The 56,555-nt window shown below is 69.9% G+C and carries 47 protein-coding genes, 1 tRNA gene and 6 pseudogenes (1 of these 54 only partly in view); 19 read left to right on the top strand and 35 right to left on the bottom strand.

What is annotated here, in order from left to right; genetic code table 11:
• The 4 genes and pseudogenes from ABZ267_RS26855 to ABZ267_RS26840 form a co-directional block, all read left to right on the top strand.
• Positions 1–621 carry the 3' portion of a carbohydrate ABC transporter permease gene (locus tag ABZ267_RS26855; RefSeq protein ID WP_356751404.1) on the top strand. 303 nt of this gene lie to the left of the window's left edge, so only the last 621 of its 924 coding nucleotides appear in the window; its start codon lies beyond the left edge, outside the window; the stop codon is at positions 619–621.
• A gap of 171 nt (positions 622–792) precedes the next feature.
• Complete coding sequence (locus tag ABZ267_RS26850; protein ID WP_356751402.1) at positions 793–2,250, top strand: GH1 family beta-glucosidase; 1,458 nt, start codon at positions 793–795, stop codon at positions 2,248–2,250.
• Positions 2,251–2,416: 166 nt separating this feature from the next.
• On the top strand, positions 2,417–3,451 hold the full coding sequence (locus tag ABZ267_RS26845) for a LacI family DNA-binding transcriptional regulator (RefSeq protein WP_356751400.1): 1,035 nt from the start codon (positions 2,417–2,419) through the stop codon (positions 3,449–3,451).
• 134 nt (positions 3,452–3,585) lie between these two features.
• Positions 3,586–4,728: pseudogene (locus tag ABZ267_RS26840) on the top strand (TerD family protein); the annotation flags it as partial.
• Between the two features lie 56 nt (positions 4,729–4,784).
• Here ABZ267_RS26840 and ABZ267_RS26835 read toward each other — a convergent pair.
• From ABZ267_RS26835 to ABZ267_RS26825, 3 genes are all read right to left on the bottom strand, one after another.
• Positions 4,785–4,857 (bottom strand) — tRNA-His (locus ABZ267_RS26835).
• 133 nt (positions 4,858–4,990) lie between these two features.
• Complete coding sequence (gene orn / locus ABZ267_RS26830; protein ID WP_356751398.1) at positions 4,991–5,596, bottom strand: oligoribonuclease; 606 nt, start codon at positions 5,594–5,596, stop codon at positions 4,991–4,993.
• Between the two features lie 10 nt (positions 5,597–5,606).
• Positions 5,607–6,827, bottom strand: coding sequence for a helix-turn-helix domain-containing protein (locus ABZ267_RS26825; RefSeq protein WP_053561135.1), 1,221 nt, complete (start codon positions 6,825–6,827; stop codon positions 5,607–5,609).
• 183 nt (positions 6,828–7,010) lie between these two features.
• Between ABZ267_RS26825 and ABZ267_RS26820 the strand changes: the two genes are divergently transcribed.
• Together ABZ267_RS26820 and ABZ267_RS26815 are read left to right on the top strand one after the other, a co-directional pair.
• A complete protein-coding gene (locus ABZ267_RS26820) occupies positions 7,011–7,175 on the top strand; it encodes a hypothetical protein (protein WP_356751396.1) in 165 nt (54 codons plus the stop codon).
• A gap of 547 nt (positions 7,176–7,722) precedes the next feature.
• Positions 7,723–8,244: a universal stress protein gene (locus ABZ267_RS26815; protein ID WP_356751394.1), complete on the top strand. Its 522-nt coding sequence runs from the start codon at positions 7,723–7,725 to the stop codon at positions 8,242–8,244.
• An 86-nt stretch (positions 8,245–8,330) separates the two neighbouring features.
• Here ABZ267_RS26815 and glmS read toward each other — a convergent pair whose 3' ends face one another.
• The 3 genes from glmS to ABZ267_RS26800 all read right to left on the bottom strand — a co-directional run bounded on the left by glmS (position 8,331) and on the right by ABZ267_RS26800 (position 11,490).
• On the bottom strand, positions 8,331–10,160 hold the full coding sequence (gene glmS, locus ABZ267_RS26810; protein WP_356751392.1) for a glutamine--fructose-6-phosphate transaminase (isomerizing): 1,830 nt from the start codon (positions 10,158–10,160) through the stop codon (positions 8,331–8,333).
• Positions 10,161–10,243: 83 nt separating this feature from the next.
• Positions 10,244–10,519 carry a hypothetical protein gene (locus tag ABZ267_RS26805; protein ID WP_003968990.1) on the bottom strand — a complete coding sequence of 92 codons (276 nt, stop codon included), beginning with the start codon at positions 10,517–10,519 and terminating at the stop codon, positions 10,244–10,246.
• Between the two features lie 86 nt (positions 10,520–10,605).
• Positions 10,606–11,490, bottom strand: a complete 885-nt coding sequence (locus ABZ267_RS26800) for a DUF4429 domain-containing protein (protein WP_356751390.1) — start codon at positions 11,488–11,490, stop codon at positions 10,606–10,608.
• A gap of 133 nt (positions 11,491–11,623) precedes the next feature.
• Between ABZ267_RS26800 and ABZ267_RS26795 the strand changes: the two genes are divergently transcribed.
• Positions 11,624–13,255 carry a beta-N-acetylhexosaminidase gene (locus tag ABZ267_RS26795; protein ID WP_356751388.1) on the top strand — a complete coding sequence of 544 codons (1,632 nt, stop codon included), beginning with the start codon at positions 11,624–11,626 and terminating at the stop codon, positions 13,253–13,255.
• 59 nt (positions 13,256–13,314) lie between these two features.
• On the opposite strand, the gene ABZ267_RS26790 is transcribed toward ABZ267_RS26795, so the two are convergent.
• The 7 genes from ABZ267_RS26790 to ABZ267_RS26760 all read right to left on the bottom strand — a co-directional run bounded on the left by ABZ267_RS26790 (position 13,315) and on the right by ABZ267_RS26760 (position 21,732).
• Positions 13,315–15,093, bottom strand: a complete 1,779-nt coding sequence (locus tag ABZ267_RS26790; RefSeq protein ID WP_356751386.1) for an IucA/IucC family siderophore biosynthesis protein — start codon at positions 15,091–15,093, stop codon at positions 13,315–13,317.
• On the bottom strand, positions 15,090–15,662 hold the full coding sequence (locus ABZ267_RS26785) for a GNAT family N-acetyltransferase (RefSeq protein WP_356751384.1): 573 nt from the start codon (positions 15,660–15,662) through the stop codon (positions 15,090–15,092). The genes ABZ267_RS26790 and ABZ267_RS26785 overlap by 4 nt, the downstream gene beginning before the upstream one ends.
• Positions 15,659–16,936, bottom strand: a complete 1,278-nt coding sequence (locus tag ABZ267_RS26780) for a lysine N(6)-hydroxylase/L-ornithine N(5)-oxygenase family protein (RefSeq protein WP_356751382.1) — start codon at positions 16,934–16,936, stop codon at positions 15,659–15,661. The genes ABZ267_RS26785 and ABZ267_RS26780 overlap by 4 nt, the downstream gene beginning before the upstream one ends.
• Positions 16,920–18,368 carry an aspartate aminotransferase family protein gene (locus ABZ267_RS26775; protein ID WP_356751380.1) on the bottom strand — a complete coding sequence of 483 codons (1,449 nt, stop codon included), beginning with the start codon at positions 18,366–18,368 and terminating at the stop codon, positions 16,920–16,922. The genes ABZ267_RS26780 and ABZ267_RS26775 overlap by 17 nt, the downstream gene beginning before the upstream one ends.
• Positions 18,369–18,541: 173 nt before the next feature.
• The gene (locus ABZ267_RS26770) at positions 18,542–19,405 is read right to left on the bottom strand and encodes a siderophore-interacting protein (RefSeq protein ID WP_356751378.1); all 864 of its coding nucleotides are present in this window, start codon (positions 19,403–19,405) and stop codon (positions 18,542–18,544) included.
• A gap of 231 nt (positions 19,406–19,636) precedes the next feature.
• Positions 19,637–20,278 carry a GNAT family protein gene (locus ABZ267_RS26765; protein ID WP_356751376.1) on the bottom strand — a complete coding sequence of 214 codons (642 nt, stop codon included), beginning with the start codon at positions 20,276–20,278 and terminating at the stop codon, positions 19,637–19,639.
• Positions 20,275–21,732 (bottom strand): MFS transporter, encoded by a 1,458-nt coding sequence (locus ABZ267_RS26760; RefSeq protein WP_356751374.1) that lies wholly within the window; start codon positions 21,730–21,732, stop codon positions 20,275–20,277. The genes ABZ267_RS26765 and ABZ267_RS26760 overlap by 4 nt, the downstream gene beginning before the upstream one ends.
• Before the next feature lie 145 nt (positions 21,733–21,877).
• On the opposite strand from ABZ267_RS26760, the gene ABZ267_RS26755 reads away from it, so the two are divergent.
• The 3 genes and pseudogenes from ABZ267_RS26755 to ABZ267_RS26745 all read left to right on the top strand — a co-directional run.
• Positions 21,878–22,363: a helix-turn-helix domain-containing protein gene (locus ABZ267_RS26755; RefSeq protein WP_356751372.1), complete on the top strand. Its 486-nt coding sequence runs from the start codon at positions 21,878–21,880 to the stop codon at positions 22,361–22,363.
• Positions 22,364–22,992: 629 nt separating this feature from the next.
• Positions 22,993–23,886 carry a S1 family peptidase gene (locus ABZ267_RS26750; protein ID WP_356751370.1) on the top strand — a complete coding sequence of 298 codons (894 nt, stop codon included), beginning with the start codon at positions 22,993–22,995 and terminating at the stop codon, positions 23,884–23,886.
• A gap of 289 nt (positions 23,887–24,175) precedes the next feature.
• Positions 24,176–24,904: pseudogene (locus tag ABZ267_RS26745) on the top strand (glycoside hydrolase domain-containing protein); the annotation flags it as partial.
• Between the two features lie 319 nt (positions 24,905–25,223).
• Here ABZ267_RS26745 and ABZ267_RS26740 read toward each other — a convergent pair.
• The 4 genes from ABZ267_RS26740 to ABZ267_RS26725 are packed head-to-tail and all read right to left on the bottom strand — an operon-like array spanning position 25,224 to position 30,946.
• Complete coding sequence (locus tag ABZ267_RS26740; RefSeq protein WP_356751368.1) at positions 25,224–26,390, bottom strand: acyl-CoA dehydrogenase family protein; 1,167 nt, start codon at positions 26,388–26,390, stop codon at positions 25,224–25,226.
• Between the two features lie 8 nt (positions 26,391–26,398).
• Complete coding sequence (locus ABZ267_RS26735) at positions 26,399–27,373, bottom strand: hydroxymethylglutaryl-CoA lyase (RefSeq protein ID WP_356751366.1); 975 nt, start codon at positions 27,371–27,373, stop codon at positions 26,399–26,401.
• Positions 27,370–29,316: an acetyl/propionyl/methylcrotonyl-CoA carboxylase subunit alpha gene (locus tag ABZ267_RS26730; RefSeq protein ID WP_356751364.1), complete on the bottom strand. Its 1,947-nt coding sequence runs from the start codon at positions 29,314–29,316 to the stop codon at positions 27,370–27,372. The genes ABZ267_RS26735 and ABZ267_RS26730 overlap by 4 nt, the downstream gene beginning before the upstream one ends.
• A 7-nt stretch (positions 29,317–29,323) precedes the next feature.
• Entirely contained in the window at positions 29,324–30,946 is a 1,623-nt protein-coding gene (locus tag ABZ267_RS26725; RefSeq protein WP_356751538.1) for a carboxyl transferase domain-containing protein, read from the bottom strand.
• A gap of 122 nt (positions 30,947–31,068) precedes the next feature.
• Between ABZ267_RS26725 and ABZ267_RS26720 the strand changes: the two genes are divergently transcribed.
• The gene (locus ABZ267_RS26720) at positions 31,069–31,689 is read left to right on the top strand and encodes a TetR/AcrR family transcriptional regulator (protein WP_356751362.1); all 621 of its coding nucleotides are present in this window, start codon (positions 31,069–31,071) and stop codon (positions 31,687–31,689) included.
• Between the two features lie 195 nt (positions 31,690–31,884).
• On the top strand, positions 31,885–32,550 hold the full coding sequence (locus ABZ267_RS26715) for a GPP34 family phosphoprotein (protein ID WP_356751360.1): 666 nt from the start codon (positions 31,885–31,887) through the stop codon (positions 32,548–32,550).
• Positions 32,551–32,737: 187 nt separating this feature from the next.
• Here the strand turns inward: ABZ267_RS26715 and ABZ267_RS26710 are convergent, their stop codons facing one another.
• From ABZ267_RS26710 to ABZ267_RS26695, 4 genes and pseudogenes are all read right to left on the bottom strand, one after another.
• Positions 32,738–33,595, bottom strand: coding sequence for a DUF5707 domain-containing protein (locus ABZ267_RS26710; RefSeq protein ID WP_356751536.1), 858 nt, complete (start codon positions 33,593–33,595; stop codon positions 32,738–32,740).
• Between the two features lie 334 nt (positions 33,596–33,929).
• A pseudogene (locus ABZ267_RS26705) lies at positions 33,930–34,199 on the bottom strand (NmrA/HSCARG family protein); the annotation flags it as partial.
• A 7-nt stretch (positions 34,200–34,206) separates the two neighbouring features.
• A complete protein-coding gene (locus ABZ267_RS26700; protein WP_356751358.1) occupies positions 34,207–36,381 on the bottom strand; it encodes an acyltransferase family protein in 2,175 nt (724 codons plus the stop codon).
• A gap of 20 nt (positions 36,382–36,401) precedes the next feature.
• Positions 36,402–36,602, bottom strand: a complete 201-nt coding sequence (locus tag ABZ267_RS26695) for a hypothetical protein (protein WP_356751555.1) — start codon at positions 36,600–36,602, stop codon at positions 36,402–36,404.
• A 347-nt stretch (positions 36,603–36,949) separates the two neighbouring features.
• Here ABZ267_RS26695 and ABZ267_RS26690 point away from each other — a divergent pair, with 347 nt between their 5' ends.
• Positions 36,950–37,765, top strand: coding sequence for a phosphatase (locus ABZ267_RS26690; protein ID WP_356751356.1), 816 nt, complete (start codon positions 36,950–36,952; stop codon positions 37,763–37,765).
• A gap of 104 nt (positions 37,766–37,869) precedes the next feature.
• Positions 37,870–38,304, top strand: coding sequence for a YdeI/OmpD-associated family protein (locus tag ABZ267_RS26685; protein ID WP_356751354.1), 435 nt, complete (start codon positions 37,870–37,872; stop codon positions 38,302–38,304).
• 4 nt (positions 38,305–38,308) lie between these two features.
• On the opposite strand, the gene ABZ267_RS26680 is transcribed toward ABZ267_RS26685, so the two are convergent.
• From ABZ267_RS26680 to ABZ267_RS26665, 4 genes are all read right to left on the bottom strand, one after another.
• Positions 38,309–39,292: a cation diffusion facilitator family transporter gene (locus ABZ267_RS26680; protein WP_356751352.1), complete on the bottom strand. Its 984-nt coding sequence runs from the start codon at positions 39,290–39,292 to the stop codon at positions 38,309–38,311.
• 38 nt (positions 39,293–39,330) lie between these two features.
• A complete protein-coding gene (locus ABZ267_RS26675) occupies positions 39,331–40,218 on the bottom strand; it encodes an acyl-CoA thioesterase II (RefSeq protein ID WP_356751350.1) in 888 nt (295 codons plus the stop codon).
• 38 nt (positions 40,219–40,256) lie between these two features.
• Positions 40,257–41,414, bottom strand: coding sequence for an acyl-CoA dehydrogenase family protein (locus tag ABZ267_RS26670; RefSeq protein WP_356751348.1), 1,158 nt, complete (start codon positions 41,412–41,414; stop codon positions 40,257–40,259).
• A gap of 144 nt (positions 41,415–41,558) precedes the next feature.
• Complete coding sequence (locus tag ABZ267_RS26665; RefSeq protein WP_356751346.1) at positions 41,559–42,227, bottom strand: MarR family winged helix-turn-helix transcriptional regulator; 669 nt, start codon at positions 42,225–42,227, stop codon at positions 41,559–41,561.
• 311 nt (positions 42,228–42,538) lie between these two features.
• On the opposite strand from ABZ267_RS26665, the gene ABZ267_RS26660 reads away from it, so the two are divergent.
• The gene (locus tag ABZ267_RS26660; RefSeq protein ID WP_356751344.1) at positions 42,539–42,892 is read left to right on the top strand and encodes a PRC-barrel domain-containing protein; all 354 of its coding nucleotides are present in this window, start codon (positions 42,539–42,541) and stop codon (positions 42,890–42,892) included.
• A 76-nt stretch (positions 42,893–42,968) separates the two neighbouring features.
• Here the strand turns inward: ABZ267_RS26660 and ABZ267_RS26655 are convergent, their stop codons facing one another.
• Both ABZ267_RS26655 and ABZ267_RS26650 read right to left on the bottom strand, forming a co-directional pair.
• Positions 42,969–43,184: a DUF397 domain-containing protein gene (locus tag ABZ267_RS26655; RefSeq protein ID WP_356751342.1), complete on the bottom strand. Its 216-nt coding sequence runs from the start codon at positions 43,182–43,184 to the stop codon at positions 42,969–42,971.
• Entirely contained in the window at positions 43,177–43,977 is an 801-nt protein-coding gene (locus ABZ267_RS26650) for a helix-turn-helix transcriptional regulator (RefSeq protein WP_356751340.1), read from the bottom strand. The genes ABZ267_RS26655 and ABZ267_RS26650 overlap by 8 nt, the downstream gene beginning before the upstream one ends.
• Positions 43,978–44,109: 132 nt before the next feature.
• On the opposite strand from ABZ267_RS26650, the gene ABZ267_RS26645 reads away from it, so the two are divergent.
• Both ABZ267_RS26645 and ABZ267_RS26640 read left to right on the top strand, forming a co-directional pair.
• The gene (locus ABZ267_RS26645; protein ID WP_356363293.1) at positions 44,110–44,454 is read left to right on the top strand and encodes a hypothetical protein; all 345 of its coding nucleotides are present in this window, start codon (positions 44,110–44,112) and stop codon (positions 44,452–44,454) included.
• Positions 44,455–44,806: 352 nt separating this feature from the next.
• Positions 44,807–45,812: pseudogene (locus tag ABZ267_RS26640) on the top strand (hypothetical protein).
• Between the two features lie 47 nt (positions 45,813–45,859).
• On the opposite strand, the gene ABZ267_RS26635 reads toward ABZ267_RS26640, so the two are convergent.
• Positions 45,860–48,055: an acyltransferase family protein gene (locus ABZ267_RS26635; protein WP_356751338.1), complete on the bottom strand. Its 2,196-nt coding sequence runs from the start codon at positions 48,053–48,055 to the stop codon at positions 45,860–45,862.
• A gap of 650 nt (positions 48,056–48,705) precedes the next feature.
• Positions 48,706–48,897 (bottom strand): annotated as a pseudogene (locus ABZ267_RS26630) (HTH domain-containing protein); the annotation flags it as partial.
• A 473-nt stretch (positions 48,898–49,370) separates the two neighbouring features.
• Between ABZ267_RS26630 and ABZ267_RS26625 the strand changes: the two are divergent.
• Both ABZ267_RS26625 and ABZ267_RS26620 read left to right on the top strand, forming a co-directional pair.
• On the top strand, positions 49,371–49,994 hold the full coding sequence (locus ABZ267_RS26625) for a hypothetical protein (protein WP_356751336.1): 624 nt from the start codon (positions 49,371–49,373) through the stop codon (positions 49,992–49,994).
• A 508-nt stretch (positions 49,995–50,502) separates the two neighbouring features.
• Positions 50,503–50,861 (top strand): annotated as a pseudogene (locus tag ABZ267_RS26620) (TipAS antibiotic-recognition domain-containing protein); the annotation flags it as partial.
• A 20-nt stretch (positions 50,862–50,881) separates the two neighbouring features.
• Here the strand turns inward: ABZ267_RS26620 and ABZ267_RS26615 are convergent.
• From ABZ267_RS26615 to ABZ267_RS26590, 6 genes are all read right to left on the bottom strand, one after another.
• Positions 50,882–51,265, bottom strand: coding sequence for a hypothetical protein (locus tag ABZ267_RS26615; RefSeq protein WP_356751334.1), 384 nt, complete (start codon positions 51,263–51,265; stop codon positions 50,882–50,884).
• A gap of 15 nt (positions 51,266–51,280) precedes the next feature.
• Positions 51,281–53,734, bottom strand: coding sequence for a hypothetical protein (locus ABZ267_RS26610; protein WP_356751332.1), 2,454 nt, complete (start codon positions 53,732–53,734; stop codon positions 51,281–51,283).
• Positions 53,731–54,156: a DUF6507 family protein gene (locus ABZ267_RS26605; protein WP_356751330.1), complete on the bottom strand. Its 426-nt coding sequence runs from the start codon at positions 54,154–54,156 to the stop codon at positions 53,731–53,733. Before ABZ267_RS26605 ends, ABZ267_RS26610 begins: the two co-directional genes overlap by 4 nt.
• 79 nt (positions 54,157–54,235) lie before the next feature.
• Positions 54,236–54,547, bottom strand: a complete 312-nt coding sequence (locus tag ABZ267_RS26600; RefSeq protein WP_093688479.1) for a pore-forming ESAT-6 family protein — start codon at positions 54,545–54,547, stop codon at positions 54,236–54,238.
• Between the two features lie 56 nt (positions 54,548–54,603).
• Positions 54,604–54,936 carry a hypothetical protein gene (locus tag ABZ267_RS26595; protein ID WP_327218343.1) on the bottom strand — a complete coding sequence of 111 codons (333 nt, stop codon included), beginning with the start codon at positions 54,934–54,936 and terminating at the stop codon, positions 54,604–54,606.
• Positions 54,937–55,067: 131 nt separating this feature from the next.
• Positions 55,068–56,528 (bottom strand): DUF6177 family protein, encoded by a 1,461-nt coding sequence (locus ABZ267_RS26590; RefSeq protein ID WP_356751327.1) that lies wholly within the window; start codon positions 56,526–56,528, stop codon positions 55,068–55,070.
• Positions 56,529–56,555 lie beyond the last annotated feature (27 nt).

Here is a 56,555-nt window from a genome sequence, read left to right as displayed (position 1 = left end):
GCGATCCTCAACAGCGTCATCGTCTCGTCGTCCATCACGGCCGCGACGCTCTTCTTCTGCACACTCGCCGGCTACGCGTTCGCCAAGATGCGCTTCCGCGGCCGGGGTTGGCTGATGACCGCCGTCATCGCCACGCTCACGATCCCGCCGCAGCTCAGCGTGGTCCCGCTCTTCATGATGATGTCCGGCCTCGGCTGGGGCGGACAGCTCGAATCGGTGATCTTCCCGACGCTGGTGAGCGCGTTCGGCGTGTTCTTCATGCGCCAGTACCTGATCGAGGCGCTGCCGTACGAGCTGATCGAGGCGGCCAAGATCGACGGCGCGAACAACTTCCGCATCGTGGTGAGCGTGGTGCTGCCGGTGGCCCGTCCCGCGATGATGGTGCTCGGGATGCTCACCTTCGTCCAGGCGTGGAACGACTTCTTCTGGCCCTACCTCGCCCTCAACCAGCAGAACCCGACCCTCCAGGTGGCGCTCGGCCAGCTCAGCGCCTCGTACACGCCCGACCAGTCCATCGTCATGGCCGGCGCGCTGATCAGCACGCTGCCGCTGCTGGTGGTGTTCGTGGTCTTCGGCAAGAAGATCGTGGGCGGGATCATGTCGGGCGCGGTCAAGGGCTGACGCCACTTCGTGGCGCGGTCACCCCCTGACGCCACTCCGTGGTGCGGTCACCCCCTGACGCCACTTCGTGGTGCGGTCACCCCCTGACGCCACTTCGTGGTGCGGTCACCCCCTGACCGCACCACCCCTTCCACCTCACTCCTCCTCCTACTCCTCTGGGAGCGCTCCCACATGACAGTCGTACGATCCGACACCGCCCCGCACCAGGCCCCAGCGGCCCTCGCCCCCTTCCCGACGGGCTTCGTCTGGGGCGCCGCCACGGCCGCGTACCAGGTGGAGGGCGCGGCCACCGAGAACGGCCGCACGCCCTCCATCTGGGACACCTTCAGCCGCACGCCCGGCAAGGTCCTGAACGGTGACACCGGAGACGTGGCCGCCGACCACTTCCACCGCTACCGGGACGACGTGGCGCTGATGAAGCGGCTCGGCCTCAAGGCGTACCGCTTCTCCGTCTCCTGGTCCCGCGTCCAGCCCACCGGCCGCGGTCCCGCCGTCGAACGCGGCCTGGACTTCTACCGCTCGCTGGTCGACGAGCTGCTGGCGGCCGGCATCACGCCCGTCGCCACGCTCTACCACTGGGACCTGCCACAGGAGTTGGAGGACGCGGGCGGCTGGCCGGAGCGCGCGACGGCCGAGCGGTTCGCCGACTACGCGGCCATCATGGCGCGCGCGCTCGGCGACCGGGTCGGGATGTGGACGACGCTCAACGAGCCCTGGTGCACGGCCTTTCTCGGTTACGGCTCCGGAGTCCACGCTCCCGGCCGCACCGAACCGGCCGCCGCGCTGCGGGCCGCCCACCACCTCAACCTGGCCCACGGCCGGGCGACCGAGGCGCTGCGCGCCAACCTCCCCGCCGCCGCGCAGACCTCGGTCACCCTCAACCTCCACCAGGTGCGCCCGCTCACCGGCAGTGAGGCGGACGCGGACGCGGCGCGCCGGATCGACGCGGTGGGCAACCGGATCTTCACCGGCCCGATGCTGCGTGGCGCGTACCCGGACGACCTGCTGGCCGACACCGAACGCCTCGTGAACTGGCGGGAGTTGGTCCGCGACGGAGACCTCGCCGCCATCGCCGCTCCGATCGACGTGCTCGGCGTCAACTACTACACGCCCACGATCGTCTCCACGCCCGACGACGGCGCCGGAGACACCCGCAACGACGGCCACGGCAGCAGCGACCACTCACCGTGGCCCGGCTCGGAGCACGTCGCCTTCCACCTCGCCGAAGGCAAGCCGCGTACGGCCATGAACTGGTCGGTCGACCCGAACGGCCTGTACGCCCTCCTCATGGACGTGGCCCGCGAGAACCCGGGCCTGCCGCTGATGGTCACCGAGAACGGCGCGGCCTTCGAGGACGTGGTGGACGCGGACGGCCAGGTCCACGACCCGGAGCGGATCGCCTATCTGCGTGGCCATCTCGCCGCCGTGCAGCGTGCGGTCGCCGACGGTGCCGACGTGCGCGGCTACTTCCTCTGGTCGCTGATGGACAACTTCGAGTGGGGATACGGCTACGCGAAGCGGTTCGGCGCGGTCCACATCGACTACGAGACCCAGCTCCGCACGCCGAAGGCGAGCGCGCACTGGTACAGCGAGGTGATCGCACGCCACGGACTGCCGCCGGAGGTGTGACGCCTTGAGCGCTGTGGGTCCCGGTGGCGGCATACCGGGGCCCACGCCTTCATCCGGTCTTGGGAGCGCTCCCAATACACTGTCCGTACGCTCGTCGGAGTGATCGATCCAGGACTTGGATTGACTGTACGGCTGTGAGAAATTGACCGGGAACGGGGAGGCAGCCATGGCGGCAGCGCGAGTACGGAACGGCGGGCGGCCCACGCTCGAAGAGGTGGCGGCCCGAGCCGGAGTCGGCCGCGGCACCGCCTCCCGCGTCATCAACGGCTCACCCCGGGTCAGCGAAGCGACCCGCGAGGCGGTCGAGGCGGCCGTCGCCGAACTGGGCTACGTCCCCAACCGCGCCGCCCGCGCTCTCGCCGGCAACCGCACCGACGCCATCGCGCTGGTGGTGCCGGAGCCGGAGACCCGCTTCTTCGCCGAACCGTACTTCTCCGCCATAGTGCGCGGTGTCGGAGCGGCCCTCGCCGACACCGAGATGCAGCTGCTCCTCACCTTGGCGGGCAACGACCGTGAGCGCCGCCGCTTGGCGCAGTACCTGACCGCGCACCGGGTCGACGGGGTCCTGCTGGTGGCGGTGCACGCGGACGACCCGCTGCCGGAGCTGCTGGAACAGCTGGGTATGCCGTGCGTGATCAGCGGCGCCCGGCACGGGGCCGAGCCACTGACCTCGGTCGACTCGGACAACTTCGAGGGCGCGCGGGCCGCCGTCGACCACCTGATCTCCCGGGGCCGCCGCTCGATCGCCACGATCACCGGCCGTCTGGAGGTCTACGGTGCCCAGCGCCGCCTGGACGGCTACCGCGCCGCCCTCGCCGCCGCGGGCCTGCCGCCGGACGAACGCCTCATCGCGCCGGCCGACTTCACCGAGGAGGGCGGCGCGCGGGCGATGCGCGAACTCCTGACCCGCCGCCCCGACCTGGACGCGGTCTTCGCCGCCTCCGACGTGATGGCGGCCGGCGCCCGCCAGGTCCTGCGCGAAGCGGACCGCCGCATCCCCGAGGACGTGGCCCTGATCGGCTTCGACGACTCGGTGGTCGCGCGCCACATGCACCCGGCCCTCACCAGCGTCCGCCAGCCGATCGAGGAGATGGGCCGCCGCATGGCCGAACTGCTCCTGGAAGAGATCGCGGGACGCGTGGGCGAGGAGCGGCCGACGGTGGTGCTGCCTACGCAACTGGTGGTGCGCGACTCGTCGTGATCGCCTTGAGCGGTAGCCGGGCCTCCGGATTTCACCAGTTCTTCACGCGTCTCCGCTCCGACGGCTAATGTTCGCTGCGTACGGCGAATGTGTGACGCACCACACACCTCACGCAACGGGCTGCCGGGTGCGTTCGCCGCCTCACCGCCGGGTTCGGCGCTCCGGCCGGCCGGATGGAGACGTACACCGGGGTGACGCTGCCGCACGGAGAGTCGCCGCGGCGGCCGGACGGGGTGATCCGGGTCGAGCGGGCGGGCAAGCTGTGGACGGCGCTCGTCGAGACCAAGACCAACGGGAACGCGCTCAAGCCCGACCAGGTGCAGGCGTACATGGACATCGCCGCCCGCCGGGGATACGAGGCGGTGATCACGCTCTCCAACGATGTGGCGCTCGAAGGCAGCCCGCTCGTCGACGTACGGATCGACGGCCGGCGCAAGCACAAGGTGGCCCTCTGGCACCTGTCCTGGGCCGAGGTCGTGCACCAGGCGCAGATGCTGATCCGCCACGAGGGCGTCGGCAACGCGGCCCACGCCTGGTTGCTCCAGGAGCTGCTCCACTACCTCCAGCACGAGAACTCCGGCTGCCACGGCTTCCAGAACATGGGCGCCGCCTGGGTCCCGGTGCGCCGGGGCATCGACGACGAGACTCTGTGCCAGGGCGACGCGCGGGCGCTGGAGGTCATCGAGAACTGGGAGCGCCTGGTCCGCCAGGTCTGCCTGCGGCTCGGCGGTGAGCTGGGACAGAAGGTCCTGCCGGTCCAGCGCACCCGGCGCGGCTCCGACCCGCGGACCCGCCGCACCGAGCTCGCCGACCACCTCTGCGAACAGGGACGGCTCAACGCGGAGATCCGGATCGAGGGCACGCCGGGCGTCCTGGCCATCACCGCCGACCTGCGCACCGGCAAGCTCCGTACGTCGATCGAGATCCCGTCCGCCGGGCCGGGCTATCCCCTCAGCCGGGTCAAGCGGCTGATCCGGCGGCTGGCCGAGGCCCCTGCCGACCTGCACATCGAGACGCTTGTAGACGGCCCGTCCCCCGGCCCGCGCGGCACGCTGGAGCGGCTGCGCCCGGAGCCCGCCGACATCGTCCCGAAGGACGGGGCGCAGATCACCGGCTTCCGGCTCTCCCTGTTCAAGGGCATGGGCAACGGCCGGGGCGCCGCCGAGACGGGCTTCATCCGCAGCGTCGACGAGGCCGTGGACCGCTTCCACGCCCAGGTCGTCGCCCATATGGAGGCGCCGGCCCGCCGCTCCCGGAGCGAGGAGCCGGCCGGCTGACCGGCCTCCGTACATGAAGAAGGGCCCCGGTCCGAAGACCGGGGCCCTTCTCTCAGGGTGAGTAACGGGACTTGAACCCGCGACATCCTGGACCACAACCAGGTGCTCTGCCAGCTGAGCTATACCCACCGTGTCGCCCGGTCGTTTCCGACCGGCCGAGAAAAAGTGTACAGGGTCCGGGAGGGTGCTCGCGCCCCTGTTTCCCGGGGCCGTTCGCACGGCCGTGACCAGCGGATTTCTCCGATGCGCCGCGGACGGTTCGCTACGGTGCGGCGCGGATCACGTGACGCGCCGCGATCTCCTTGGCGCGCTCCGAGTCCGGGCCGGGCTGCGGGACGAAGACCGCCTCCCGGTAGTAGCGGAGCTCCGCGATGGAGTCGCGGATGTCCGCCAGTGCCCGGTGGTTGCCGTTCTTCTCCGGGCTGTTGAAGTACGCCCGGGGATACCAGCGGCGGGCCAGCTCCTTGACCGAGGACACGTCCACGATCCGGTAGTGGAGATAGCCCTCCAGCTCCCGCATGTCCCGCGCCAGGAAGCCGCGGTCGGTGGAGACCGAGTTTCCGCAGAGCGGGGCCTTGCCCGGCTCCTTCACATGCTCGCGGACGTACGCCAGGACCTGCTCCTCGGCGTCGGCCAGGGTGGTGCCCTGGGCCAGCTCGTCGAGGAGGCCCGAGGTGGTGTGCATCTGCCGCACCACCTCGGGCATGGTCTCCAGGGCCGCGTCCGGCGGGCGGATCACGATGTCCACCCCGTCGCCGAGCACGTTCAACTCCGAGTCGGTGACCAGGGCGGCCACCTCGATGAGTGCGTCGTCCGTCAACGAGAGCCCGGTCATCTCGCAGTCGATCCACACCATGCGGTCGTTCATGCGCCCCACCCTACGGGGCGCTCCGCTGTCCCGGCAGGGCCGGGCGCCCGGGAACGTACGCGTCGGGGACCGGCAGCGAGTGCTCCGAGGAGCCCGCCGACGCCGCCACGGAGACCGGAGCCGAGGAGCCCATCGGGGCGCCCCTGCGGCCGGACGGCGAGCCCTGGCTGGGCACGACCGTCTCCAGCACCGTCGCGGCGCTCTCCGCCACCCCCTGCGGACGACGGGCCCGGTAGGCGGCCCGGTACGCGGCGGGGGAGGAGCCGAGCTGGCGGCGGAAGTGCCCGCGCAGCGCGACCGGTGAGCGGAAGCCGCAGCGTCCGGCGACCTCGTCGACCGAGTAGTCGGAGGTCTCCAGCAGCCGCTGTGCCTGAAGCACCCGCTGGGTGATCAGCCACTGGAGCGGTGCGCTCCCCGTGAGCGAGCGGAACCTGCGGTCGAAGGTCCGCCTGCTCATGTAGGCGCGCGCCGCGAGCGTCTCCACGTCGAACTGCTCGTGCAGATGCTCCAGCGCCCAGGCCACGACCTCGGCGAGCGGGTCGGAGCCGATCTCTTCAGGTAAAGACCTGTCCAGGTAGCGCTCCTGCCCGCCACTGCGCCGCGGCGGTACGACGAGCCTGCGGGCCAGTGCGCCCGCCGCCTCGGTGCCGTGGTCGGTGCGGACTATATGGAGGCAGAGGTCGATACCCGCCGCCGTACCGGCGGAGGTCAGCACATCGCCGTCGTCCACGAAGAGTTCGCGCGGATCGACGTGCACCGACGGATAGCGCTTGGCCAGCGTCGGCGCGTACATCCAGTGCGTGGTGGCCGGCCGGCCGTCCAGCAGACCGGCCGCCGCGAGCACGAAGGCTCCCGTGCACAGGCCGACGATGCGGGCGCCCTCCTCATGGGCGCGCCGCAGCGCGTCCAAGGCCTCGGCGGGCGGCGGCGAAGTGATCGACCGCCAGGCCGGCACCACCACGGTGCCTGCCCTGCTGATCGCCTCCAGGCCGTACGGCGTGGTCAGTTCGAGTCCACCCGTCGTGCGCAGCGGTCCGTCCTCGCCGCCGCAAACCAGCAGCCGGTAGCGGGGAACTCCCGCGTCCTGCCGGTCGATTCCGAAAACGGAGAGCGGGATGGAGCTCTCGAAGATAGGGCCGCCGCTGAAGAGCAGCACGGCAACGACTTCCCGGCGTCGCCGCCCGGTCAGCTTGCGTGCGGCCTCCGTCGCGGTGGCGGAGTCCTGGCTCATGACGCTAAGCCCCCCTCGGTGTTCGCGTCTCCCTGGTCCTTACGGGCCTGCCGCTCCTGCACGTTTCCCCTCGGTTTCGCACGGTTCCCCAGCCCCCCGATTTTCAAGATCGAATCTACTGCGTCGCGTGACCCTGCCGTGACACCTTCCCCCACCGGCGTTAAGTCGATAAGGAAACGTGGCGTGAAGCGTTCGATCACGAAGCGTTTCACCCGCGAAGCGCACAGGGAAGTGCCCTTCGCGAAGGTGGCCCGTCCGCGTCGGGTGAAAGCGTACCGCGCGGTCTCTTCCTGCCTGGTGGGCGGTGGGCTCTCCGGCCATTCCGCGAAGGGTTCGGCCGGGATGTGAAGTTGGCTGAAAATGAACGGTTGTGTGCGCTGGTTCCAGTCACGCCGGGCGCACAACTTCCGCCTGACGGCCGCCCCGGTGCGCTCCCTCGGCCCGGCGAGACGCGGCGGGTTCGGGCCACCGGTACGGGACATGACGGTCCGGCGGGGCTGAAGTGACTCCTGAGACGGCGGCAACCGGATTACCGACCGATGGACCGCGGGCGATCGGAATCGGCGGTGCGGCCCGTCGGCCCGCACGGCCCGTCGCGGCGGCGTCCTGATGCTCCGTACCGCCGCCCGGCACGCCGGAAAACAGGGCGGCCGCCCTAATCCCGTCCCGCGAAGGCCCGTGTACGACACACCCGGCATTGCCATACCGGACCGCCTCGGGCATGCTCCCTCCAACGTCACGCGTGCTTTTGCGGGGGTCTGGGCGGTGGAGGAGTGGCGCCGTACCCTTAGGGGTATGGGGTTGGGAAGATTATTCCCGGACAGAGCCGCACCTCCAGCTGAGCACCTCTCGAAACCGCTCCCTCCTCACGAGGACTCTCTTCGCCGAGATACCGATGGCCGGTCACGAAATCCCTGAACCCAAGGACCGCAAGCAGGTAGCCGACCCTCGGTCGGAGCCGCGGACGGTCGAAGAAGCGCGCCCTGCGTGCGATCCCGCCTTCCGGCACGGAGTGGTGGTCGGTTTCGACGGCTCCACCTCCAGCGGGCGGGCCCTCGCCTACGCGATCGGCATGGCCGGCAGATCGGGCTCGGGCCTGATCATCGTCCACGTGGCCAACCGGCTCCCGACCACGGTCTGGGCCGGCTGTGAGCCGCCCGTCTTCGTCGACGTCCCCGACCACCGCACCGAGGTCCTCGGCCTGGAGCTGGCCTGCGCGGACTACCTCTCCGAGGTCCCGTGGGTGCTGGTGGAGCGCGGCGGCGACATCTGCCACGAGCTGGAGGAGGTCGGCCGCGAGTATTCCGCCGACGCCATCGTCGTCGGCTCCACGCACGGCATCGTCGGCCGGATCTTCGGCTCGGTGGCGGGCCGCCTCGCCCGCCGCGCCCAGCGCCCGGTCATCGTCATCCCCTGAGCACCTCCAGGAACCCTTGTCCTACAACGAGTTGGGCCCCGCACCGTCGTCACGACGGTGCGGGGCCCAACTCGTCGTACGGCCGACTACTCGACCGTCACCGACTTCGCCAGGTTCCGCGGCTTGTCGATGTCCCGGCCCATCGCGAGGGCCGTGTGGTACGCGAAGAGCTGGAGCGGGATGCCCATGAGGATCGGGTCCAGCTCGTTCTCGTTCTTCGGTACGACGATGGTGTGGTCGGCCTTCTCCTGGACCTGGTGCGCCACGGCGAGGATCCGGCCGCTGCGCGCCTTGATCTCCTCCATCGCGGCCCGGTTCTTCTCCAGCAGATCGTCGTTCGGCACGATCGCCACGGTCGGCATCGCGGGCTCGATCAGCGCGAGCGGGCCGTGCTTCAGCTCGGAGGCCGGATAGGCCTCGGCGTGGATGTACGAGACCTCCTTCAGCTTCAGCGAGGCCTCACGGGCCACCGGATAGCCGCGCACCCGGCCGATGAACATCATCGACTTGGCGTCCGCGTACTCCGCCGCCAGCCGCTTGATCTCGTCCTCGCCCGCCAGGATCTCGCTGATCTGCTCCGGCAGCTTCCGCAGCCCGTCGATGATCCGCTTGCCGTCGGCGACCGAGAGGTCACGGATGCGGCCCAGGTGCAGCGCGAGCAGCGCGAAGGCGACCACCGTGTTGGTGAAGCACTTGGTGGAGACCACGCAGACCTCAGGACCGGCGTGGACGTACGTACCGCCGTCGGCCTCCCGCGCGATCGCGGAGCCGACCACGTTGACCACACCGAGGACCCGCGCGCCCTTGCGCTTCAGCTCCTGGACGGCGGCGAGCACGTCGTACGTCTCACCCGACTGCGAGACCGCCACGTACAGGGTGTCGGGGTCGACGACCGGGTTGCGGTAGCGGAACTCGGAGGCCGGCTCGGCGTCGGCCGGGATCCGGGCCAGCTCCTCGATCAGCTGCGCGCCGATCTGGCCCGCGTGGTACGAGGTGCCGCAGCCGAGGATCTTGATCCGGCGCACCCCGCGCGCCTCGCGCGCGTCCAGGTTGAGCCCGCCCAGGTGCACGGTGGAGAACCGGTCGTCGATCCGGCCGCGCAGGACGCGGTCCACGGCGTCGGCCTGCTCGGAGATCTCCTTGTGCATGTACGTGTCGTGGCCGCCCATGTCGTACGACTCGGCCTCCCACTCCACGGTGGTCGGCGTCGCCGTCGTGGTCGAGCCCTCCGTCGTGTACGTACGGAAGTCGTCGGCCTTCAGCGTGGCCATCTCGCCGTCGTCCAGCGTGACGACCTGGCGGGTGTGGGCGACCAGCGCGGCGACGTCGGAGGCGACGAACATCTCCTTCTCGCCGATGCCGAGGACGACCGGCGAGCCGTTGCGGGCGACCACGATGCGGTCGTTGAAGTCGGCGTGCAGGACGGCGATGCCGTACGTGCCCTCGACGTGGCGCAGCGCCTCGCGGACCTTCTCCTCCAGCGTGTCGGCCTGCGCGCGGGCGATCAGGTGGACCAGCACCTCGGTGTCGGTCTCGGAGAGGAAGACGATGCCGTCGGCGGTGAGCTTGGCGCGCAGCTCGGAGGCGTTGTCGATGATCCCGTTGTGGACGACGGCGACCTTGTTCTCCGCGTCCATGTGCGGGTGCGCGTTCTCGTCACTCGGGGCGCCGTGGGTGGCCCAGCGGGTGTGCGCGATGCCGGTGGTGCCGGCGAACCGCTTGGGGACCTTGGCCTCCAGCTCGCGGACCCGGCCCTTGGCCTTGACCATCTTCAGCGCGCCCGGCTTGCCCGCCGCCGCCTTGCCGGTGATGACGATGCCCGCGGAGTCGTAACCCCGGTACTCCAGCCGCTGCAGGCCTTCCAGCAGCAGCGGTGCCACATCACGCTTCCCGATGTATCCGACGATCCCGCACATGGATTCTTCACCCCTCCATCGACGTACACGTACCTGTCTGTGCCTGCCTGCGTGCCGCGCCCCTCGCACGGGCGCCCGGCCGCTCAGCCGTAGACGATGCGGCGCAGCTGGCGGAGCGAGAGCTCCGGCGGCGCCACGGCGCGGTGCGGCAGCTCGGCCGCGATCCGCTCGAAGATCTCCGTGTTGACCAGGCCGCCGGACTGCAGTTCGCGGTGGCGGCGCCGGACGAAGTCGTCGGTGCTCTCGTCGAAGTACGCCAGCACGTCGAGGATCACCCGGGCCGCCTCGCCGCGCTGGAGCGCGGTGGAGCGGACGAGGTGGTCGATGAGGTCGTCGTGCGACGAGCGGCGTTCAAGCACCCGTCGATATTGCTTGCCGAACCGCTCCTATGCAAGAAATCTGCCCGATATCGGGCAGGAGGGGTCTGTGGAGGTACTCGAAACGGTCACATCCGGCTCAGGATCGCGTGCTTCGCCGTACTGAACTCCTCATCCGTGAGGACTCCGGCCCGGTGCAGCTCGCCCAGCTCCCGCAGCCGCCGCAACAGCGCGTCGTGATCGGCGGCCGGCGGTTCGGCGGCGGGCGCGGCCGTCTTGGTGAGGGCCGGAGCCTCGGCGGGCGCGTCCACGGCCGTACGGGCCTGCGGCAGCCGGGCCAGGACCGCCGCCGCGACCACGACCGCCGTGTACTCCTTCTTGGACAGCCCCCACAGCTCCAGGGAGTACGGGTCGTACTTCGGCGGCGCCGAGACCGGACCGTCCACCGGCTCGAACCGCAGATAGCCGTTCTCCAGGCCTATCGACGGCAGCCAGCGCACGCCCGCGATCCGCGCCAGCGGGAACGTCGCCGGGCCGCTCGCGGTCTTGGACTCCTCGGCCTTCCAGTTCCAGGTGAGCCGTACGGTCCCGCCGTCGAAGGACGCCGTACCGTCGCCGCCTCCGCCGGAGACCGGCAGCGAGGGCCCCGGCAGCAGGAACCGGTCCACCGGGCCCTCGGGCACCTGCTCGATCAGCAGCGCGTTGCGGACCTCGTCCACGAAGTACTCCGCCACGCCCGTACGGTCCTTCTCCACGGCCAGGACGTACGGGTCGGCGCCGTCCTTCAGGCGGCCGTCGGCGGCCCGCAGCACCGGGCAGGCGCCGCCACGCAGCCGGAGCCGCAGCCGGCCGCCCTTGCGTTCCGGCTCGAACGAGATACCCGCCAAGGCCTGTACGGGAACGGCCAGTTCACCCAGAGCCAGCCGGACCGGATGCGCCTTGCCGCCCGGCACGATGCGTACCGTCTCCCCGTCGAACGTCCACGTTCCGTCGCGCTGGATAATTTCTGCCATGCCCGCGATTCTGCCAGCCGGGCGTGAGGGAGCGGGCCCGGTCCTTGACCCGTGCACCGCTCCGCGATACGCATGGTCGGCGCGTTCGGTTGCGCCGAGATCCACAGGTAGGACCCGTCGAAGGGACAGGCTTGTGCGACAGCGACAGCGACGTACGACCCCGAAGGCCCGGCCCGGAACCCTCACCAGGCTCCTCTCCACGCTCCTGCTCGTCGTGGCGGCCGCCTTCTCCACCACCGCCGCCACCTCCTCGGTCGCGGCCGCCTCCGCACCTCGCCCGCTCGGACAGCTCGTGCCCGTCCCCGCGAAGGTGGCGCCGGGCGGCTCCCCGTACGTCATCACCTCCACGACCCCGATCAGGGTCACCGGCCACTCCGGCGAGGTCCGGCGGATCGGGACGTACCTGGCGGAGCTCCTGCGCCCGGCCACCGGCTACGCGCTGCCCGTCACCGGCCGGCCGGGCCCCGGCGGCATCCGGCTGGAGCTGGGCTCGCGGGACCGGAGCCTCGGCGAGGAGGGGTACCGGCTGCGCTCCACGCCCGCCGCGCTCACCATCACCGCCCGCGCCCCGGCCGGGCTCTTCCACGGCGTCCAGACGCTGCGCCAGCTCCTCCCGGACCGGGTGGAGGCCGACAGCCGGCAGAAGGGGCCGTGGAAGATCGCGGGCGGCACCGTCACGGACGCGCCGCGCTACGGCTACCGAGGCGCGATGCTGGACGTCTCGCGCCACTTCTTCCCGGTCGCCGAGGTCAAGCGGTACATCGACCAGCTCGCGCTCTACAAGGTCAACAAGCTGCATCTGCACCTCTCCGACGACCAGGGCTGGCGGATCGCCATCGACTCCTGGCCCCGGCTCGCCACGTACGGCGGCTCCACCGAGGTCGGCGGCGTGCCCGGCGGCTACTACACGAAGGCGCAGTACCGCGAGATCGTCCGCTACGCCGCCTCCCGCTACCTGGAGGTCGTCCCGGAGATCGACCTGCCCGGCCACACCAACGCGGCCCTCGCCTCCTACGCCGAGCTGAACTGCGACGGCATCGCGCCGCCGCTCTACACCGGGACCACCGTCGGCTTCAGCTCGCTCTGCGTGCCCAAGCCGGTGACGTACGACTTCGTGGACGACGTCCTGCGTGAACTCGCGGCGCTCACCCCGGGGCCGTACCTCCACATCGGAGGCGACGAGGCGCACGCCACCAGCCACGAGGACTACGTCACCTTCATGGCGAAGGCGCAGGCGGTCGTCGGGAAGTACGGCAAGACGGTGATGGGCTGGCACCAGCTGACCGGTGCGGTGCCGGTGAAGGGCGCGGTGGCGCAGTACTGGGGCTACGACCGCACGGGCGCCGCCGAGCGCCGGCAGGTGGCGGACGCGGCGAGGAGCGGCACCAGGCTGGTGCTCTCGCCGGCCGACCGGGTCTACCTGGACATGAAGTACACCAAGGACACACCGCTCGGCCTGAGTTGGGCCGGTCTGGTCGAGGTGGAGCGGTCCTACGACTGGGATCCGGCGACCTATCTGGAAGGCGCTCCGCAGGAGGCCGTTCTCGGGGTCGAGGCGCCGCTGTGGACCGAGACGCTGACGAACAGCGCGGAGATCGAGGCGATGGCCTTCCCGCGGCTGCTCGGCGCCGCCGAGATCGGCTGGTCACCGGCGGCGGCCCGGGACTGGGACACGTACAAGGTGCGCCTCGCCGCTCAGGGGCCGCGGCTGACCGCGCTCGGGATCGACTTCTACCGCTCACCGCAGGTGGACTGGGACCGGTGAGAAAAGAGGTGAGCGCCCGAGGGACCGTCCTCGGGCGCTCACCGGTCTGCGTGGACCGCTCAGAACTTGGCGATCGGGTTCTTCAGGTGGCCCACCAACTGCAACGCGCCCGCGGGGTCGTTGAGGTCGACCATCTGCTGGTTGTCGCGCAGCTGGAGGCGGTTGAGGCAGGAGAGCGCGAACTCCGGCTCGAACAGGTCGTACTGCGCGAACTTCTCCGCGAGATACGGCACCGACTCCTGGTAGCCGCGTACGCACTCGGCGACCGTCCGCCAGAAGGTGTCCTCGTCCAGGACTCCTTCGGTGGCCAGGCCCGCGCCGAGGAAGCGGAAGAAGCAGTCGAAGACATCGGTGAAGACCGAGAGCAGCTTCATGTCCTCCGGCACCTCGGCGCGGATCCGGTCGACCTTCGGCGGCAGCACCGCGTCCGGGTCCATGACCGCGATCTCCTCGGCGATGTCCTTGAAGACCGTCCGGGTGACGACGCCGTCCTCCACGACCAGGATCACGTTCTCACCGTGCGGCATGTAGACCAGGTCGTAGGCGTAGAAGCTGTGCAGCACCGGCACCAGATAGGCGTCCAGGTAGTGCCGCAGCCACACCTGCGCGTCGAGCCCGGACTCCTCGATGAGCGCGGCGGCGACCGAGCGGCCCTCGTGGTCGGTGTGGAGCAGCGAGGCCATGGTGGCGACCCGCTCGCCCGGCGCCAGACCGGCTACCGGGCTCTCGCGCCAGAGTGCGGCCAGCATCTTCAGGTACGGCGAGCCCTTGGCGGTGGCCGCCTCGTACGCACGGTGGTGGTAGCCGATCGCGGCCCGCTCCCGGATGATCGAGAACCGGGCGGCGGTCAGCAGGCTGTCGCGTTCGATGAGTCCGGCCAGCCAGTCGTTGATGGCGGGCGTGGCCTCCATGTAGGCGGCGGAGAGGCCGCGCATGAAGCCCATGTTCAGGACGGAGAGCGCCGTTTTGACGTAGTGCTTCTCCGGGTGGTCGGTGTTGAAGAACGTACGGATCGACTGCTGGGCCAGGTAGGCGTCCTCGCCTTCGCCGAGTACCACCAGATGGCGTTCGGCCAGCTCACCGGCGAAGGTCACGGCGAGCTTGTTCCACCACTGCCACGGGTGGACGGGCAGCAGGAAGTACGCCTCCGGGTCCAGATCGAGCGAGCGCAGCGTGGCGGCGAACCGCTCCCGGGCCGCCTCGCTCAGCTCGCCGTCGACCAGCGTGTCGTAGTCCAGTCCGGCGCCCGCCGTGAAGGTGGCCCGGTCGCGGCGCGCGGCCAGCCAGACCAGCCGGATCGGCGAGGCGGCCTCGGGGGCGTACGCGCGGTACTCGTCGACTCCGAAGCCGAGCCGGCCGTTGTTGGCCACGAAGCAGGGGTGGCCCTCGGTCATCCCGGTCTCGATGGCCTGGAAACCGGCGGCGACGAGCTGGCCGGAGGTGGCCGGTTCCTTGGTGAGTTTGTAGGCGGTTCCGGCCAGAGTGGAGGAGACCTCCTCCAGGTAGACCGGCAGGATCTCCTCGGACAGCCCGAGCGCCACCCGCAGCTCGATGATGAACTCCAGTGCGTCGAGCGGTACTTCGGCCCCGTGCCGGTGGCGCGTGATCGACTCGGCCTCGACCTGCCAGTGGTCCAGAGCGAAGATACGTGCGGTGAAACGGTACTCCGTGCCCGCGTCGTCGCTACGGAGGGTGTAGCGGTCCTCGCCGAGCGGTGCGGGGGTCAGCAGCCGTTCATGGCTGAATTCCGCCAGTGCTTTGCGGACCAGCAGTCGGTTTGCGGTGGCCCAGCGGTCCGGCGAGAGGTGGTCGACGCTGTCGGTGAGGGCGGTCGTCATCGGTCGGTTCCTCCGGTTGCTGCTTCGAACCGCTCGCGGGTGCAGGCGCTGAGCAGTGCGTCCTTCTCCGGTTTGGCGATCTCCCGCAGGACCTCGAAGCCGACGGCCTTGTTGAGGGCCTGGACGGCGCTGTTGGTCACATCGGGCTCGACGACGACCCGGCGTACCGACGGATCGGCGAAGAGGAACTCCATCACGGCGGTGATCACGGCCCGGGTGAAGCCGTGGACCGGGGTGTCGGTCGGCGCTACCAGGAAGTGCATCCCGACATCGCCGGGCTCCGCCTCGTACAGCCCTTTCAGCTCGACCTCGGTGGGGTCGTACCGCTCGATCAGGAACGCGGGCTCGCCGTCGTGCAGACCGACGAACGCCTCGTGGTGCGGATGGGCGGCGATCGCCATGTACTCCCGCTCCACGTCCTGGAGTTTCGCCTCGCCCATCAGCCAGAAGGCGGCTTTGGGATGGGTCACCCAGCCGTGCACCAGCTCGGCGTCGGAGGTGGCATCGAGCGGACGGACGGTGAACTCGCCGAGTTCTCCGGCGGTTTCCTTGCTGCGGAGGTGGTTCATATCGCGAACTCCTGGAAGGCGATGGACTTCTCGACCGGGTAGTACTCACGGCCGAGCAGTTCGCCGATGATGTACGCGTTGCGGTAGGCACCCATGCCCAGGTCGGGCGAGGTGATCGAGTGGGTGTGCACGCCGGCGTTCTGCAGGAAGATCCCGCGCCCGGTGGTGTCGATGCTGTAGTTGCGGGCCACGTCGAAGCGGCCCCTGCTGTCGTGGCGCAGCCGGCCGGCGACGGGTTCCAGGAAGGCGGGCGCCTCGTAGCGGTAGCCGGTGGCGAGGATGAGGCCCTCGGTGGTCAGGGTGTAGTCCTTGACCTGCTCCTCCTGGCGCAGCCCCAGGCTGTACGCACCGCCCTCCTCGTCGTAACGCGCGCTGAGAAGAGCCGAGTTGGTGAGCAGCCGGGTCGGGACCGGGCCGGGCAGGTTCTTCTGGTAGAGCAGGTCGAAGATCGCGTCGATCAGCTCGCCGTCGATGCCCTTGAACAGACCCTTCTGCCCGGTCTCCAGCCGGTAGCGGGTCTCCTCGGGCAGCGCGTGGAAGTAGTCGATGTACTCCGGAGAGGTCATCTCCAGCGTGAGCTTGGTGTACTCCAGCGGGAAGAACCGCGGTGAGCGCGTGACCCAGTTGAGCCGGTAGCCGTAGGTGTCGATCTCGGAGAGCAGGTCGTAGTAGATCTCCGCCGCGCTCTGCCCGCTGCCGACCAGAGTGATCGACTTCTTCTTCTGGAGCTCGGCTTTCCCTTCCAGATAACGGGAGTTGTGCAGGAAGTCGCCGCCGAGACCGTGGCACGCCTCAGGGATGTACGGCGGCGTTCCGGTGCCGAGGACCAGATGGCGGGAGCGCAGGACGGTACCGGCGGCGGTGGTGACGGTGTAGAGCTCGTCACTCTCGTCGTACGTCACCGCCTCGACGGTCTCGTCGAACCGGATGCTGCTCAGTTCGGCGGCGGCCCAGCGGCAGTAGTCGTTGTACTCGGTCCGCAGCGGGTAGAAGTTCTCCCGGATGTAGAACGAGTAGAGCCTGCCGCGCTCCTTCAGGTAGTTGAGGAACGAGTACGGCGAGGTCGGGTCGGCCATGGTGACCAGGTCCGACATGAACGGCGTCTGGAGATGGGCTCCTTCGAGGAACATGCCGGAGTGCCACTCGAAGTCCGGCTTGGACTCCAGGAAGACACCGTTCAGTTCGTCGATCGGCTCGGTCAGGCAGGCCAGTCCGAGATTGAAGGGGCCGAGCCCGATCCCGATGAAGTCGTGGGGTTCAGGAAGCGCGGTCAAGGGAGTCTCCCAGGTACTGCTCGGCGTGGCCGGAGATCAGGTCGAGGACCGCGGCGATGTCGTCCACGGTCGTTTCGGGGTTGAGGAGCGTGAACTTCAGGTACTGGCGGTCGCCGACCTTGGTGCCCGCGACGATCGCCTCACCGGAGGCGAACAGCGCCTTGCGGGCGTAGAGGTTGGCGCGGTCGATCTCGTCCGGCGACGTGACACCGGACGGGATGTGGCGGAAGACGAGCGTGGAGAGCTGCGGCTGGACCACCACGTCGAAGCGCGGGTCGGCGGCGAGCAGCTTCCAGCCGTCGGCGGCCAGGTCGCAGACCTCGTCGAAGAGTTCACCGATGCCGTCGGCGCCCATGACGCGCAGCGTCATCCACAACTTGAGCGCGTCGAACCGGCGGGTCGTCTGGAGGGACTTGTCGACCTGGTTCGGTATCCGCTCCTCGGCCATCCGGCGCGGGTTCAGATACTCCGCGTGGTACGTGGCGTGGCACAGGGTCGCGCGGTCGCGGACCAGGATGGCCGACGAACTCACCGGCTGGAAGAAGGACTTGTGGTAATCCACGGTCACCGAGTCGGCGTGCGCGATGCCTTCGAGGAGGCCGCGCCGCGCGCGTGAGGCCAGCAGACCGCAGCCGTACGCGGCGTCCACGTGCATCCAGGTCGCGAACTGATCGCAGAGCGCGGCGATCTCGGGCAGCGGATCGATGGAGCCGAAGTCCGTGGTGCCGGCGGTCGCGACGACGGCCATCGGGACGGCGCCTTCGCCCACGCACTGCTCCAGCGCGTGGGCGAGGGCCACGGCCTGCATGCGCTTGTTGCTGTCGACCGGGATGCAGACGACCGCGTCCGGGCCGAGGCCGAGGAGTTTGGCGGACTTCTGCACGCTGAAGTGGCTGCACTCGGAGGTGAAGATCCGCAGCCGGGTGTAGTGCTCGGGCCGGACCTTCGCCTCCTCGCGCGCCAGCAGCAGGGCCTGGAGGTTGGACTGCGTACCGCCGCTGGTGAAGATGCCGTCGGCGGCCGGTCCGAGGCCGATGCGCTCGGTGGTCCAGTCGATCATCCGGCGTTCGATGAGCGTGCCGCCCGCGCTCTGGTCCCAGGTGTCCAGCGAGGAGTTGATGGCGGAGAGCACGGCCTCGCCGAGGACGGCGGGGATCACGACCGGGCAGTTGAGGTGGCCGAGGTAGCGCGGGTGGTGGAAGTAGACGGCGTCGCGGAGGTAGACCTCGCCGAGCTCGTCGAGGGCGGCGGTGGCGTCGCCCAGCGGCCGGTCGAGGTCGATCGCGTCGACGACGGGGGAGAGCTCGTCGACACCGACCCCGGTGAAGGGGCTCTCGGTGGCGGCGAGTTTGGCCGCGACCCGTTCCACTCCTGCGGTGACGGTACGCCGGTAGTGCTCCGCAGTCGTGTTGTTGAGCAGGTGCGAACGCATGAAGGGGTCCTCCCGGGTGAGGGGAACTTCATCGCGGCCCTCCGGGCAGGAGAGAGAAAAAGGGGGGACGAGGGACGCGATGTCGAAGTGAGGTTAGCCTAACCTAACTCGATCACCGCCTGTCCCTCGCTCCTGCTGGATGCGGAGGGTTGTCCGGATTGGTTCCGGTTCGGCTACTCCACCGCTCCGGCGCGTGCGAGCGTCTCCGCCCGCAGCTGCTCCTCGCTGAGTCCGCGCCGCCAGTAGCCGACGAAGGTGACCCGCTTGCGGTCGAAGCCGCGCTCCTGGACGAGGTGGCGGCGGAGCGCGCGCACCTCGGACGACTCGCCCGCGATCCAGACGTACGGAGTGCCGTCCGGCAGCTCGGCGGCGCGCACCGCCTCCACGGCGGGCGGTGAGCCCTCGCTCCGGACGAGCCAGCTGATCCGGGCCTTGGCCGCGGTGTTGAGGGCCTGCCGGTCCTCGGTCTTCGGCACCTCCAGCCAGGCCCGCGTGGGCATGCCGGCAGGCAGCCACTCCAGCGCCGCGGAGGCGGCGGGCAGGGCCGTCTCGTCGGCCCAGATCAGCACCCAGTCGGTGTCCTCCGGCGGCCGGAAGCGGACGGAGGTGTTGTCCGCGACCGCCGGCCCGAGCACCTTGAGCCGGTCGCCCGACGCCGCCATGAGCGCCCAGCGGGAGGCCGGGCCGCCGTCACCGTGGAGCGCGAAGTCGATGTCCACCTCGGTGGAGCCGTCGGTCTTCACGCGCTGGGCCCGCACGGTGTACGACCGCATCACCGCCCGTACGTCCTCCGGCAGCGCCCGCCACTTCGGGTACCAGGCCCCGTCCTCACCGTCCGGTACCACGGCCTCGCTCTGTCCCGGGTGCGGCAGGAAGAGGGACAGGCTCTGGTCGCGCCCGCCGGCCCGGAATCCGTCGGCTCCGGGCCCGCCGAGCGTGATCCGGAGCATGGAGGGGCCGAGCCGCCTGACCCGCAGGACGGTCAGGTCGAAGAAGCGGAACGGGGCGACACGGGGCACGGCGGCGGTCGTCGTCAACGAGGGCTCCTCCGGAACGGGCAGGAGCGGTGGGCGGACGGGCCCGGCTCCGGCGAGGGCAGTCCGAAGGAAGGTTAGCCTAACCTTGCTAGGCGGTCGCGGTGTCCTAGGGCCGCGCCGGAGGCGGGCAGGCCCGGGACGACCGCCAGCCCCGACCCCGTACCGCTCCGACTCCGGCAGGTCCGGCTTGACCCGCTGGAGGACCGGCGAACCCTCCGCCCTCCGGCGGCTCTACACCCCGAAGTCCACTCGGCAGGCGTCCAGCCCCTCCACGGTGACGTCGACGCTCCGGTGCTTCTCCCACCCGGCCCGGTCCAGCCGCAGCCGCCGCAAGGGGGCGGCCTCGCCGCGGATCACCTGGATCTGGAGGCCGTCGGGCTCGTACCCGAGCTTGCGCGAGACACCGAGCGAGCCCGCGTTGTCCGTCCAGGCCTCGGAGACGGCGTACCGCGCGCCGAGGCCCGCGAAGGCCAGGTGGAGAGCGGCGGCCCGCATCTCCGTGCCGATGCCCAGCCGCTGGTGCGGCAGGCCGAGCCATGACCCGGTGACCACCTCACGCCGTACGCCGAACTCCTTGCCCATCACGTCCTGCCGCCCCACGGCCTGGCCTTCGTGGAGGACCACCAGGGACAGGTGCCACTCCTCCGGCGTCCACCCGGCGATCGTGCCCAGCACGTGCTGGTAGGTGGCCCGGCCGACCTCGTCGGGCGTGCCGTCGGTCCACGGTACGAGGAACGGCATCCGGTCCGCGGCGTGCACTCCGCCGGTGGCGACCGTGGCCAGCTGGTCGAGGAGCGCCTCGTCGGGCAGCCGCAGTTCGAGGCGGGGCGTACGGATCCGGAGCCCGCGGAGGGGCCAGTAACGGTGGCTCATGCAGGGACTTTGCCGGACGGAAGACCGGCCTGTCGAACGGGATTCGCGGAGGCGGCGGTCCCGCCGCCGGCCCGCCGTCGCAGCCCGAAGGCGCTGACGGCGGTGGCGATCACAGCGGCGGCCAGCGGGACGACGAGCGCCGCCCGGTAGCCGTTGAGCAGAGCGGACGCCGAAGTCCCTTCCGTGGCCGCGATGTTGACGGCGGCGACGGCGGAAAGGCCGAGCGCGGCGCCGAACTGGAAGGAGGTGTGGAGCAGCCCGCCCGCGACGCCCTGCTCCTCCTCGGCGATGCCGTCGGTGGCCGTGATCGTCAGCGGGCCGTACGCCAGCGAGAACGACACACCGATCAGGACCAGGCTCGGCAGCATCGCGAGATACGTCCGGTCGGCGCCGAGCGGCAGGAACAGCGCGTACGCGAGGGAGGCGAGGAGCAGCCCGCCGACGATGACGCGCGCGTTGCCGAACCGGGCCACCAGCTTCGGTGTCAGCAGCGGCGAGAGCACCGCGTCCACGCCGATGACGATCAGCGCGAAGCTGGTCTGGAGGGACGACCAGCCGCGCAGCTCCCGGAGGTAGAGCACGGCGATGAACTGGAAGCCGAAGAAGCCCGCGGCGAAGAGCAGCCCGGACACATTGGCGCGGACCAGCGATCCGTTACGGAAGAGGCCCAGGCGTACCAGCGGCGAGGCCGAGCGGCGCTCGATGAGGACGAACGCCAGGAAGAGGAGGAGCGCGGTACCGATCGTGCCGGTCGTCCAGGCGGCCGAGACATGCGTGGCCCGCTCGACGCCGAAGACGAGCAGCAGGATGCCGCCGGTGACGGTGACCGCTCCGGCCGGGTCCACGCCCTGTCCGGTCCGGTCCGTCCGCGGCGAGCGGGGGACGAGCCGCAGTGCGGCGGACAGGATGGCGGCGGAGAGGATGACCGGCGCGAAGAACACCCAGCGCCAGTCGACGGCCGCGAGCAGACCGCCGACGACCAGGCCGACGGAGAAGCCGCCGGCGGCGGTGCCGGAGTAGACGAGCAGCGCCTTGTTGCGCTGCGGTCCTTCCGGGAAGCCGGTGGTGATGATCGACAGGCCGGCCGGGGTCATGAAGGCGGCGGAGACACCCGTCACGAACCGGGCGAGGATCAGCATCCAGCCTTCGGTGGCCAGTCCGCCGAGACCGGAGAAGAGCAGGAAGACCACGAGCCAGCCGATGAACATCCGCCGCCGTCCGAACAGGTCGGCCGCCCGGCCGCCCAGCAGCATGAAGCCGCCGTAGCCGAGGACGTACGCACTCATCACCCACTGGAGCGTGCCGGTGGAGAGCCCCAGGTCGGCGCGGATCGCGGGCAGGGCCACGTTCAGCATGGCCACGTCGATGCCTTCGAGGAAGATCGCACCGCAGAGCACGAGGAGCACGCCCCAAGCGCGCCTGTTCCTGGAGAGAGCTGGCAGTGGTGCGGACACGGGAGTCCTCCTCGGACAGGAATATGGGCATGGCGAACCGCCGCAACAGCGGTCGCAGGTAGGGAAGGTGAGGAAAGGCGGGTTACGGGAGCGCCTGTCGGTTCCCTCTTGTAACCACTCGAAGCATGCGGCAGGCTGATGAACCATGGAAGAAGGCACTTCGAAGTCACCGAGTAACCGCAGCCATACCGGAGTTGAGCAGCAACTCGAAGGAGCCGTCCGGGGACTCGGCGGAGGTGAGCAGGACTTCGACATCAGCAACTGGGACGTCCGCGAGGGCTGCGAGGTCCGGCAGATCCTCGACCGGGTCGCGGACAAGTGGTCGCTGCTCGCCATAGCGCACCTGGAGCGCCGGACGCTGCGCTTCTCCGAGCTGCGCCGGCTGATCGACGGCATCAGCCAGCGCATGCTGACGGTGACCCTGCGCCAGCTCGAACGCGACGGCCTGGTGCGGCGTACGGTCTATCCGGTCGTCCCGCCGCGTGTGGAGTACGAGCTCACGCCGATGGGCGCGACCCTGCACACGACGATCCGAACCCTGGTCGACTGGACCGAGGGCCACCAGCAGGAGATCGCCGAGGCGCGCGCCGACTACGACAGTCGTCACGCGGCGGAGGCTCCTGACGCCTGAGGGGGCCGGGGGGGCTGAGGTCGGCTTCGCGTGAGGGCGCCGGTGCTGAGGGAGTGCTCCGCCCGCTCGGAGAACCGCTCATTCGCTCACGCAGGAGGGCGGAGGTAATAAACAGGCCAGTTCTTCTGGGTGGGTGATTGAACCTGGTATCACCTTGAACACCTGAGTTGCGGGATTAATGAATATCGGTGTCGGCATCCCATTTGTGCGCAATGGGCGTCAGCTGTGGACGGGTCGTCCGGCAGGCGCATCGCGTGCGTTCCTCGCGTAACCCGTGGTAACTCTTTTGTGAGGACATGATAAATCTGCCAGGATTCGCAGGTTTTATGAGGCGTACGCTACATATCTCGAAAATGGGCCTGTCCGGGCATTGACCGGTAAGCAATTGTCCAATTCGTAGAAAATGGCCATAGGCGATGAAGAGGTCCCGGTCGGCTCCTCGGTCCGCGCGTCGTGCGGGGGCCGCGGGCCGGAATCCGACCTTGCGTCCGGAGTCGTTGCCGTTGACCATTCAACCGAGCCACTTGACAGGTTCACGTCCAGTCATCGCCGGACGGGAACCTCGCGCCCCGACTGCCCCACCCCACCCGACGGGGGCTGTCCATCCCCCCATACCCGCGGAGGATCTCGTGACCTTCAAGCGCTTCACTCTGCCGACCGGCACCACCAGACGAGCCCGGCTCGTAGCTGTGGCGTCCGGTCTGGTGACCGCCGTCGCACTGGCGACACCCTCGGCCGTCGCCGCCCCGGAACCCCAGGTCAAGGCGACAGCCTCGCAGCTCGCCGACGCCAGCTCCGCCGTGCTCGGCGCCGATGTGGCCGGCACCGCCTGGTACACCGAGGCAAGCACCGGCAGGATCGTCGTGACCATCGACAGCACCGTGTCGAAGGCCGAACTGGCCGAGGTCAAGGGCGCGCTGGCGAACTCCAAGGCCGAACTGACCATCAAGCGCACCACCGGCAAGTTCACCCCGCTGATCGCCGGCGGTGAGGCCATCACCACGAGCGGCAGCCGCTGTTCGCTCGGCTTCAACGTGTCGGTCGGCGGCGTGGCCCACGCGCTGACCGCCGGTCACTGCACCAACATCGGCGCCAACTGGTCCATCGGTACGCGTACCGGCACCAGCTTCCCGAACAACGACTACGGCATCATCCGCCACTCCAACCCGGCTGCGGCCGACGGCCGGGTCTACCTGTACAACGGCTCCTACCAGGACATCACCACGGCGGGCAACGCGTCCGTGGGTCAGTCCGTCCGCCGCAGCGGCAGCACCACCGGGCTGCGCAGCGGTACGGTCACCGGCCTCAACGCCACCGTGAACTACGGTTCCAGCGGAATCGTGTACGGCATGATCCAGACCAACGTCTGCGCCGAGCCCGGCGACAGCGGCGGCTCGCTCTTCGCCGGCAGCACCGCTCTGGGCCTCACCTCGGGCGGCAGCGGCAACTGCCGTACCGGCGGAACGACGTTCTACCAGCCCGTCACCGAGGCCCTGAGCGCGTACGGCGCAACGGTCCTCTAGCACCTCTAGCACCTCTAGCACCTCTTGCCGGATCTCCGGGGGCGACGGCCGGCCGAGCTCCCGAAGATCCGGCGCAGTGGCACACCCGGCGGACCGCGTTGATCGCGCGGTCCGCCGTCGTGATGGGGCCTCTCCGTCACCCAGCACGGCGAGCCGGTCTCCGCAGCGGGCGCCGCCTCCAGGGACAAGGGCTGTTGCCCAGCTCTTCCCCTGGGCGGCCCGCTGCGGGAAAACTGTGCCGAGCACTGTGGTGCCTGCGCCCGGAGGGGATTTGGACAACGTTGTCGGCGACCTGGTGCTCAGCTCGCCGATGTTCGACCGGATCGTGATCGACAGCGCGGACAGCGACCGCCGGATCACGATCAAGGCGGAGGGCGCGGCCTCGGACCGGCCGTACGTGACCGGGCTGAGGGTCAACGGCCGCGCCACGTCGAAGTCGTGGCTGGACGAGGACTTCGCGCGGGCCGGCGGAGTGCTGACGTACAGGATGGGCGCGGCCCCGGCGACCTGGGGTACGGGTGCTGCCGACGTGCCGCCGTCGTACACGGAGGGCTCCGACGCCCGCAACGACATCGGCTCGACGCCGGACGGCCAGGGCAGGTTGGGCTCGCTCGACCTCAGCGACAACTCCCTCTCCCGCGAGAAGCTGGCGGCGGCGGGCGCGACACCGGGCGCGAAGCTGCCGCTCGGCGGCACGGGCGTGACGTTCACCTGGCCGAAGGCGAAGCAGGGCCGGCCGGACAACTGGATCCCGCACGGCCGGCGCGTCAACCTCGCCGGCGGGAACGGCAAGGGCGTCAAGGCGACGGGCATCTCCTTCCTCGGCCTGGCGACGAACGGCCCGTCGCAGGGCCTGGCGAGCGTGGAGTACGAGGACGGATCGACGCAGAACGTGGCGGTGCAGTTCACCGACTGGACGCCGGGCACCAACTACCTTTACGGCAACGTTCCGTTGGTGACCACGGGTGGCCGCAACAAGGTGAACGGCACGTCGGACACGACGCGCACGGTGGTCTTCGTCATAGTCCTAGGACTGAGAGACTGGGGTTCGGATGGCGAAGAACAGTGGCGGGCGGCAATATCTCTCTCGAATCATGAGGGAGCTGGGTAGCGGCGGAGTCCTCATCGTCCCGAATGCCGACCCTTGCCAGGGTGGCATCGACGCCGACCTCGTCCCCGGCGCCGCGCTCCGGTGGCCGCCCTGCGAGTGTGGGCATTCGCTGTGCCCCGACCTGGTGCCGCCGGAGGGTGGCCGGTGACCACCTGCTGACGCGACCGCCCCGGCTGCCGTTGAGCGATCCACGGCAGCCGGGGCGGACGTACGAGCTGCGGTCGGCTCAGCCCGGCAGCCCCAACTCCCGTGCGATCAGCATCCGCTGGACCTCGCTCGTCCCCTCGCCGATCTCCAGGATCTTCGAGTCGCGCCACATCCGCGCCACCGGGTACTCGTTCATGAAGCCGTAGCCGCCGTGGATCTGCGTCGCGTCCCGGGCGTTGTCCACCGCCACCGTCGAGGAGTACAGCTTCGCGATCGCCGCCTGCTTCTTGAACGGCTCGCCCGCCACCAGCCGCGAGGCCGCGTCGCGCCAGCCGATGCGGGACATGTGGGCGCGCATCTCCATGTCGGCGATCTTGAACTGGATGGCCTGGTTGGCGCCGATCGGCTTGCCGAAGGCGTGGCGTTCGGCCGCGTACTTCACCGACTCGTCCACGCAGCCCTGCGCCAGACCCGTCGCTAGAGCGGAGATGGCGACGCGGCCCTCGTCCAGGATGCGCAGGAACTGGGCGTAGCCGCGGCCCTCTTCGCCGAGGAGGTTCGCCGCCGGGACGCGGACGTCGGTGAAGGACAGTTCGCGGGTGTCCGAGGCGTTCCAGCCGACCTTGGAGTACGGGGCCGCGACCGTGAAGCCCGGTGTGCCGGAGGGCACGATGATCGCGGAGATCCTCGGGCGGCCGTCCTCCTTGCGGCCCGTCACCGCCGTGACCGTGACCAACTCCGTGATGTCCGTACCGGAGTTGGTGATGAAGCACTTCGAGCCGTTGATGACCCACTCGTCTCTCGCCTCGTCCAGCACCGCCGTCGTCCGCGTGCCGCCCGCGTCCGAACCGCCGTCCGGCTCGGTCAGACCGAACGCGCCCAGCGCCTCGCCCGCGCACAGCTTCGGCAGCCACTGGCGCTTCTGCTCCTCCGTGCCGAACAGGTGCAGCGGCATCGCGCCCAGCGAGACCCCGGCCTCCAGCGTGATCGCCACCGACGAGTCGACCCGGGCAAGCTCCTCCAGCGCGATCCCGAGCGCCAGGTAGTCGCCGCCCATCCCGCCGTACTCCTCCGGGAACGGCAGCCCGAACAGGCCCATCCGGCCCATCTCGCGCACGATCTCGTACGGGAATTCATGGCGCTCGTAGAAGTCGCCGATCTTCGGCGCGACCACGTCGTGCGCGAACTCCTCGACCGTGCGGCGCAGTTCCTCGTGTTCGGCGGTCAGCCGGTGGTCCAGGGGCATGGGGTCACTCACTCCTTGTGGGAGGCGGAAGAGGAAAGGGAAGAGGTCAGGGCGCGGACCGTGCGGGATGGGCTCGGCCGGCCCAGGTGTGTGGCCAACCAGGCGCTGGTGGCGGCCAGTTCGGTCAGGTCGACGCCGGTCTCGATGCCCAGGCCGTCGAGCATCCACACCAGGTCCTCGGTGGCCAGGTTGCCCGTGGCGCTCTTCGCGTACGGGCAGCCGCCCAGGCCGCCCGCCGACGCGTCCACCGTCGCCACGCCGTGCTGGAGCGCCGCCAGAGTGTTGGAGAGCGCCTGGCCGTACGTGTCGTGGAAGTGCACGCCGATCGCGGACGTCGGGACGGCCGAATCGTTCAGCGCGGTGAGCAACGCCGATACGTGGCCCGGCGTCGCCACTCCGATCGTGTCGCCCAGCGACAGCTCGTCGCAGCCCAGGTCCATCAGCGCCTTCGCGACCCTGACCACCTGCGCCACCTCCACCGCGCCTTCCCACGGGTCGCCGAAACACATCGACAGGTACCCGCGCACGTGGACCTTCTCCGCCTTCGCGCGGGCCACCACCGGCTCGAACATCGCCAGCGACTCGTCCACCGTCCGGTTCAGGTTGCGCGCGGCGAACGTCTCCGTCGCCGAGCCGAACACCGCGATCGACCGCGCCCCGAGTGCCAGTGCCCGGTCCAGGCCGCGCTCGTTCGGTACGAGGACCGGGAGGGATACGTCACCCACGTCCGCGATCTCGCCCAGGAGCGGGAACAGCTGTTCCGCGTCCGCCAGTTGAGGCACCCACTTCGGGTGCACGAAGCTCGTCGCCTCGATGGTCGTCAGGCCCGCCACGGCCATGCGGCGGATGAACTCCGCCTTCACCTCCGTCGGGACCGTCTCCTTCTCGTTCTGGAGACCGTCCCGCGCGCCGACCTCGTGGATACGGACCCGGGCCGGCAGACCGGGCGCCGAGACCTTCATGGGCAGGGGACGCGTGGTCATGAGTCCTCCCGAGGGGCCACGACCGCCAGGATCTGGTCCATCGCGACCGTCGAACCCGCCGTGACGTCCAACTCGGTGACCGTCCCGGCGTGCGGTGCGGAGATCACGTGCTCCATCTTCATCGCCTCCACCACGAGCAGGCTCTGACCTGCCTCGACCTCGTCCCCGACGGTCACCTTCACCACCGTGACCGTGCCAGGCATCGGCGCCGCCAGCGTGTCCGCACCGCTCCGGCCCGCGCCGCTCAGGGACGCCTCCACCGGGTCGTGGTCCTGGACGTGCCAGGTGTCGCCGTCCCGGCCGAGCCAGTCGCCGGAGCGGTGGAAGTGACCTACGGTGCCGTCCAGTTCGAGCGTGACCCGGTCGGCCGTGACCGTTGCGGAAGCCGGAGCGCTCCGCGTAACGGGTTCAACTCCCGCTACTCGCAGCGGGAAGAGCAACGGCGCCCGCACACCTCCCGTACGCCACCCACTCGGCACCGAGAACGGGTCCGTCCAGCCCTCCGCGTCCGGCCGTGGCTCCAGCGCCTGCCGGCGGACCGCCGCCGCAGCCGCGTACACCTCGTCCGGAACGCCGTCCGGCACCAGGCTCTCCGCCTCGCGCTCCACCAAGCCCGTGTCCAGGTTGCCGGAGACCACGTCCGGATGGGCCAACAGGCGGCGCAGGAAGCCCGCGTTGGTCGGGACGCCCAGGATCACCGTGTCCGCGAGGGCCGCCCGCAGCTTGCGGATCGCGGTCGCGCGGTCGGGGCCGTACGCGATCACCTTCGACAGCATCGGGTCGTACAGGCTGCCCACCGGCACACCCTCGCTGAGCCCCGAGTCCGTCCGCACCCCGTCGCCCTGCGGCTCGCGCAGCGCCAGCACCGTACCGCCGGACGGCAGGAAGCCACGGGACGGGTCCTCGGCGCAGACGCGGGCCTCGATCGCCCAGCCGGTCAGAGTGATGTCCTGCTGTGCGTACGGGAGTTGCTCGCCCGACGCCACCCGCAGCTGCCACTCCACCAGGTCCAGGCCGGTGATCAGCTCGGTGACCGGGTGCTCGACCTGGAGGCGGGTGTTCATCTCCATGAAGTAGTACGAGGCCGGGTCGTTGCCCGGGACGATGAACTCCACCGTTCCCGCGCCGACATAGCCGCAACTGCGCGCCGCCTGCACGGCCGCCTCGCCCATCGCCGCCCGGGTCTCCTCGTCCAGCAGGACGCTCGGCGCCTCCTCGATGATCTTCTGGTGGCGGCGCTGGAGCGAGCACTCGCGCTCGCCGAGGTGGATCACGTTGCCGTGGGCGTCGGCCAGCACCTGGATCTCGATGTGGCGCGGGCGGTCGATCCACCGCTCGACGAGCAGCGTGTCGTCGCCGAACGAGGCCCGCGCCTCGCGCCGCGCCGCCGCGATCTCCTCCGCCAGCACCGCCGCGTCCCGGACCAGGCGCATGCCCTTGCCGCCGCCGCCGGCGGAAGGCTTCAGCAGGACCGGCGTACCGATCTCCCTGGCCGCCGACTCCAGTTGGGCGTCGGTCAAGCCGCTGCCGGACGAGCCCGGGACCACCGGGACACCGGCCGCCGCGACCGTCTCCTTGGCCCGGATCTTGTCGCCCATGAGCGAGATCGCGGAGGCCGGCGGGCCGATGAAGACCAGGCCCGCTTCCGTACAGGCGGCGGCGAACTCCGCGTTCTCCGCGAGGAAGCCGTAGCCGGGGTGGACGGCCTGTGCGCCCGAGCGGCGGGCCGCGTCGAGCAGCGCCGGAACCGACAGGTAGCTCTCGGACGCCGGCGGTGGGCCGATCCGTACCGCCGTGTCCGCCTCCCGTACGTGCCGGGCGTCCGCGTCCGCGTCGCTGAAGACCGCGACCGAGCGCACGCCCAGCTCGCGCAGGGTCCGGATCACCCGGACGGCGATCTCGCCGCGGTTGGCGACCAGCACGGTGTCGAACATCGTCGTCATCTGTTCCTCACATCCGGAAGACGCCGAAGCCGGGACCGGCCGGGTCCTTCTGCGGCAGCGGGGCGTTGGCGCAGGCCGTGAGGGCGAGGCCCAGCACCTGGCGGGTGTCCACGGGGTCGATCACGCCGTCGTCCCAGAGGCGTGCGGTGGCGTAGTACGCGTTGCCCTGGCTCTCGTACTGCGCGCGGATCGGCGCCTTGAACGTTTCCTCGTCCTCGGCGCTCCACTCGTCGCCGAGCTGGTCGCGCTTGACGGTGGCCAGCACGGAGGCCGCCTGCTCGCCGCCCATGACCGAGATCTTGGCGTTGGGCCACATCCACAGGAAGCGCGGCGAGTACGCCCGGCCGCACATCGAGTAGTTGCCCGCTCCGTACGAACCGCCGACGACGACCGTCAGCTTCGGCACGCGCGTGGTGGCGACCGCGGTGACCATCTTGGCGCCGTGCTTGGCGATGCCGCCGTGCTCGTAGTCCTTGCCGACCATGAAGCCGGAGATGTTCTGGAGGAAGACGAGCGGGATGCCGCGCTGGTCGCACAGCTCGATGAAGTGCGCGCCCTTCTGGGCCGACTCGGCGAAGAGGATGCCGTTGTTCGCGACGATGCCGACCGGGTGGCCGTGGATGCGGGCGAAGCCGGTGATCAGCGTCGTACCGTACTCCGCCTTGAACTCCTGGAACCGTGAGCCGTCCACCACGCGCGCGATGACCTCGCGTACGTCGTACGGCGTCCGGGAATCGACCGGCACCGCGCCGTACAGACCCGCCTGGTCGACCTTCGGCTCCTCGGCCGGCTCGACCGACCACGGGAGCGGCGCGCGGTCCGGGAGGGTCGCGACGATGTTGCGGACGATGCGCAGAGCGTGCGCGTCGTCCTCCGCGAGGTGGTCGGTGACGCCGGAGATCCGGGAGTGGACCTCGCCGCCGCCGAGCTCCTCCGCCGTGACGACCTCACCGGTCGCGGCCTTCACCAGCGGCGGTCCGCCGAGGAAGATCGTGCCCTGGTTGCGCACGATCACGGCCTCGTCGCTCATCGCCGGAACGTACGCGCCGCCCGCCGTGCAGGAGCCCAGCACCGCCGCGATCTGCGGAATCCCGGCCGCCGACATGCGGGCCTGGTTGTAGAAGATCCGGCCGAAGTGGTCGCGGTCCGGGAACACCTCGTCCTGCATCGGCAGGAACGCGCCGCCCGAGTCGACCAGGTAGAGGCAGGGAAGCCGGTTCTCCAGGGCCACCTCCTGCGCGCGCAGGTGCTTCTTCACGGTCATCGGGTAGTACGTGCCGCCCTTGACGGTCGCGTCGTTGGCGACGATCACGCACTCACGGCCCGAGACCCGGCCGATCCCGGCGATGACACCGGCCGCCGGGGCCTGGTCCCCGTACATCCCGTTCGCCGCCAGCGGGGCCAGCTCCAGGAACGGCGAGCCCGGGTCGAGCAGTGCGTCCACCCGGTCGCGCGGGAGCAGCTTGCCGCGAGCCTCGTGGCGGGCCCGCGCCTTCTCACCTCCGCCCAGCCGTGCCGTGGCGAGCCGAGCCGCCAGCTCGTCGGCGAGCGCGTGATGCGCCGCCTCGTTGGCCTGCCAGGCCTCCGAGGCGGGATCGGCCGCGCTCGCCAGGACCGGTGCCTGCTGCATCGTGTCGAGCCCCCTTGCCCGTACCGCGATCATGTCCATGGTGTCCGTGGTGCTGTTAATGACCGTTAACGCGTTTCCCTCAGGTTAACGACCGCTAACGACCCTGTCTAGAATGAATCCTCATGAGCACCCATGCCGCCGCCCGCGTCGCGGCTCCCACCCGCCGCGAGCAGATCCTGCGGGAGGCCGCGCGCCTCTTCGCCGAGCGCGGCTTCCACGGTGTCGGCGTCGACGAGATAGGCGCGGCGGTCGGCATCAGCGGCCCCGGCCTCTACCGCCACTTCCCCGGCAAGGACGCGATGCTCGCCGAACTGCTGGTCGGCATCAGCGAACGCCTCCTCGAAGGCGGCCGCCTGCGGGTGTCGGAGGACGCGGCCCGCGGCGACGGCTCCCCGGAGGCGCTCCTGGACGCGCTCATCGCGGGCCACATCGACTTCGCCCTCGACGACCGCCCCCTCATCACCCTCCACGACCGCGAGCTGGACCGGCTGCGCGACACGGACCGCAAGCGGGTGCGGCGGCTCCAGCGGGAGTACGTGGAGGTCTGGGTCGGCGTCGTGCGCGCGCTCTATCCCGGCCTGCCCGAGAACGAGGCCCGCGTCACCGTGCACGCCGTATTCGGCCTGCTGAACTCCACCCCGCACCTGGCCCGCCCGGAGGCCCGACCCGGCCGCGAGGCCACCGCCGCGCTGCTGCACCGGCTGGCGCGCGGAGCGTTCGCGGCGGCCGCGCATCCTGCCTGAGCAGGAGCCGACGCCGTGGACCCGTCTGGGCAAGGAGTCGGTGGCCGTAGACCTGTCTGAGCCGGAACCGGCGGTCGGTGGACCCCGCCTGAGCAGGAGTTTCAGTCGTTGGGCAACCCTGGGCCGGTTCTTCACGTCTGTCCGATCAGGACGAAGAGAGTGACGAGAGCGAAGAGAGCACGGGGGAGTCCGACCATGGCCGTCTCGCTGGGCGAAGAGATCATGCTGCTGTCGCTGGACGACACGACCGGCGCGGCGAAAGGGGAGTCGGCGGCGCGCTGGGGCGTGGCGGCGGGCATGCTCCTGGAGCTGGTCATGGCGGGCCGCGTCACGGTGAAGAACGGCCGCGTCGAGGTCTTCGACCCGTCGCCGACCGGTGACGCGCTCCTGGACGGCCGGCTCGACCGGCTGGCGCGCTGGGTCCACGGGGCCTCCAGCAGCCGCAAGGTGGCCGACTGGCTGACCCGGGACCACGCCAGGGGCTCGCAGGACGTCGTGGACAGCCTCTGCGCCCGCGGCCTGGTCACCGAGGAGCGGCACCGGGCTCTCGGCGTCTTTCCGGTACGCCGCTACCCGGAGGCCGACGGCTCCGTCGAACGCGAGCTGCGCGCCCGGCTGGCCTCGGTGGTGCTGCACGGGGCCGAGCCGGACGTCCGTACGAGCGCGCTGGTCGCTCTGGTCCACGCCACCGGAATGCACCCGCAGGCCTTTCCCGGCCTGTCGAAGAAGCAGCTGGCCCCGCGCGTGGAGCAGATCGCCGAAGGCCACTGGGTGGGCGTGAGCGTCCGGGAGGCGATCCGCAACCTCCAGGCCGCGATCTCCGCGGTGACCGTGGTGACGGTGCTCTCCGTGGTGTCTTAGAGCTGTTCTCGATCCCCGAATCCCCAGGTCACGCGCGGTGAGTCCGGAATGGGAGCTTTGCGTACTCGTTCGTGGAACGGTCACCGTGACCGTTCCACGAACGGAAGCGCCGCCGACACCAGCGCCTACGAGACTCCAGGCGGGCGGCCTCGGAGGGACAGTGTCCTGGTGCGTCGGCCTGGTGGCGCTACTTCACGTCGACGTAGTCGCCCGTGGAGGAGACGGCCGCAGTGTTCGACTTGCCGGCGAAGCTGTAGCGCCAGGTTCCGTCGGCCGTGGCCTTGACGGTGGTCTTCAGGGTGCCGGTCGAGCTGGTCTTGACCGTCCTGAGGGTCGTGTAGCTCTTGGCGCCCTTCTTCTTGAACTGGAGCTGCACGGACTGGTTGATGTAGCCCTTGTACGTGCCGGTGTCCCAGTTCGCGCGGGTGAGCTTCCCGGTAACCGTGATGATCTTGCCCTTCTTCACCGGCTCCGGTGAGGCGTTCACCGTCAGCTGCGAGAAGCTTTGGACGCCAACCCTGGAGACCGCGTAGGCCTCGAACTCGTCGCCCTCCTCGGTCACGGCGTAAGCGCCGACGCGCCAGGTGGTGGCGTCGGAGTTGATCATCTCCGTCGGGTCAAGGGTGATGGTGCCCTTGCAGGTCGTGGTGGTCGCGCTGACGGCCTTGCAGGAAATCGACGTCGCATTGGGGCCGAAGGCGAAGCTGTACTCGTCATCGATGGACTTGCCGGTCCAGATGAACGCGGCAACGCCGCCGACGCCGGTGTCGGCGGTGGCCGTGGCGGAGAAGGAGACCGTCTTCTTGACCTTGGTGCCGATCACGATCGGCTTCCCCGCGTTGACGACCGCCGAGGTGATCCTCGGGGCGGCCTTCGCGGTCGCGCCGAACGCCTGCTTCGACGTATCCCCGGCCTTGGGCTGGACGGCCTGGAAACCGGGCTGCAGGGTCCAGGAACGCCCCTCATCGGCCTGCGCGGCCGGTACAGCGAGAGCGGAAAGAACGATGGCACCGGAAACGGCGGCCACGGTGGCACGAATTCGCATGTGTCCCCAACGAAAGGAGGCCCCGGGGCAGAGCCCCACGGGACCCGAATGATCCAGGAGCCGACTGGCTCACTAGAACAGACACACGAATGCGGCCGACGGTTGTACGCACAGGCTGGTCAGGTCAGAACCTGTTCCTGAGTCAGGCCGATCCGTAGCGCCATCAGAAGACGTCACGCGGTGACGCCTCCAGAACGCGACCGTCGCCGCCATGCCCGCGTCCGGTTCACGGCTTGAGAACAGTTTCTCAGCCGCTTCCGCGCCTGCTGTACGGAAGCGGCCGCCGCTGTCCTGACCGGTCCGCCTCGGCTTGAGGCTGTTTCTCCCAGGCTCTCGTCAGGTGGGTCTGTGCCCAGGTGGCGAACGTGGTCACCGGAATGCCGAGCTGCGTGGCGAGTTCCGGTCGGGCGGGCTGGAGGATGGCGTTGCTCCAGACGTGCCCGGCGCCCCAGGCCGGCATGCCTGCCGCGAGGGCCTCGTCGAGCGTCATCGTCGGCGCCTCCACCGGGACGCCCCACGCGGCGGACAGCGTCCGGGCCACCTCCGTCATAGTGAGCAGCTCTCCGGCCAGCTCCACCTCCACCTCGTGGAAGCGGTCGGGATCCAGGGCCTCAGCCCGAGCCCGCCGGCCTGACCGGGTCCGTGCCGGCCGCCGTCAGCAGCCGCTCCAGCCTCGGAGTCAGCACGACGGCTGCCGTGTTGGTCAGGTGCGCGTCGTCCCGGTAGAGCACGATCCGCTCCCGTACCGCCGGGCAGGTCGGGCCGTCGCCCGGGCAGAGGACCTGGTTCACGCCGATGGACCGTACGCCCGGCACCGCTCCCGTCGCGATCCTCCGCGCCAGCCGATCGGCCGGCACCGCCTCCGCCCGGCTGAACGCGCAGGCGGCCGCACCGTCCGGAGCGCCGGAGACGCAGGCCGGGATGTCTGTCCCGGGTACGGGAGTGGCCTCGATGTACACGATCGGCGCGCCGGCCGCCCGCAGCGGCTTGAGCGTCTTCTCCCAGGCGGCCGCGAGGAGTTCGTCGTCCTCCGTGTACCGGTTGAGCGAGGCGATCACGATGAGCCGGGGCTTCGGGCCCGTACGGAGACGCTCCAGGACATCCGTACGCCAGACGTCGCACTCCCGGTAGGCGCGGCCCAGTTGCGGGCTTTCCACCGCCAACTTCGGCAGCGGACAACCCTGCTTGACCAACTCCTGCAGCGCCCAGCCGCGTTGTGCGGCGATCGCCAGCATCGGCGAGAACCACTGGCCCGCGTGCGAGTCGCCGAGCAACACGATCCGGTCCGGACTCTCCACCGCGCCGAACAGGCACTCCGGGCTGCGCGTCACCTCCGGAGCGACCTGGCAGCCCTGGTCCGGCGGGAAGTCCTTGCGGGCCTGGGCCGGGTTGGGTACCACCGGGCCGTCCGTCGCGGAGGCCCCGGAAGCTCCGAGCAGCGACGGTCCGGAAGCCGCACCCGGCGGCAGGCCCTTGACGTCGACCGGCGTGGTGGGACCCATCAGGTGCAGCGTCGCCGTGCCTACCACCAAGGCGAGCGCGACCGGCAGCACGATGGCGGAGACGCCCACCGCCAGGCCCCGGCGCGGTAGTTCGGAGACCGTACGGCTGCGGCGCAGCGGCCGCTCGACCCAGCGCATCGTGGCGAGCGCGGGCAGCGCGGCGGCCAAGGTCAGTGCGGTCCTCGCCGGCCAGCCGAGCGTGCCGAGCCGGGCCTCCGCGAGGACGAGCACCGGCCAGTGCCACAGGTACAGGGTGTACGAGAGCCGTCCGAGGGCCCGTGGCGCCCGCCCTGCGAGCAGCCGGCCGATCCCATAAGGACCTTGTACGTTCCGCTCACCACGTCCCGGTATCGCCGCGAGGATCACGGCGGCGGTGGCCAGCGTCGGCACGAGCGCCGCGAGACCCGGGTACGGCGTCGAGGCGTCGTACGCCACCACGCACCAGCCGATCGCCACCGCTCCGCTCCAGCCGCACAGCAGCCGCAACGGACGCGGCCCGCGCAGCAGATGCCACGGCAGCAGCGCGAGCAGCGCGCCCACGCCGAACTGCCAGACGCGCGAAGGCGTTCCGAGGTACGCGAGCGAGACCGCGCGGTCCGTCCAGTGCAGCGACAGCGCGAACGAGCCGACGACCAGCGCTCCGGTGACCAGCACCACGACGGACCGCACGGCCCGTCCGCGCCGCACCGCACGGGCGACGGACAGTACGACCACCGCGAGGAGCGGAGCCCAGAACAGGTAGAACTGCTCCTCCACGGCGAGCGACCAGAAGTGCAGCAGCGGACTCTGCTCGGGTCCGGCGGCGAGATAGTCCGTCTGCTGCGAGATGAACCGCCAGTTGGCGAGCGAGAGCGCCGAGGCGAGGACGTCGTACTCCAGGTCGGTGCGGCGCAGCGGTACGGTCAGCCAGGCCCCGGCCACCGCGACCGCCGCGAGCACCACGGCGGCCGACGGCAGCAGGCGGCGGGCCCGGCGCGAGAAGAAGTCGCCGAGCCGGATGCGGCCGGTGGTGATGGCCTCGCGGACCAGGAGGCCGGTGATCAGGTAGCCGGAGATGACGAAGAAGACGTCCACGCCGATGAACCCGCCTGCCAGGCCCGGGATTTCGGCGTGGAAGGCGAGGACCGCGAGGACGGCGACCGCCCGCAGACCTTCGATGTCGGGCCGGAACGTGGACCGGTGCGGGCTGGGCCCGGACTCGCCGCCGGAGCGCCGGGCGGGCGGCACGGTCGATGGGGGAGTGGAGCGCTTCCGGCGCGGGCCGGGAGCGAGGAGGAAGTCCATGTCAGCAAAGGCCTTTCGGCTCAGCTCGACCAGGGGAGCATCGGGTTGACCCACCCCGAGGCGAGCAGACCGGTGAGCAGGAGGACGGCGGAGGCGGCGAGCGTCTCGGGCCAGCGGCGCGGCAGCACACCGGCGGGAGAGCGGAGCCCGGCCAGGAAGGTTCTGGCTCCTGTGCGGCCCGGCTTCGGGACGACCTCCGCACCCGGCCGCAGCTCCGCCATCAGGTCACAAGATCGCGGCAACGGACGGATTGAGACACCGGATTGGCGTGGTTCGATTGGTCCAGACCTCTGAGTGCTCCCATTCGAGCGGCCGTCCTGTCCGGACGCGGAAGAGGCAGGTCACGCGCGGATGAACAGTCCCGGAAGAGTTGCCGGGCCACCGGCCGCACTGTCCGTCGTACGGGACACCGGGAACGCGCAGGTCCGCCCGAGGTCCGCCGTGCGGGCCACCGGGCACGCGCCAGGTCCGCCCGACGCCCGCCGGACGGGACACCGAGCCCGCGCCAGGCCCGTCCGCCGTACGGGACACCAGGCACGCCCCGCACCCCGGGCGGCACAATGGGTGCATGCCGATACCCAGCCGCGCCGCTCTCGTCGATCACCTCGTCCGTTCGCGTATCGCGGGGGACGTGGCCACGCCTCGCGACAACAACCTCTCCCACTACCGCAAGCTCGCCAACGGTGACCGCCACTACTGGCTGGGCCTGGAGCTCGGCGACCGCTGGACCGACGAGCAGGACGTGCTCGCGGTGATGGCTGAGCGCTGCGGAGTGAACGACGATCCCGCGCACCGGATCGGCCAGGACACCATCGATCCCGAGCTGACGGTCGACGGCCTGGAGCGGATGGCGGCCCGTCTGCGCAAGGCCGCGGACGGCCGTGAGCGGGTCCTCTTCGCCACCGGCCACCCCGGCGGCCTGCTGGACGTGCACCGGCAGACGGCGGACGCGCTGCGCCGGGCGGGCTGCGAGATCGTCCGCATCCCGTCGGGGCTGATGGCGGACGAGGGCATGGTCTTCCAGTTCGCCGATGTCGCGATGCTGGAGCGCGGCGCCACGCTCTGGCACACCCACTCCCCGGCCCCGATGGCGGCCATCCTGGACGCCATGGCGCACCTCGGCCGCCCGCTGCCCGACCTCGTCGTCGCGGACCACGGCTGGGCGGGATGCGCGGGCCAGCGCGGGCTGGACGCGATCGGCTACGCGGACTGCAACGACCCGGCCCTCTTCCTCGGCGAGGCGGAGGGCACCCTCCAGGTCACCGTGCCGCTGGACGACCACGTCACCGACCCGCGCTTCTACGACCCGATGACGGAGTACCTGCTGCACGCGGCGGGCCTGCTGGAGGACGAGCCCGAGCCCGCACAGGAGCCGGCGGCGTAGAGGTTCCGGCGGCCCCGATGAGTTTCCGGCCGGGCGGGCGTCTTCCCTGAAAGACAACGGCCGCCTCTCCGGGAGGCGGCCGACGTGGACGAAGGGCTTGAGCCATGAAGTTCCGTACGACGATGTTCCTGAGCGGCAACAACACGGGCATCGAGGTGCCGGAGGACGTGGTCGAGGCGCTCGGCGCCGGCAAGCGCCCGCCGGTGAACGTGACCGTGAACGGTTACGCGTACCGCTCGACCGTCGCGCCCATGGGCGGCCGCTACCTCATCCCGTTCAGCTCCGACAAGCGCAAGGAGACCGGGATCGCGGGCGGCGACGCCATCGAGGTGGAGCTGACGCTCGACACCGCGCCGCGCACGGTCGAGCCGCCCGAGGACCTGGCGGCGGCGCTCGCCGCGGCTCCCGGCGCGGCCGAGGCGTTCGCGGCCCTCTCGCCCAGCCGCCAGAAGGCGCACGTCACGTCGGTCGAGGGTGCGAAGACGGACGCCACGCGGGAGCGGCGGATCGCGAAGGCGGTGGCGGAGCTGACGCCGTAAGGCCTCAAGGAGCGGCGCGCCGCTCCCGTTGCCCGCGTCCCGGCGTCGGGTCCAGATACACCCGCCGCACCGACGGGAACCGCTCCCGCAACTGCGCCTCCGCCTCCTCGCAGGCCCACTCGACCTCCTCGGCCGTCGCCATGTCCCGGAAGTCCACCTTCGCGGCGATCATGATCTCCGACGGGCCCTGGATGAGCGTGGTCAGCTCCAGTACGTCGACGATGTGCGGTACGGACTTCAGCTCATCGCGCACGCCCGCCCGCACCGCCGGAGGCAGCGGCCGCCCGATGAGCAGCTGCGCGTTGGACCGGCCGAGCACCCAGGCCACGTACACGAGGAGCAGGCCGATCAGGCAGGACGCGATCCCGTCCCAGACCCCGGACCCCGTCAGCTGCCCGCCGAGCAGCCCGCCCGCCGCCAGCAGCAGCCCGATCAGCGCCGCCGAGTCCTCCATGACGACGGCCTTCACGGCGGTGTCGGGCGTGTGGCGCAGGTAGTACGTGTCCGGCACCCGCAGCCGCGACGCCTCGCGCCGCACCTGTTTGACGCCGGTGCGCAGCGAGTAGCCCTCCAGCAGGAAGGCGACGCCGAGGACGATGTACGAGACGAGCGGATTGCCCAGCTCCTCGCCGGCGACCAGCGTGTGCACACCGTCGTAGAGGGAGAAGACGGCACCGCCGACGAAGGTGGCGATGGAGGCGAGCATGGCCCAGATGTACCGCTCGGGGCCGTAACCGAGCGGGTGGTCCTCGTCGGCCGGCTTCTCGCTCCGCTTGAGCGCGGTGAGGAGCATGACCTCGGTGACGGTGTCCGCGACCGAGTGGGCCGCCTCGGAGAGCATCGCGCTCGACCCGCTGATCAGGCCGGCGACGGCCTTCGCCACGGCGATGCCGAGGTTGGCGAGGGCCGCCACGATCACGGTGAAGGTGGACTCCCCGCCGTCGGCTTCCCCGTCATCGGCTTCGCTCTTGACTTTCGCGTCACTCATGGTGGGGAGTATGTCCGAGATGACACCTCAGGCGGGGCTCATCCCGCCGCCGGTCCACGCGGAACCCGGACGACACCTTCCTGGATGACGGTGATCGCGAGGCGGCCGTCGGCGGTGTGGATCCGAGCCTGGCCCAGGCCGCGCCCGCCGGAGGCCGACGGCGACTCCTGGTCGTACAGCAGCCACTCGTCCGCCCGGAACGGCCGGTGGAACCACATCGCGTGGTCCAGGCTGGCCCCGACCACGTCGCCGACCGCCCAGCCGCCGCGCCCGTGGGCCAGGAGCACCGAGTCCAGCAGCGTCATGTCGGAGACGTACGTGGCCATGCAGACGTGCAGCAGCGGGTCGTCCGCGAGCTTGCCGTTGGTCCGGAACCAGACCTGCGAGCGCGGCTCGCGCGCCTCATTCACCGTGCCGAACGGCGGCGCGTCCACATACCGCAGGTCGACGGCGGCCCGCGCCTCGATCAGCCGGTCCACCATCCCCGGGTCGCTGAAGCGGTCCGCGTACCGGGGCAGCATCTCGGCGGCCGTGGGCAGCGTCTCCGGATCGGGCGAGGCGGGCATGTCGGCCTGGTGCTCCAGCCCGTCCTCGTGACTCTGGAAGGAGGCGGAGAGGTGGAAGATCGGCTGCCCGTGCTGCACGGCGACGACCCGGCGGGTGGTGAAGGACCGGCCGTCGCGGATGCGGTCGACGCTGTAGACGATGGGCGCGCCCGGGTCGCCGGCGCGCAGGAAGTACGCGTGCAGGGAGTGGGCGGCCCGGTCGGCGGGGACGGTCCGGCCGGCGGCGACCAGCGCCTGGGCCGCGACCTGCCCGCCGAACACCCGGGGCACGACCGCGCTGCGGCTCGTGCCCCGGAAGATGTCCCGCTCGATCTGCTCCAGGTCGAGCAGATCGAGCAGGGAATCGAGTGCTGCGCTCATGGAGAGAACGTAGTCCTTACCGAACGGCCTGCGTCTGTCTACAGGCCCATGGACTTGGCGATGATCGACTTCATGACCTCGCTGGTGCCGCCGTAGATGCGGTTGACGCGGTTGTCCGCGTAGAGGCGGGCGATCGGGTACTCGTTCATGAAGCCGTAGCCGCCGTGGAGCTGGAGGCAGCGGTCGATCACGCGGTGCGCGACCTCGGTGCAGAACAGCTTGGCGGAGGCGGCCTCCGCTGCCGTCAGCTCACCGGCGTCCAAGGCCTCCAGCGCACGGTCGGCGACGGCCTGGGCCGCGTCCACCTCGGCCTGGCAGGCGGCCAGCTCGAACTTCGTGTTCTGGAACGAGGCGACGGTCTTGCCGAAGACCGTGCGCTCCTGGACGTACTCCTTGGCGAACCGGACGGCGGCCGCGGCCTGCGCGTACGCACCGAAGGCGATGCCCCAGCGCTCGGAGGCCAGGTTGGTGCCGAGGTAGCCGAAGCCCTTGTTCTCCTCGCCGAGGAGGTCCTCGGCCGGGACCTTGACGTCGACGAACGCCAGCTCGGCGGTGTCGGAGGTCCTGAGGCCGAGCTTGTCGAGCTTGCGGCCGACCGAGTAGCCCGCGGACTTGGTGTCGACGGCGAAGAGCGAGATGCCGAAGCGGCGGTCGTCCTCGCGCGGAGCGGCGGTACGGGCGCAGACGATCACGCGGTCGGCGTGGACGCCACCGGTGATGAAGGTCTTGGCGCCGTTGAGGACGTAGTGCGTGCCGTCCTCGGAGAGCTTGGCGGTGGTCTTCATGCCCGCGACGTCGGAGCCGGTGCCCGGCTCGGTCATCGCCAGCGCCCACATCTCCTCGCCGGTCGCGAACTTCGGCAGCCAGCGCTTCTTCTGCTCGTCGGTGGCGAGCATCTTGACGTACGGGAGGCCGAGCAGCGTGTGCACGCCGGAGCCGCCGAAGGAGACACCGGCACGGGCGGTCTCCTCGTAGATGACGGCCTCGTACTTGTGCGAGTCGATGCCCGCGCCGCCGTACTCCTCGTCCACCTCGATGCCGAAGATGCCCAGCTCACCCAGCTTGAGGTAGAACTCGCGCGGCACCTGACCCGCGGCGAACCACTCGTCGTACACCGGCACGACCTCGGCGGCGATGAAGGCGCGGATGGTCTCCCGGAACGCCTCGTGGTCCTCGTTGAATACCGTACGGCGCACGGGGTGCCTCCTTGATCGGCTGAAGTGTTCGTCGGTGGACGCGCCTGCGCTCACCGGGCATGGCTAAGCGCTTGCTCATTCCCCTTCGAAGTTACCGGTCGGTCACGGAGCTGTCCAGGGTGATGCTCAGCACGCGTCCGGCGGTCATCCCGTACGTCGTTGTGCCCGGTCGCCGGGTGACTGTTCCGCTGCGGACGGCGGTGGTGGATTCGGGTGTCCCCGGTGGTCGAGCGGTCGCTCCGCGCCTGGGCCAGGGTGCCGCTCCGCGCCTGGGCCAGGGTGCCGCTCCGCGCCTGGGCCAGGGTGCCGCTCCGCGCCTGGGCCCGTGGACGGCTGAGCCACGTCGTCCGGCGGTTCCGCGCGTACGGCGGTGAGCGCGGCGCGGATGGCCTCCACGCCCTCCATCAGCCGGGCCCACGAGGACGGTGACGCCCGGGACAGTACGGCCGCCAGCCGCTCCTCGCGCCGGACCCGCAGCCGGTCCAGGTGCACCCGGCCCTGACCGGTCAGCCGCAGCTCGACCTCGCGCCGGCTGGCCGTGCTGGAGGATCGCCGTACGAAGCCGAGCGCCTCCAGCCGGTCGCACAGCCGGCTCACCGACGACGGCGCGGCCTCCAGCTCCGCACCGAGCTGCCGCAGATTGATGCCTTCACGGCGTTCGAGCACGTACATGACCCGCAGCTGCGGCGCGGACACGGACGAGGACCCGTCCGGAGCCCGCGCCCAGTAGACCTCCAGCAGCTCGATGACCCCACGCATCGCCCGCGCCACATCGCGCAGCCTGTGATCAGGGCCGTACCGCTCTACGCCCATGCTGGAACACCCTTGGTCGTGCTGCGGGCCCGTCCGCGCGCACGGGCCGGTCCTTCATAGCGTTGACGCCTCAGCCGATCCGAAACCCATGATTCTTCATCTGGGCCGCGCGGAGGCGCCACGCGGGTGCATCGAATTCCCGCAAAATGGATCGAAAAACGTACGAGTTCGCAGACATGGCGCCGGGGGTGCCGGGCACGAGGCTGTCAACGGTTGCTCAGGAAATGAGCAGCGCGGAAAGAGCACCTTTTCGACAGGGTGCGCGGTCCGCTGAACCAATATTCATTCAGGTGCGATCGAAGGAGTCTTTTATGTCTGAGAACCTGTGGGGCTACCAGCCGACCGCCGGCCACACCGCCGGTACCGACCTGATCGGTTACAAGGTCGAGGCGACCGACGGCAGCATCGGCAAGGTCGACAAGCACTCCGACGACGTCACGTCCTCGTACCTGGTGGTCGACACCGGCGTATGGATCTTCGGCAAGCACGTCCTGCTCCCGGCGGGCACGGTGAGCCGGATCGACGCGGACGACAAGAAGGTCTACATCGACCTCACGAAGGACCAGATCAAGGACGCTCCGGAGTTCGACAAGGACAAGCACGTCGGCGACGCGGACTTCCACCGGACGACCGGTGAGTACTACGGCCGCCACCGTCGCGTCTGACCTGAAAGTCGGACACGCGGCAGGCGGGGCGAGGCGGGACGCGGAACATCGCGTCCCGCCCCGCCCGCGTGTGTGCCTACAGGGTTCCGTCCTGTACGGCGGTGACGAAGGCGGACCATCCGGTGGCGGGGATGAGGAGCGTCGGCCCGTCGGGGACCTTGGAGTCGCGGACGGGGACAGCAGTGGGGTGGTGGTCCTGGACCTCAAGGCAGCTGTTCGAATCGCTGCCGCTGTAGGAGGACTTGCGCCAGCCACTGAGCGATGCCGTGGTGGTCGTGATCTGCTCAGCCATGTCCTCTGTAGCTCCTCGCCGTCGCCTTCAGGAATGCCAAAGTCTCGTCCCGTGGCATCGCGTCGCTCAAGGCAAGATCGTAGCGGCCCTGGAGGGCCTCGACTACGGCTGGGGAATCGTGCAGCTTCCCCGTACGAGCCCCCTCGCTGTAGGCGGCGGGCGGCTGATCCTTGAACCACATCAGCGTCAGCATGCTGTCCAGCAGAGGGTGATACCCGAGCGACATGGGAAGCACGTGCGTACGGATGCGCCTGGATTCGGTGAGGGCGATGACGTGCTCGATCTGCTCCGCCATGATCTCCGGCCCGCCGATAGGCCGTCGCAGTGCCCCCTCGTCCAGGATGGCCCAGACCACGGGTGACGCCGGGTTTTGCAGAATCGTCGCGCGCTCCATCCGTGCGACGAGGGCCTTGTCACATTCAGCCGGGGTCGGCGGCGGGAAGGCCATGCTGAGAACGCAACGTGCGTACGCCTCGGTCTGCAGGATGCCAGGAAAGAAGGACAGGGCGAACTCGCGGATCGTCGTCGCTTGCTGTTCAAGGTGCCGTACCGGTGCGAAGTAGTCCGCGAGTACTTCGTCGTCCTCGGCCCCGGGCCGGAAACTGGTGAGCACATTCCCTGTCCCCAGCACCATGTCCAGTCGCCGGGCGTCCTCTTCGTTCGGCACCCGGCGGCCGGCCTCGATGTGCGAGATATGCGACCGGGTCATGAGAGCGAGCGTCGCCAGCTCCTGCTGAGTGAGCCCGGCCGCTTCACGCGCAGACTTCAACCATTCACCATAGGTATTACTCACAGCCAACTCCCGTGCGACAAGCGCGATGTCACTCCAAATCCTCTGGCGAGCCTAGCCACGTCGGTCTCACTCTGTGAGGAGATCGCTACTCGGCGAAGAATTCACCCTCGCCTGTCACGGAGTTGACTTCTGATGAACGAAAAAGCACCGAACGAGGCTCGCCTGCTTCCCTGGACCGGCATGGGCGGCAGGCCCTGCTATGTCGTCGGCAACGGCACCGGCCGGGTCTCGCAGGCCGCCGACAAGGTGGAGGCGCAGCAGCTGAGCATGGCGCTCGAACTGCTGGACCACGCCGACGACATGCTGGCCGACGACCAGACCACCGAGATCCAGCTCCGCCACGTCAGCGAGGCCCTCACCCACTCCTTGCGGGACGTGCACCGGGTCGCCCGGAGCCGAGGGCTCAGGCTCGGGATTCCTGACGACTCCGGGGACGAACACCCGTCAGGCCAGGGGCTCACGCGGCTGCTGCCCTGACGGTAACGGCGTACGTTCGTACTCATTCCGACCGGGTCGTGCGCGGGCACGATCCGGTTTCCGGCACAAACCGCCCACCGGATCGTGCCCGGCCGCGACGCGGTGGCGAGCGACATCAACTACTTGAAGAACTAGAGAAATAACCCCACCCAACCCAACCCGTCCTCCACCTGACGCATCCCTAGGGCGCGTCACCCACACGGGTGAGTTTTGCCAACTCAGCTGGATTTCGCACCGGTTGGCAGGCATATGCTCACGCCACCAGACATCAGTCGTCAGACATACGTCGGCCCCCGGCCGGGACTGCAATCCCGATCGAGGGCCTGACCACCAAGGAAGAGAACGCTTCCCGATGGATACCCAGCAGAGTACTGCCCTCCTGCGCGCCTTGGCAGATCTTCCCGGCCCTCTTCCGGCCCGTGGCGTGATCCAGATCGTGATCCCGCACACCGACCGCTTCACCGTCGTCGGCAACCACCTCGCCCAGCACGCCGGCCGTGGGCTTCGCCGTACGCATCCAGTCGCTGCCCCAAGGCACCGAGATCGGCATCAAAGCGCTCGCGGCCCGCTTCCGCGAAGGCGAGAAGCTCATCGCCACGGCCCTGCGCGAACTGGAGGCCCACGGCTACCTGCGACGAGCCCGTACCCGTCTGCCCAACGGCCGCATCGTCACCCGCACGGTCTTCTGCAACCAGCCAACGGCGCTGCTACGACCCCGAGTTGCGGCGCAGCGTCCCGCCGAACCGCAGACCCCGCCGCCGGTGCAGGATCCCGCGCCCGAACCACCGGAGCCCGAGCGCCCCGCACCGGAACCGGCCGCACCGCAGGCACCCGTACTCCCCGACGTACAACAGGAGCACGAACACGAACACGAGCACGCGCCGCAGGACCACGCACCCTTCGTCCCGCATCCCACCGCACCCAAGCCGCCGCGCCCGCTTCTGCCTCAGCCCCGCGAGCTCACCGCCGAGCTGTACCGCGCGGCCACCGCGCTCCTCAGCGACCTCCGCCGCCACGCACCGCAGTTCACGCTCTCCGAGAACGACATCCGCCAACTCGCCCCGGCAGTTGCGGCCTGGCTCGAACGCGACGCCCACCCCGACACCATCCGCCACGCCCTCACCAACGACCCGCCCAAGCTCGTCCGCCACCCCGCCAAACTCCTCAAACACCGCCTCACCGTGCTGCTGCCGCCGCCTCTCCCCGGCGCCGACGACCTCACCGCCCCCACCCGTCCGCGCGTCGTCGTGACCCCGTTCCAGACCTGCGACGGCTGCGAACGCGCCTTCCGCTCACCCACACCCGGCCGTTGCCGCGACTGCCGCGCAGAACACGGGCACACGCAGGCCGCCGCCTGACGACCGGCTCGGCCGCGCGTGCGCTCCTGTCGGGTGCGGCGCGGGTGTCAGTTACCCGGGCGCTTGCTCAAGTTCTCCCCGAACAGGCGCAGCAGTTCGTCCTCCACCACCGGGGTGAGGGCCTCGATGTAGCCGTCCGCAAGGTGGCCGTAGTCCCGGTAGACCAGGGTGTTCCCGACCACGACCGGGCAGGTGCCTGACGGGGCGCAGACCCAGTTGTACGGGTCGATGAGCGCGACGTCCTCGGCGGCGGCGGCGTCCCGGATCGCCCGGGTGACCTCGGGCTTGGGGTCGGCCTCCGAACGGGGGCGCGCGCAGGACGCCAGGTCGTCGGGGTTCACCGCCACGCAGTCCACCGCGTTGTTCTTCGGCCAGGGGTTGTCCAGCACGGTGAGCACCTGGGTGCGCCCGCGCTGGAGCATCCGGTACGTCTCGGCCTGGCCCTTGCCCCACTCCTTGCCCAGGTCGCCCTCGCCGTACAGCTTGGCGGAGTTGGAGCTCGACGTGATGACGAGTTCGGGTTCCAGCTTCTGGATCTTCTTGATGGTCTCCGCCCGCCAGTCGTCGCAGGTGGAGTACGGGCCGTTCTGCCACTCGATGGTGACCTGGGAGACCTTGCAGGCGTTCTTGGTGAAGGAGTAGAGCCGCCAGTTGTGCTTGCGGGCGATCGCGTCGAGCGCCGGGAACCACTGCGCGACATGCGAGTCGCCGAAGAGGACCACACTGCGGTCGGCGTCCTTGTCACCGTACAGACAGGGCTTGGTCTGTTTCGTACCGGTCATGGTGAGTGCGCAGCTGTCGGTGTAGACCGCGGACCGTGCGTCCGCGGTCTCGCGCAGGCTCGGTTCGAGGTTGGCCGGGAGCTTCTCCACCGGCTGTGCCAGCAACTCGGTGAGGGCGGCACTGGGGTAGGGGGCGGTGGCGAGCGTCTTCGCGGTGTTCTGCCGCGCGGCGCCCTGGTCCAGGGTCGGCGGGTACTGGAGGGTGAGCACCGCGACCAGGGCCGTGACGGCCGACAGGCCCAGACCCAGCGTGAGCCCTCGGACGGCGTGGGCCTTGAACGCGCGGTGGAAGCGCATCGGGTCCTCGACCAGGTGCAGCGTTCCCCAGGCGAGCAGGATGCCGCCCAGCGCGGCGATCAGCCGCAGCGGACCGTCGTGCGCACCGAAGCCGGCGGCGGCCGGCACGATGACGATCAGCGGCCAGTGCCACAGGTACCAGGCGTAGGAGAGCCCGCCGATCCAGACGGCGGGCCGCAGCGAGAGGACGGCGCCCGCGCCGTAGCGGCCGGCCGCCGCGCCTCCGGCGAGGACGGCCGCGGCGCCGGCGACCGGGATCACGGCGTGGTGGCCGGGGAAGGGCGTGCCCTCGTCGAAGGACACGGCGGCGTAGGCGATGGCGGCCAGGCCGGCCCAGCTCAGGACCGCGGCGACCGGGCGCGGGATGTCGTTCAGGCGGTGCGCCGCGAGAGCCAGCAGGGCGCCGACCGCCAGCTCCCAGATCCGGCCCTGCGAACCGAAGTAGGCCCAGGAGGGAGCGGTCTCGGTGAGGTGGAGGTTCAGCGCGAAGGAGGCGCCGGCCAGGATGATCAGCGGGATCGCGAGCAGGGCCCGTCGCCGGAACAGCTTGAGGGCGACGATCATCACGATCGGCCAGATCAGATAGAACTGCTCCTCGACCGCCAGCGACCAGAAGTGCTGGAACGGTGAGGGCGGCACATCCGTGTTGAAGTAGTCGGTCCCGGCCTCGGCGAGCCGGAAGTTGACGACGTACCAGGCGGACGCGATGGCGTCCTTGGCGTAGTCCGCGAAGCGCAGCGGTCCCAGGAAGAGCCAGGAGCCCGCCAGCGTCGCCAGCACGACCAAGGTGGAGGCGGGCAGCAGGCGCAGCGCCCGGCGGGAGTAGAAGCGGCCCAGGGAGATCTTGCCGTCGCGGCTCCACTCCCGGATCAGCAGCGAGGTGATCAGGAAGCCGGATATGACGAAGAACACGTCCACGCCGACGTATCCGCCGGCCACGGAGGTCACCCCCGAGTGCCCGAGCACCACGAGCGTGACGGCCACCGCCCGCAGACCCTGGATGTCGAGCCGGAGATTCGCGCCACCCGCCGGCCCGGCGGACCCCTTCCCGTGGTCGCCGGGCGTGCCGTCGCGGGGGCCGGCCTGGGGCGGGACGTCGGCGGACGTGGGCCGCGGGGCATGCGTGAGGCGGCGGACGGGCACCGTGCGGATCTCCTTGTTCATGAGGCATCACCGGATGGCGCCGATGATCGCCTCCGGGGCCGGTCGATCGAATCTGGCTTCGGCCCGGCCTGCGATCCATGACGATTGTCAGTACATCGCGATATCGCCAGAGTGGACCATGTTGGAACACTCACTGACAAGCTCATGTCCTTTGAAAGCCGCATAAGCGGCGTCTTGGGCAGTGGCCCGCCGCCGTGGCGCTCCGGCCTTTCGGCGCCGCGGCAATTCCGTCACCTCGCGCGACACGGAGCCCGGAGCTCGTGTCGCGTAAGCGTGTGGGTTCGGCGGCCGCCGTCGGGATGAAGGCGCCGCGAGCCTCAGTCGTGGAGAGGTCGACGGTATGCCCGTATGACAATCCCATGCCGTGGTCTTCACGGAGAGCCCGGGGGCAGGGCAGGGCTGCGCTCGGGTCCACGGGCTCGACGGCGCGGCGGGCGGATCCGAGACCTGCAGCATCGTCTGCGCGGCGGCTGTTGTGGGCTGTCAGCCCTGGACGGCCGGGCGCCCGTGTGGCCGGCTTCGGTGGGGTATTTCCTGAGTCCTGGGCCGTCGATGCTCCCGGAGTGCCGCGTGATGGACCTGCCGAGCTGATCACCGCTTGCCGTCGTTGCCTCCGGGGGCTGTCAGCGCGCTTCGACGACCGACAGTCGCCCGTCGAGGAGGCGGTAGCCGCCGCCGTGCCCGATGTCTCCGTACAGCGGAAACCCGGCGGCGCCGAGCGCCTCGGCATCGCGGTAGACGGTCCGGACCGACACCTTCAGCCGGGCGGCGAGTTCGTCGGCGGTCATGTGGCCGCGATTCTGGAGGAGGAGCAGGAGGGAGATGAGGCGGGTGGCGCGCACGGTGGTTCTCTCCGAGCTCGTCCCCTGACAGGAGGTGTCAGGGGACGAGCTCCAGCCTCCGGCGCATGGAGGGCTTCGTACGGTCTACCGCAGGCCTTCCACAACTCCGCGTCCGGCTGACCGGAGGCGGTCGCGTAACCATCGTCGAACTCCGGCTGTACGCGCTCCACTCGAGTGCGCGGGACACCTTGATCGAGCTCTTCGAGCGGGAGTTCTTGACCGGCCAGGAGGCGGCGGGCATCGCGGTCGGCACCCGGTTCCGGGGCCTGGACGATCCGGACCGCTTCGTCCGGACAAAGACGTGCTGCTCTGGTTCACTCCGGGCGAGAGGCCGCCCCTCGTGCGGGAGGACCTGGCCCGACACCTGAAGCGGTCTGCGCAGCACCTGCGGCCGGCGCCGGCTGTCCAGGGCACCTGGACCGGTGAGTCGGGGCCGGCTGTTCGGGGGCCGGCGCCACCTAGCATCATTTGCCATGACGACTCTGATCGTGACCGTCGCGCTGGCACTCGTCGGTTATCTGGCGACGTACCTCAACGGTGTACGTCTGGCACAACGGCAAGCTCGTCTGGCGCGCGTCAACCTGCAGTTGAGCGACTTCTACGGGCCCTTGTTCGCGCTGATGGAGGCCAACAGCAGGACCTACGACACCTTCTCCGAGCGCCATGCCCGACCCGACGGTCGCGATCCCTTCGACCACGACATACCACCCACAGAACAGGAACTTGCCGAGTGGCGCACGTGGGCCAGCACGGTCTTCATCCCCAACATCCAGGCGATGCGGGACGTGGTGGTCACCAAGGCGGACCTCCTCATCGAACAGGAGATGCCTCCGGTCCTGCTCCAACTCTGCGCCCACGTCTCCGGTTACGAGATCACGGCTGCGCGGTGGGCGCAGGGCCGCTACGAGGAGCACCTGTCGGTCATACCGTTCCCGGGGCGGGGGCTGATGGAGTACACCCGCGATCGATTCACACGGCTGAAGAAGGAACAGGCGATTCTGCTTGGCCACCCAGTGCCCGAGGGACGTCTACGCAGGCTGCTCGGCCGCACGGCGACAGAGAGTCGTCGGCCCCGACTATTCGGTCGTCTGCAATGAAGGAGCGGTCACTGAGCTGTGCGTCAGTGACCGTCCGAGGCGTAAGCGACGCGTAACACCAGGCCGATGCTGACGTACGCGTCGCTTAAGGAGCGTTCAGGTAGGGCCACAGACTGACGCTGTTCCGCTCCACACGAACTTCGACCCACGTTCCATCGACAGCCTTCGATGGCCGCGGGTCGGCGAGGACGAACAGGATGTGGGTCCCGGCTACTTCCAGCACGGCTCCACCACCGCCCGTCAGGCCCAGCCGCCCTCGGAAGACGATCCGACCGTCTTCCTCCTCATCAACCCCGGGAAAAATGAAGTGGCCGGTCGAGTGTTGCCGCCCCAGGCGCACGTCCTCCTCAACAGTCCACTCCACATAATGCCTGCGGCCCATTCCCGTCGGATCGCCGCACCAGAACGCCACAGATAGGGACGAGCTTTCATCTCGGCGATGATGGTCTGGAGGTCCCCCGGGTGCCTTGCTTCACCATGAATCCATAGGCCTCGCCCAGTCCTCCCGTACGAGGAGAACCTGCGGGCCTTCCCGGTGCTCGCCGAGGCGGGCGCGCGGCGGGCCGCCAGGATGAGTCCCGCGGAGGCGGAGGCCGGGCAGCGTGAGCGTACGGCGCTGATGGTCCGGCTGGCAGAGCTGATGGCCGCCGGTGCGGACTCGGGCGAGGACGCCGTACTGGCGGAGATCGACGGACAGTTCCGGGCGCTCACCGAGCTGACCCGGTCTCCGCCGACGAGTTCCGCGCGATCGGGCGCTCCTGCGTGGAGAACGAGCAGTGGCGGGCCGCGTCCGAGGCCGTCGCGCCGGGTCTCGCTGCGTACCAGCGGGACGCCGTCACGGCCTACGCCACCTCCAGGCCTGGCTGACTTCCGGACTGCAGGAAGTGTTACAGCTTCTTCTGGATTGACTTGGCCAGCATGGTGAGTTGAGCCTCATCCTCGGCGGGCATCACATAGTTGTTGTTCCTTGCATGCGCGAGAAACTCGGCTGGTAGCCTCACGTGATAGGTGCGCAAATAGAACCAGAGGTCACCTCGCCAGATCCATTCGCCGTCGCTGAAGATGGAATCTCCGCCGAGGATAGTTCTTTCTGACCCCATTACATCAGCGGAAGACCCCATCACGCTGAACAGTTCGTGGCCTGCGAGGAGGTATGCGGTGACTTCCTTGCTGTCTGGGTAGGGGATTGTTTCGACGTATTCCCGTACGCTGCCGACAGGTTCTCCGAAGGATTTCGGCCAGAGCTCCTGAAAAAATCCTGCAATCTTCATGCTGTAGTTCCCCTCTTAGTGCACCCACGGTAGAAAAGTTCGCCAGTATCCACCGTCAAATATAACGGGCGTCTGTCCGGGGCCCAGCCTTGAACTGACGCCAACCTTGTTCGTGGGAGCCATGACGGGGACGCCCAACTCGTTGGCGATCGCCTGTGCTGCTGGATTGTCCGAAGCGCCCTTTGCGGCCGTCCCGGTGTGGCAAGAAACGAGCCGCACGGGACCGCCGTCGTAGCTTGGGTTGGCCCGGATTGCTTCGGCGATGTGGGTCGGGTGGGTATCGCCGGCGGAAAATCCTACCCCTGCCTCGTTCACTCGGCCAGGTTCAAAGAACCCCTGGGCGTTCCCATGCACAACGACGTCATGATATCCATCCAGAGGGCGGACGAGTTCAAAGTTGATGAGTGTACTTCTGTCATATCCGATAGCCGTCCTGCCCTCGCGGAAGTACACCGGATCGCCAGTACTCAGAACCAGGTCGCCAGGTTCCTTGGGCGGGTGGGGGATTGTCGACTCGGGAGAGGTTCGCGCTTCGAAGTCGCGCCGGGTTCCCATGTCGGCTGCATCGAGGTGCGCGGCGGCATCGGGGTGCAAGTCGTGCGAGATGTCGGCCCCCCTACCGTGATCGGTCGGCACGCCGTTATCGTGGCTGCCCGTCGGTGCCTCAGGAGACGAGGTGTCGTGGGAAGCCATGTCGCTCTTGTGCGCGCTGGCTGACCCGTCGTCCAGGCCGTTGTTCGGCCCGCCCTCGTCAGGGTTTCCGCGGGAAGCGGATGGAGTTCCGTCACCAAAAGCCTTGTCGGGCAGGTGGTTTTCCATGGAACTACCGGAACCGCGACCAGTTTCGGCACCGACCAGGGCTGATTCCTCGGCGGGGGTGCGGGGGAGTGGGCTGTCCGCGTCGGTTCTGATGGGGGCGCCGTCTGTCGGGTTGTTTCCGGGGGCGGCGGAGTGGTGTTGCTTGAGGGTGCCGTCCTCTTTGAGGAGGTTTCCTTCGGCGTCGATGTGGACCGCGTTGCCGTCCATGTCGGTCAGTCTGACCGTGTTGCCCGGCAGAGCGGTGGTGCCTTCGGGGAGTTTGAGGGCGCCTTCGGGGATGGGGAGGGAGCCTGCGGGTGGGGTCATGCCGTCGGGGAGGCGGACCACGCCGTCGCCGAGGTCGACCGCTCCGGCGGGGATGTTCATGCCTTCGGGGAGTTTGACCGCGCCCTTCGGGATCTCGAACGCACCGTCCGGGATGGCCGCGCCCTCGGGCAGGTGCAGGGTGCCGTCGGCCAGCTTGAAGGCGCCGTCCGGGAGCGTGACCGCGCCCGGCGGAAGGGTGGGGATCTCGATGGTGCCCATGCCCTTGAGGCCGGCCATCACGTCGCTGATCTTCGTCAGGCCCGCGCCCGCGCCCTTGAAGAGGTACGTCATCGGGTCGATGGCCCGGCCCGCCTTGCCCGCGAAGGACAGGGCCTTCGCGGCGAGTGCCGCCTTGCCGCCGCCGGCGACCGCGCCGCCCGCGCCGCCGGTGAAGACGGTGGTCACCACGTTGAAGGTGACCGCGCCCGCCGCGCGCGCAGGGTTCTCGCTCCACTGGTCCCAGGCCAGCAGCGCCTTCCCGGTCTCCTTCATCGCGGTGCGGGAGTCCCGCAGCCACGAGGGAAGCTTGTCCTCCGGTGTCAGCCAGAACGCGGCCGCCAACGGGGTCGCGGAGATGACAACGCCGGTGGCCAGCTTGGCCAGACCGGTCCAGGCCTGCTTCATGGACTCCCAGCCGTCGGTGCCCACCAGCGTGCCCAGGCCCTTGATCGTGCCCCAGACACCGTCCACGACGACGCCCTTGCCGAAGTCCCACAGGTGTTCATGGACGTGGTACCAGGGCGTCGACTCCTTCACCGGGTCACCCCACGGCAGGCCCTTGGCGTGCTTGAGGGCCTCGGCGTCGTAGCCGTACATGCCCTTGCCGCCGGAACCGTCGTCCACCTTCAGCCGCGTGCCGCCCGGCACCAAGCTGATGATCTTGTTGTGGCAGGCGCGCTCGACCGCCTGGAACGCCGCCCAGGTCTCGGCGATCTCCGCGCGGCGGTTGTTGTTCTCCTCGACCAGGTCACCGTCCTCGCGCCACTTGTCGTCCGCGTCCACCTTGACGAGGAAGGCGCCGGCCTCCCGCTTGAGCCGCTTCAGCTTCTCCACCAAGGGGTGGGCGTCGTCCGAGTAGGCGCTCAGCGCACCGGTGATGGTGGCCAGGTCCGCCTTGAGCGAGGCCCCGCGATCGGCGACCGGCTTCGTCGTCGCGAACAACTGGTCGGCCTCCGGCGCCTTGTAGAAGGCCTGCAAACCACCGAAGCTGCTGTGGATGTCGGCCGCCGCCGAGGAGATCTTCTCCCCGTCCTTGGCCAGTGAGGTCACCTTCGTGTCCAGCAGCGCGAGGTTGCCGGTGAAGACCGGTATGCCCTCCAGGACGACCGGCTGGTCCTCGCTCACTTGCCGGCCCCCATGTCCTTGAGAACGTCCAGACGCACCGACTTCGCCGCGTCCTGCGCCTGCTTGGCGGTCTCCAGGTCGCCCTCGACGTACTCGTTCGTCGCTGTCGCCGCCCCGAGTACGGCCGCCTGGATCCGCTCCGCCATCGACTTCAACTGAGCTTGCCGCGCCTGCGCGTACTGCCCCAGAGCGGCCGCCACCGGGCCCATCGCCGCCTGCGACAACGGCGCCTGTCCCGGTGCCACCGGGCCGTGCAGCGGCGTACTGGCCGCCGTACCCGGCACCGCCGTCCCCGCCGCCGTCGCCGCCTCCGAGAGGTCGGTCATGAACGCGCCGAGCGCCTTCTCCAGATCACCGGCATGCGTACCCACGACCTTCAACTGACCCTGCACACCCTGCGGCTTGATATCCCACGCCGACACCGACGCCCCACCCCCGTACTTCCTGGCTCCCTGGAACAGACCCCGGACCACCCGCCACCGGCACACGCCGGCCGCCGGGTCAGCCGATGCCGTCGACCGCGGCCTTCGCGCGCGCCAGCGTCTGCGACGCGGTCCCGTCGTTCTTCTCCAGCGTCGTCCGCAGCAGCTGGATGATGTTCTTGACCTCCTGCGAGGTCGCGTTCCACCGCAGCTCCTTGCCGTGGTACTCATCCGCCACACCATCGGCCGCGAAATCGTTCATCGCCGCCTTCACCTGCGTGTCCCGCGCCGTGATCACCTGCTCCAACTGCGCGATCACCAGCTGGATATTGCCCTGGACCTCCGTCGAGGCACCCGTGTCGTACGAACGCCGGTCCGTGCTGCCCATCAACCATCACTCCCCGTGGTCCCCGTGGTGAAATGCGAAAATCCTGCGTGTCGGCAGGCTCAACGGCCGCCGAAACGTGCCGCGTCGAAATTGGCCGACGCCATCTGCGTCTTCGCGTTCTCGCCCTGCTCCTGGTCACCCGAACCGAACGCCGCGTCCATCCCGGACTGGCCGCCCAGGATCCCCGACAGCGAAGCGTTCAGCGCCGCGGTGATCTCGTCCGAGCGGTTCTTGAAGTCGTCGAACGCGACCTTCCCCGCTCCGTTGAACTTGCCCTCCAGCGGCTCGGCCGCCGCGATGAGCTGCCGGATCAGCGTCCCCAGATCCGTACTCGCACCCTGCGAATGCGAGATCAGCGTCGAAAGGACCGAGGTCCCCATGTCGAACTTCATCGTCTTCCCCCAACACCTCGAACGAGCGCATGCGTGTTCGGATTCATGTCTATCAATCCTTACGTCACGACTGCAATCTGCAATCGGCCAGAGTGGCGTTGTGACCAATCCATGACATCGGCCACCTCGTCCTACGCGCCCTTGAGGTGGCGCACCAGCCGCTCGTACTCCTGCCAGCCCGACAGGTCCGAAGGGTCACCGGGCAGCGGGTAGTACAGCGCGGGCCGGGTCCTCGGGCCGAGTGTCACCGGCTGTTCGGCCAGCGGTGTGCGGCGGGCCCGGTCTCCCGGCATCGTCCGGACCTCCTCGGCGCCCAGTACGAAGGCCAGCGGAACTCCCGGGCCCTCGAAGCGCGGCGGCACGGCCACATCGCGGCGTGCTTTGCGAAGTTGTACGAGCATCGACTGCAGGTGGTGGCGGGTGGCGAGCGCCTCGGCGGCGGCGGGCAGCGCGTCCAGGGGCAGTTCCTCGCCGGAGCCGGAGCCGGAGCCGGAGCCGGTGCCGGAGCCGGAGTCGCTGCCGTAACCGAACGCGAGCGTGACGTGCTCCTCCACGCCTGCCTCCGTACGCGTGATCCGTACGGTGGCGATGGCCGGCCGGTCCCGGTGGCCGACCACGACGAACCAGGTCGGTTCCGGCGCCCGCTCGTGCGCCACGTCGGTCAGCCGGCGCGGCGACCACGGCAAGGTCGCCGGCTCCGACGTGCCCCAGCCGGCCGGCGGTTCGCCCGTCAGCTCCCGCCACACCGTCTCCAGCCCGCCGCCCAGCACCAGCCGGTCGTCCGCCGGGTGCACCATCCGGAAGGTCAGGGCGAGTTGGCGCTCGCCGGAGTCGTGGACCTCCTTGAAGGTGGCCGCCACCGGAGTGCGCGGGTCGTCCTCCGTCGCGTCCGGCGAGGCGACCGGCGCGAACATGCCGTCCTGCCAGCGCAGTACGGCACCGGTCAGGCCGTCGTAGTAGCCGTCCCGCTCGTCCTGCACGATCCAGCGCGACGGCCAGCCGCCCAACGTGTCCCGTACGGCGGGAGAGAGCGTGGTGCCCGCCGGGCTGACGATCTGGAGGCCGAGGCCCGCCTCGGCCGCCGCCCGGAAGGCGTCGGAGAGCCACGCCGTCATCGCCACCACCGGCCGGTCCTGGATGACGACCGCGACCCGCTCGGTGAGGACGTCGATCGCGGGCTGCGCGGCGGCGGGCTCCGGCGCGACGCTCACGCCGTCGGTCTTCACCACGGTGAGCGAGCCGGCCGCGTCCGCAGGCCAGGCGGAGCCGCCCACGAGCGAGGCGAGCCGGGTCGCGAACGTGCCTGCGAGCGCTTCCGCCTCCGCGACGCCCGTGGTGGCGCGGGCCTCCGTCCACCAGTACGGGACCGGCGGCGCCGTGGTCCCGAGCAGCCGCTCGGCCTCGCCTTCGACGGAGACCAGCAGCGGCGCCTCCACGGAGACGAGCGGCCGGCCCTCGGAGTCGCAGAGCTGGATCACCGCGCCCTCGCCGCGCGTGCCCACCAGCTTGTCCGGGCCGCCGGAGAGCAGGCCCGCCAGTACGGCCCACGGGTCGGGCATCTTGGCGGTGAGGGCGATGACGTCCTTGGTCATGAGGTGGTCGTCCGGTCCTTCGTCGTT

This window comes from Streptomyces sp. NPDC006174 (assembly GCF_040614075.1).
GTDB lineage: Bacteria > Actinomycetota > Actinomycetes > Streptomycetales > Streptomycetaceae > Streptomyces.
The sequence above is the reverse complement of the archived record's forward strand: the minus strand, read 5'-3'. Positions and strand labels throughout refer to the sequence as shown.

Excerpts from the sequence above, each read along its gene's own strand:
- ABZ267_RS26850 (WP_356751402.1), top strand. The coding sequence starts at position 793 with ATGACAGTCGTACGATCCGACACCGCCCCGCACCAGGCCCCAGCGGCC.
- ABZ267_RS26845 (WP_356751400.1), top strand. The coding sequence starts at position 2,417 with ATGGCGGCAGCGCGAGTACGGAACGGCGGGCGGCCCACGCTCGAAGAG.
- orn (WP_356751398.1), bottom strand. The coding sequence starts at position 5,596 with ATGAACGACCGCATGGTGTGGATCGACTGCGAGATGACCGGGCTCTCG.
- ABZ267_RS26825 (WP_053561135.1), bottom strand. The coding sequence starts at position 6,827 with ATGAGCCAGGACTCCGCCACCGCGACGGAGGCCGCACGCAAGCTGACC.
- ABZ267_RS26815 (WP_356751394.1), top strand. The coding sequence starts at position 7,723 with ATGGCCGGTCACGAAATCCCTGAACCCAAGGACCGCAAGCAGGTAGCC.
- glmS (WP_356751392.1), bottom strand. The coding sequence starts at position 10,160 with ATGTGCGGGATCGTCGGATACATCGGGAAGCGTGATGTGGCACCGCTG.
- ABZ267_RS26800 (WP_356751390.1), bottom strand. The coding sequence starts at position 11,490 with ATGGCAGAAATTATCCAGCGCGACGGAACGTGGACGTTCGACGGGGAG.
- ABZ267_RS26790 (WP_356751386.1), bottom strand. The coding sequence starts at position 15,093 with ATGACGACCGCCCTCACCGACAGCGTCGACCACCTCTCGCCGGACCGC.
- ABZ267_RS26785 (WP_356751384.1), bottom strand. The coding sequence starts at position 15,662 with ATGAACCACCTCCGCAGCAAGGAAACCGCCGGAGAACTCGGCGAGTTC.
- ABZ267_RS26775 (WP_356751380.1), bottom strand. The coding sequence starts at position 18,368 with ATGCGTTCGCACCTGCTCAACAACACGACTGCGGAGCACTACCGGCGT.
- ABZ267_RS26765 (WP_356751376.1), bottom strand. The coding sequence starts at position 20,278 with ATGAGCCACCGTTACTGGCCCCTCCGCGGGCTCCGGATCCGTACGCCC.
- ABZ267_RS26755 (WP_356751372.1), top strand. The coding sequence starts at position 21,878 with ATGGAAGAAGGCACTTCGAAGTCACCGAGTAACCGCAGCCATACCGGA.
- ABZ267_RS26740 (WP_356751368.1), bottom strand. The coding sequence starts at position 26,390 with ATGCCCCTGGACCACCGGCTGACCGCCGAACACGAGGAACTGCGCCGC.
- ABZ267_RS26735 (WP_356751366.1), bottom strand. The coding sequence starts at position 27,373 with ATGACCACGCGTCCCCTGCCCATGAAGGTCTCGGCGCCCGGTCTGCCG.
- ABZ267_RS26730 (WP_356751364.1), bottom strand. The coding sequence starts at position 29,316 with ATGACGACGATGTTCGACACCGTGCTGGTCGCCAACCGCGGCGAGATC.
- ABZ267_RS26725 (WP_356751538.1), bottom strand. The coding sequence starts at position 30,946 with ATGCAGCAGGCACCGGTCCTGGCGAGCGCGGCCGATCCCGCCTCGGAG.
- ABZ267_RS26720 (WP_356751362.1), top strand. The coding sequence starts at position 31,069 with ATGAGCACCCATGCCGCCGCCCGCGTCGCGGCTCCCACCCGCCGCGAG.
- ABZ267_RS26715 (WP_356751360.1), top strand. The coding sequence starts at position 31,885 with ATGGCCGTCTCGCTGGGCGAAGAGATCATGCTGCTGTCGCTGGACGAC.
- ABZ267_RS26710 (WP_356751536.1), bottom strand. The coding sequence starts at position 33,595 with ATGCGAATTCGTGCCACCGTGGCCGCCGTTTCCGGTGCCATCGTTCTT.
- ABZ267_RS26700 (WP_356751358.1), bottom strand. The coding sequence starts at position 36,381 with ATGGACTTCCTCCTCGCTCCCGGCCCGCGCCGGAAGCGCTCCACTCCC.
- ABZ267_RS26695 (WP_356751555.1), bottom strand. The coding sequence starts at position 36,602 with ATGGCGGAGCTGCGGCCGGGTGCGGAGGTCGTCCCGAAGCCGGGCCGC.
- ABZ267_RS26690 (WP_356751356.1), top strand. The coding sequence starts at position 36,950 with ATGCCGATACCCAGCCGCGCCGCTCTCGTCGATCACCTCGTCCGTTCG.
- ABZ267_RS26685 (WP_356751354.1), top strand. The coding sequence starts at position 37,870 with ATGAAGTTCCGTACGACGATGTTCCTGAGCGGCAACAACACGGGCATC.
- ABZ267_RS26680 (WP_356751352.1), bottom strand. The coding sequence starts at position 39,292 with ATGAGTGACGCGAAAGTCAAGAGCGAAGCCGATGACGGGGAAGCCGAC.
- ABZ267_RS26675 (WP_356751350.1), bottom strand. The coding sequence starts at position 40,218 with ATGAGCGCAGCACTCGATTCCCTGCTCGATCTGCTCGACCTGGAGCAG.
- ABZ267_RS26665 (WP_356751346.1), bottom strand. The coding sequence starts at position 42,227 with ATGGGCGTAGAGCGGTACGGCCCTGATCACAGGCTGCGCGATGTGGCG.
- ABZ267_RS26660 (WP_356751344.1), top strand. The coding sequence starts at position 42,539 with ATGTCTGAGAACCTGTGGGGCTACCAGCCGACCGCCGGCCACACCGCC.
- ABZ267_RS26655 (WP_356751342.1), bottom strand. The coding sequence starts at position 43,184 with ATGGCTGAGCAGATCACGACCACCACGGCATCGCTCAGTGGCTGGCGC.
- ABZ267_RS26645 (WP_356363293.1), top strand. The coding sequence starts at position 44,110 with ATGAACGAAAAAGCACCGAACGAGGCTCGCCTGCTTCCCTGGACCGGC.
- ABZ267_RS26635 (WP_356751338.1), bottom strand. The coding sequence starts at position 48,055 with ATGAACAAGGAGATCCGCACGGTGCCCGTCCGCCGCCTCACGCATGCC.
- ABZ267_RS26625 (WP_356751336.1), top strand. The coding sequence starts at position 49,371 with ATGACGACTCTGATCGTGACCGTCGCGCTGGCACTCGTCGGTTATCTG.
- ABZ267_RS26615 (WP_356751334.1), bottom strand. The coding sequence starts at position 51,265 with ATGAAGATTGCAGGATTTTTTCAGGAGCTCTGGCCGAAATCCTTCGGA.
- ABZ267_RS26595 (WP_327218343.1), bottom strand. The coding sequence starts at position 54,936 with ATGAAGTTCGACATGGGGACCTCGGTCCTTTCGACGCTGATCTCGCAT.
- ABZ267_RS26590 (WP_356751327.1), bottom strand. The coding sequence starts at position 56,528 with ATGACCAAGGACGTCATCGCCCTCACCGCCAAGATGCCCGACCCGTGG.